Source organism: Pseudomonas sp. P1.31, from assembly GCF_001269815.1.
GTDB classification, from domain to species: domain Bacteria; phylum Pseudomonadota; class Gammaproteobacteria; order Pseudomonadales; family Pseudomonadaceae; genus Aquipseudomonas; species Aquipseudomonas rustica.
The window spans coordinates 1-55463 of sequence record NZ_LHVN01000025.1 but is presented as its reverse complement, the minus strand read 5'-3'; the positions used below and the strand labels follow the sequence as shown (position 1 = coordinate 55463).

Below are 55463 nucleotides of genomic sequence, written 5' to 3'. Positions count from 1 at the left end.
ATGCGCACTTCGAGTTTTTTGCCTTGGGCGACCAATTTGCGGCGCATGCACAGTTGCGTGACGGCGATCACCAGGTACATCAGCAAGGCCAATGCGCCGCTGGTGGCCAGCAGAAACTGGAACACTTGCTTGGGCAGCAGATAGTTGGCGGTCAGTGCCGTCAGCGCCGCGACCGAAGTCAGTGCGACGGCCAACAGCGGCACGCCATGACGGGTGGTGTGCGACACCGCCTTCGGTGCGTCGCCGCGACGGGCCAGCGAGTAGGCCATGCGCGAAGCGGTGTAGATCGCCGAGTTCAGGCAACTGGTGACCGCCACCAGCACAACAATGCCCATGATCTGTGGCGCCCACGGAATGTTCATCGCGCTCAGCACAGCCTGGTAAGAGCCCTGCGCCAGATCCGGCGCGTTCCACGGAATGAGGCACACCACCACAAACATCGAGCCGAGATAGAACAAGCCCAGACGCCAGACCACGGCACGAATGGCTTTTTTGATATTGGCTTTCGGATCCTTGGATTCAGCGGCGGCAATGGTCACCACTTCGCTGCCCTGGAAACTGAACATCGCTGTCAGCAGACCGGCGACAATCGCCACATTACCGTTGGGAGCAAAACCGCCATTGGCGTACAGATTGGAAATCCCGCTGGTCGAGGAACCCGGCAAAATCCCGAAAATCGCCAGCACGCCGAGGATGATGAAACCGACGATCGAGACGACCTTGAACAGCGACAACCAATATTCCAGCGTACCGAACGAACCGACGCTGAGGCTGTTACACAGGATCAATGCGAACGTGACGCCGAACGCCGCCACCCAATGCGAAATCCCCAACCAGTCGCCCAGAATATTGCCGGCGACAATCGCTTCGATGGCAATCACCAACACGTAAAACCACCAGTACAACCAACCGATGGAAAACCCGGCCCAACGACCGATCGCCTGATCGGCATAGGAAGAAAACGACCCGGTATCCGGCCGCGCGGTGGCCATTTCGCCGAGCATCTGCATGACCAGCACAACAATGATCGCCGCGCAGACATACGACACCAACACTGCAGGGCCAGCGGTGGCAATGGCATTACTCGAACCCACAAACAGACCGGCGCCAATCACGCCGCCGATCGAAATCATCGTGACCTGCCGTCCCTTCAAGCCATTCCCTAGCTCGTTGTTAGCCTTGTCTTTGTCATCACGCATCGGCTCGTACCTCGAATGAACGTCTTTATTATTGTCTGTAACGCCGCAACGACACGGCGATGGGCCGTACCCTAAGCGCTTAAAGGGGAGGGCATTAGCCCTAAATGGTTCAAAGAGGGTGTGAACTGTCGTCACAGGTGGTATGGGTTTGGTGGGGGGATGGAGGGCGGATGCTCTGCCGAATCCATAATCGACTGGTTTTTTCAGGTCGATGTATAACGCCAGATACCTCGGTCGGCTCCCTATCCCGGAGGGAGAGGGCTGGGGTGAGGGGAAAGGATGTTGGTCTATTACAGGCGTTTACTGAAGATCACGTGGATGCTGTTGAGCGGATCTGCCTGCGCGATCAGCGGTCAGCCTGAAAAGCCCCTCACCCTAGCCCTCTCCCGGAGGGAGAGGGGACTGAATGGGGGATGCTGGAGGGATACGCCGACTTGAACGTGCCGCTTTGAATCCATAATCGACTGGATTTTTCAGGTCGATGTATAACGCCAGATACCTCGGTTAGTCCCCTCTACCTCTGGGAGAGGGTTAGGGTGAGGGCAGCGGTTCAGGCACTCGGCACAACATTATCCAGCGCCTTGTTCACCGCCAATTCCCCCAACATCACCACCTGCGCAATCCCCAGCAACGTATTGCGATTCGGCCCTTCCAGCATCCCGGCAAAATCCCCCAGCATCACCGTGGCCGAGGCCAGGGATTCGCAAGCATTGGCCAGCAAAGTTTCGGTGTCAGATTGCGGATTAACCATAAACAGCGTGCTGGGGCTGTACGGTGTGGCCATGATTTTCTCAGGCGCAAGATAATGATCAAGCGCACGCTCAGCCGCTGCGTGAAGCTTTTTCGAGTTGAGTGATTCATAGGGTGACGCCGGGTCTGTGACCGGCGGATTGTTTGTGGTTTCGGACATCAAATGAAACTCCGATGGATAAATGACGCCATGTAGGAGCTGCCGAAGGCTGCGATCTTTTGATCTTGGTTTTACAAAAGCAGATCCAAAGATCGCAGCCTTCGGCAGCTCCTACAGGGGGATTGTGGGGAGTTTGTTAGTGCGGCAGGCGTCGGCCGTCCAGGACTCGATTGACCATGAGTTCACTCAGCATGATTACCTGATGCAGCATCAACAGGGATCGGCGTTGTGTGTTGTCGACGACATCGCCAATTTCACGCGCCATGTCGTTGGCGGCGGCCAACGATTCGCAGGCTTCGACGAGTAATGTTTCTTCGTCCACGGCGGGGTCGATCAGGAAGATCTTGCTGGTTTTGCGCGAGGGGATTGAGAGTTTCAGTGAATCGGGGTTGAGGTAGAAATTGATGGCCCGGTCTGTCGCCTCTTTTATCTTTTGAGGTTCAAGCGACGGGTCAAACGGGATCGGATCGGTTTCCGGTGGGTTGGGCGTGACTTTGAACATAGATGGAACTCCACTCAGTAAAATGAAGAGCCATCACTCTCGCTACCAAACGAGGGTGGCGGCCAGGCGCGAGTTGGTAGACCGGTCTAAGCGGAGTAAAACCCCGGCGCTCCCGAAGGAGCCCCACGCATGGCCGCCATAAAAGCCGAGTCCCCAAAAAAGGGACTGCAACAGGCGTCAACACACGCTTAGAAACGGGCTACCAAACCCGATCACTGTTTTTCAGTGACAGAGCAACGATAGAGCCAGACCCATAGCAGCGTATGCCGGCGGATTCTGAGGTGCGCGTAGGTAACGGCGCAAGGCGTTGTAGCCTTTATGGCGTAACGGTTTGTGTAATTTAAACGCGCATGCGGATTTGTGTTTAAGCACCTCAACAGACCACCAAATCCCGGACAAAAAAAACGCCCCGAACCAGTCGGGGCGTCAGTTTTGCGGCTCTGCGGTTAGCTTTCTATCCGATCCGCAGAGGCCGTTTGCTCAGGCGGAAGAGATCAGTGGAACTGTTCTTCTTCAGTCGAACCGGTCAGTGCGGTTACCGAAGACGTGCCACCTTGAATCACGGTGGTCATGTCGTCGAAGTAGCCGGTGCCCACTTCCTGCTGGTGAGCCACGAAGGTGTAACCCTTGGCGGCGTCAGCGAATTCCTGCTCTTGCAGTTTCACGTAAGCAGTCATGTCGTTGCGGGCGTAGTCGTGCGCCAGGTTGAACATGCTGTGCCACATGTTGTGAATGCCGGCCAGGGTGATGAACTGGTGCTTGTAACCCATGGCGGACAGTTCGCGCTGGAACTTGGCGATGGTCGCGTCGTCCAGGTTTTTCTTCCAGTTGAAGGAAGGCGAGCAGTTGTACGACAGCAGTTGATCCGGGTATTCCTTTTTGATCGCTTCGGCGAAGCGACGAGCCTCGTCCAGATCCGGCTTGGCGGTTTCGCACCAGATCAGGTCGGCGTATGGCGCGTAAGCCAGACCACGAGCGATGGCTTGATCCAGACCGGCACGTACCTTGTAGAAACCTTCCTGAGTGCGCTCGCCAGTCACGAACGGCTGGTCGTACGGGTCGCAATCGGAGGTCAGCAGGTCAGCGGCGTTCGCGTCGGTACGGGCCAGAATGATGGTCGGCGTACCGGCAACGTCAGCAGCCAGACGTGCAGCGGTCAGCTTCTGTACGGCTTCCTGAGTTGGAACCAGTACTTTACCGCCCATGTGACCGCATTTTTTCACGGAAGCCAGTTGGTCTTCGAAGTGAACGCCGGCGGCGCCTGCTTCGATCATGCTTTTCATCAGCTCGTAAGCGTTCAGCACGCCACCGAAACCGGCTTCAGCGTCAGCCACGATCGGCGCGAAGTAGTCGATGTAACCTTCGTCGCCCGGGCCTTTGCCGGCTTTCCACTGGATCTGGTCAGCACGACGGAACGAGTTGTTGATGCGCTTGACCACGGTTGGAACCGAATCCACCGGGTACAGCGACTGGTCCGGGTACATCGATTCGGCGGAGTTGTTGTCCGCAGCTACTTGCCAGCCCGACAGGTAGATCGCCTGGATGCCGGCTTTGACTTGTTGCACAGCCTGGCCGCCGGTCAGGGCGCCCATGCAGTTGACGAAATCTTTCTCAGGACGGAAGGACGGCTTGGCGCCCTGGGTCACCAGGTTCCACAGCTTCTCGGCGCCCAGTTTTGCAAAAGTGTGCTCAGGTTGAACCGAGCCACGCAGGCGGACGACGTCAGCAGCGGAGTAAGCGCGTGTCACGCCTTTCCAGCGCGGGTTTTCAGCCCAGTCTTTTTCGAGGGCTGCAATTTGCTGTTCGCGTGTCAGTGCCATGGAGATAAACCTCGTCGCGTCTTTTATGAAAAGTTGTTCTGCGGTGGAAAATTCCTGCGCTCGCTGACCAGAAGCTTAGGGGGTCAAGTCGGATTCGGCGGGGTAGGCGACGGGATGAACGATGGGCTCGAGGGGAAGTGAGCAGGTAGTGGCGGACTGCGGGCGCATTCGGGCGTCGTGGGCCTCTATACGGTCTACAGTGTGGAGCCGGGTTACCTAATTACGCTTCCGTCCCTCGGGACAACTTCGTTCCAGTCGGCAACCTCGTCAAACACACCTTGTGGGCGGTACAGACACGAAGCGGTTCGCGGGGTAGGTGCGAACATCGCTTCGAAGGCCCTTGCCAGGGCCTCTGATTAGCGGGAGCGAGGCCATCATGCCTTCGCTTTTTTGCCTCGTCAAACGTTTTGTAGTGCTTTTTTTCAAGCACTACATCTTTCGTCTAATACGACTAATCAGTCAGTTTTCGGTGAGTTAGTCCAAGGTGTCGACTTTCACCCGCAAGGTCATGTCATCCCGGCCTTGAGTAGAGTAACTGCGGGTCAGGCCCTGTTTGTCGGCCTGAGTCTGGCTGTTGACGCCGGCGAGGGTGATCCACTCACCGAGGCGGCCGGTGACGGTTGTGTCAGTGCTTTGCACGTTCACTACATCGGGACGTTCCTGGCTCATGCGGTCACGGTTGGTACTGATCGCCAGGTGAACGGTGTCGCCGGTGACGCTGGCGGTCACGTAGAACCCTTGAGTGACGTTGCGATACTGGGTCTGGCTGCTGTAATCGCCGTAGGAATTGCTCTGGCTGCTGGTGATCGGCACGCTTTGGCCTACTTGAATCAGCGCCGGTGCGCCCTCGCTGGCCTGCACTTGCTGAATGCCACCGTTACGGCTGGTGGTGCTGCGGCTGATGATGCGGGTCTGGTTCGGCGGGGCGCCGTTGACTGAATAGCCTTCGTCGCCACGGCCATTGTTTTCGTTGGTGTCGACGGTGATCAGCAGGCGTTTGGGCGCGGTGTCGAGTTGTGACAGCAGATCCTTGAGTTCCTGAATCTTGCCCGGCTCGGCTTTGACGATGAGCTGGTTGCCGTAGGCGCTGACCTGGCCATCCTGACCGATAAAGTCCTGCGCCACCGGCAACATATCGGCGCTGGTGTGGTACTTGAGGGGGACGATTTCTGTGGCTGCCATCACCGAAAAACTGCAACCGAGCAGCAGGGTGGTGAGCAGGGTGCGTAGGGACATGTCCGTTATCTCCGCTGAATAGATTTCTGTAGGAGCTGCCGAAGGCTGCGATCTTTGGATCTGGCACTTGCTCCTCAGCCCAAGATATCAAAACGACGCCGCGTTTATTGTGCTGAAGCTTAAAAGATCGCAGCCTTCGGCAGCTCCTACAGGTTTGCTGTTGTTGCAGTTTGTCGGCCTGGGGTGGGGCAAGTTGAGTCGTAGACAGCAAAACGCCCCGGCATCGTTGGATGCCGGGGCGTTTGCTTATTACTCTTGTGGCGAGGGGATTTATCCCCGATGGGGCGCGAAGCGGCCCCAAAATCTTGGGTCTGCTGCGCAGCCCATCGGGGATAAATCCCCTCGCCACAAGGTTTCATTCAGCTAACGGTTAGGCCGAATGGCGAACCATGTCGACGTGCGGAATCCCGGCTTCGAGGAATTCCTCGCTGACCAGGCTGAAGCCCAGGCGCTCATAGAACGCCGTGGCTTGCACTTGCGCGCTGAGCATTTGCTCTTTCAAACCGCGTGCTTCCGCTTCGGCGATGACCGCTTGCATCAGCGCATCACCGACCTTCATCCCGCGCCAGTCTTTCAGCACCGACACGCGGCCGATGTGACCGTCAGGCAACAGGCGCGCAGTGCCGATCGGGAAGTCGCCTTCAAACGCCAGGAAATGCACGGCGCTGGCGTCGTCCGCGTCCCACTCCAACTCAGGTGGCACCGATTGCTCGGCAATGAACACCGTTTCACGAATGCGCCGGATCTCGGCGATGTCCTTCTGCCAGTCTGCGACACGAACGCGAATCTTATTCATCAGCGAACCCCAAGCTGCCTTGCTTGACCAGTTCGCAGAGCAGGCCGGCACCGTCTTCGTCGTTCAGCCACTCGCCGAGGTTGTCGGCGTGCAGGGCGTCGGCGGCGCAGATCAGTTTCAGCAGCTCGCGCAGTTTGCCCGGCAGGTAGCGGCTCTGGCCGCTGGCGAACAGCAGCAGGTCGTCATCGACTTCCGACCACGCCAGACGCGCGCTCGGATTGCGGATCAGCACGGCGCCGTCTTGCAGAGCGTTAAGGAATTCTTCTTCCTCGACGTCGTCAGGGCCGCTGACCAGTTCCGGGTAGCGCGGCTCGGTCATGTACTGGCCGAACCAGGTCAGCAGCAGACGCTCGTCGCTCATGTGCTCAGCGAGCAGGGCTTTGAGGCGATCCAGCGCATCGTGTTGAATCTGATGCGGGTCAGCGGCCGGCTGCGCGTCGGCGTCGGTGTAGCGCTCTTCGTCAGTGAGGAACTGGCTGAGGAAGTCGGTGAAGTGGGTCAGCACTTCAGAGGCGCTCGGCGCGCGGAAACCGACCGAGTAGGTCATGCAGTTGTCGACCGCGACACCGCAGTGAGCCAGACGTGGCGGCAGGTAGAGCATGTCGCCCGGTTCCAGCGTCCACTCTTCGGTCTCGTGGAATTCAGCGAGGATGCGCAGATCCGCGTGTTGCAGCAGCGGGCTCTCGGAATCGCACATCTGGCCAATTTTCCAGTTGCGCTTGCCGTGACCTTGCAGCAGGAACACGTCGTAGTTGTCGAAGTGCGGACCGACGCTGCCACCCGGGGCGGCGAAGCTGATCATCACGTCGTCGACGCGCCAGCTCGGCAGGAAGCGGAAGTTTTCCAGCAGCTCGCTGACTTCCGGCACGAACTGATCGACGGCCTGAACCAGCAGCGTCCACTCTTTTTCCGGCAATTTGCTGAATTCGTCTTCAGCGAACGGGCCGCGACGCAATTCCCATGGACGCTCGCCGTGCTCGATCACCAGACGCGATTCGACTTCTTCTTCCAGGGCCAGACCCGCCAGCTCGTCGGCGTCGATCGGGCTTTCGAAGTCAGGGATTGCCTGGCGGATCAGCAGCGGTTTTTTCTGCCAGTAGTCGCGCAGGAATTCGCGTGCGGTGATGCCACCCAGAAGTTGCAGAGGAATATCAGGATTCATGTGTAACCTATTGAAAAAAAGCACTTTTCAGACGGGAATAAAAACGCCCGGCGCGGCCGGGCGTCTCAAACGGGGCAAACGGTCGATCAGATGCGTTTGGCTTGCGCTACAGCGTTGCCGATGTAGTTGGCCGGGGTCAGTTGCTTGAGCTCGGCTTTCGCTTCGGCTGGCATGTCCAGACCATCGATGAAAGTCTGCAGCGCTTCAGGGCTGATGCCCTTGCCGCGGGTCAGTTCTTTCAGCTTCTCGTACGGGTTTTCGATGTTGTAGCGGCGCATCACGGTCTGGATCGGCTCAGCCAATACTTCCCAGCAAGCGTCGAGGTCAGCGGCAATCTTCTGAGCGTTCAGCTCGAGTTTGCTGATGCCTTTGAGGCTGGCTTCGTACGCGATCACGCTGTGGGCGAAGCCGACACCGAGGTTACGCAGTACGGTGGAGTCGGTCAGGTCGCGCTGCCAGCGGGAGATCGGCAGTTTGCTCGCCAAGTGCTGGAACAGTGCGTTGGCGATACCCAGGTTGCCTTCGGAGTTTTCGAAGTCGATCGGGTTGACCTTGTGCGGCATGGTCGACGAACCGATTTCGCCAGCGATGGTGCGCTGCTTGAAATAACCCAGGGAGATGTAGCCCCAGATGTCACGGTCGAAGTCGATCAGGATGGTGTTGAAGCGCGCGATCGCGTCAAACAGCTCGGCGATGTAATCGTGCGGTTCGATCTGCGTGGTGTACGGGTTGAAACCCAGACCCAGCTCGTCTTCGATGAAGGCGCGGGCATTGGCTTCCCAGTCGATCTGCGGGTAGGCCGACAGGTGCGCGTTGTAGTTGCCGACAGCGCCGTTGATCTTGCCCAGCAGCGGCACGGCAGCGACCTGAGCAATCTGACGCTCGAGACGGTAAACCACGTTCGCCAGCTCTTTACCCAGAGTGGTCGGCGAGGCCGGTTGACCGTGGGTGCGCGACAGCATCGGCACGTCAGCGAAACGGATGGCCAGTTCGCGGATGGCTTCGGCAGTCTGGCGCATCAGCGGCAGCATCACGTCGTCACGGCCTTCGCGCAGCATCAGGGCGTGGGACAGGTTGTTGATGTCTTCGCTGGTGCAGGCAAAGTGGATGAACTCGCTGACCTTGGCCAGTTCCGGCAGCTTGGCCGCCTGCTCTTTGAGCAGGTATTCGATCGCTTTGACGTCGTGGTTGGTGGTGCGCTCGATCTCTTTGACGCGCTCGGCGTGCTCCAGCGAGAAGTTTTCAGCCAGTTCATTGAGAACGGCGTTGGCCTCGGCGGAGAAGGCTGGCACTTCTGGGATACCAGCGTGGGCGGCCAGGCGCTGGAGCCAGCGCACTTCAACCAGAACTCGGGCACGGATCAAACCGTACTCGCTGAAAATCGGGCGCAGGGCCTGGGTTTTGCCGGCGTAGCGGCCGTCAACAGGGGAAACCGCAGTGAGCGAAGAAAGCTGCATGGGGTGTTCTCGGACAGTCGGGCAACGAAATGGGGCGCGTATCATACATGAAAAAATCCGCCGGTCCGTTGCCAACTGACCGGCGTATTACGCGTTACAGACTACAAAGCGTTTATTGCGTAGCGTTTACTCGCTGCGCATCAATGGATACAGCTCTTTGAGCAGCTTGCGCCGGCTGATCACCAACTGCCAGCGATGGCCGCCGAGCTGCCGCCACAAGCGCGCCGAACGGATACCGGCGAGCAGCAGGGCGCGAATCTTCGAGGCGTTGCTCGGCTGTTGCAGGTTGCGCATGTCGCCGTGTACCTGAATCCGTTGGCGCAGGGTGCTCAGGGTGTCCTGATACAGCGCACCGCAGGCGGCAATCACGTTTTCATGGGCCGGGCCGAAATGTTCGACCTGCGACTGAATCTGCGGCAGACGTTTGCCGATCACATCGAGCATGTCGCCGCGTTTCGCCAGTTGGCGTTCCAGGCCAAGCATCGACAGGGCATAACGCAATGGCTCGCGCTGCAAGGTGCTCGGGTCGCGTTCGAGGGCGCCGATCAGCGCCCGATAGCCTTCGCGCAGATTGAGGTCATCGCCGCCATACACGTCCAGCGTGTCTTTCGGGTCGCGCACCAACAGGCTGCCGAGCATGCACGTCAGGCCGGCTTCGCTGGTCTGCCCGCTTTTGGCGATCCGGTCGACCAGCACGGCGGCGAGAAACACGCCGCCCAGCGCCGTCAGTTGCTCCTGAGTCGGGCTCATGCCTGGCCGCTCCACGGCTCGGCCACTTCGATCACGCCGCCGCCGAGGCAGATTTCACCGTCATAGAACACCACGGACTGGCCCGGCGTCACCGCGCGTTGCGGCTCGTCGAACACAGCGCGGTAGCCGCCGGCGGTTTTTTCCAGGGTGCAGGCCTGATCGCTCTGGCGATAACGCACTTTGGCGGTCAGGCGCAGCGGCTGGCTCAGGTCGATCGGGTTGACCCAATAGATTTCCGAAGCGAGCAGGGCGCTGGAGAACAGCCACGGGTGGTTGTTGCCCTGGCCGACGATCAGCTCGTTGCTGTCGAGATCCTTGCGCAGCACGTACCACGGCTCGTCGCCGGCGTCTTTCAACCCGCCGATGCCGAGGCCCTGACGTTGACCGATGGTGTGGTACATCAAGCCGTGGTGACGGCCGATGACTTCGCCTTCGGTGGTTTTGATTTCGCCCGGTTGCGCCGGCAGGTATTGCTTGAGGAAGTCGCTGAAGCGACGCTCGCCGATGAAGCAGATCCCAGTGGAATCCTTCTTCTTGGCAGTCGCCAGCTCGTATTTCTCGGCAATTGCACGGACTTCCGGCTTTTCCAGTTCGCCGACCGGGAACAGGGTCTTGGCGATCTGTTCGCCGCCAACGGCGTGCAGGAAGTAGCTCTGATCCTTGTTCGGATCGAGGCCTTTGAGCAGTTCGGTGCGGCCATCGATGTCGCGGCGGCGGACGTAGTGGCCGGTGGCGATCAGGTCGGCGCCGAGCATCATGGCGTAGTCGAGGAACGCCTTGAACTTGATCTCGCGGTTACACAGGATGTCCGGGTTCGGCGTGCGCCCGGCCTTGTATTCGGCCAGGAAGTGCTCGAACACGTTGTCCCAGTATTCCGCAGCGAAGTTGGCGGTGTGCAGTTTGATACCGATTTTGTCGCAGACAGCCTGGGCATCCGCCAAGTCGTCCATGGCGGTGCAGTATTCCGTTCCGTCGTCTTCTTCCCAGTTCTTCATGAACAGGCCTTCCACTTCATAGCCCTGCTCGATCAGCAGGAGAGCGGAAACGGAAGAGTCCACGCCGCCGGACATGCCGACAATGACGCGCTTCTTGGATGTGTCAGAAGGGGCTGGATCACGCATAGGGATTCAATGAGTGTCTTGAAAAAGGACGCGATTCTAGCAGGCTCGCGGCCTCAAGGCTAAAGAGAAGGGCGGATCAGTTCGAGGCTGAAGTGATGCCCGGCCAGATAATCGTCGATGCAACGGATGATCAGCTCACTGCGCCAGTTGTCGCGCTGGGCGATTAATTCGTCGCGGGTCAGCCACTTGGCGCCGACGATGCCGTCGTCCAATTGGTAATCCGGGTGATGTTTCACCGCTTTGGCGCTGAAGCACACGCGCTGATAGGTCACGCCGTTGCTCGGGGCGGTGTAGAGGTAAATGCCGATGACGCCGGTGGGCTCGACGTCCCAGCCGGTTTCTTCAAGGGTTTCGCGGATGGCGGCGTCGATCAGGGTTTCGTCCGGATCGAGATGACCGGCGGGCTGGTTGAGCACATTGCGCCCGGCTTTGTGTTCTTCAACCATCAGGAAGCGACCGTTGTCCTCGACGATGGTGGCGACGGTGATGTGGGGGAGCCATTCCATAAAACCTTCCTCAAGTCTGGGGTTGAAATGCAATCCAATGTAGGAGTGAGCCTGCTCGCGATAGCGCATTGTCAGTCACCATAATTGTTGAATGGTATACCGCTATCGCGAGCAGGCTCACTCCTACAAGGGATTTGTGTTGTATTCGGAAACACAAACCCCGGCACCAGGCCGGGGTTTGTTTACCGCGCTACAACCTTAAACCAGCGCAGCAATCGCCGCGTTGAGGGTTGCGCTTGGGCGCATGGCCTTGCTGATCAGCTCGGCATTGGCGTGGTAGTAACCGCCGATGTCGACTGGCTTGCCCTGAACGGCGTTGAGCTCGGCAACGATGGTTGCTTCGTTCTCGGTCAGGGTTTTTGCCAGCGTCGCGAACTGCGCTTGCAGTGCCGCGTCTTCAGTCTGGGCGGCCAGGGCCTGAGCCCAGTACATCGCCAGGTAGAAGTGGCTGCCGCGGTTGTCGATGTTGCCGACTTTGCGCGATGGCGACTTGTTGTTGTCGAGGAATTGGCCAGTGGCCTGATCCAGGGTTTTCGACAGCACCAGCGCTTTCGGGTTGTTGTAGTTCACGCCCAGATGCTCAAGGGACGCTGCCAGTGCGAGGAACTCGCCCAGCGAATCCCAGCGCAGGAAGTTCTCTTCAACCAGTTGCTGCACGTGCTTCGGTGCCGAACCGCCAGCGCCGGTTTCGAACAGGCCACCGCCGTTCATCAGCGGCACGATCGACAGCATCTTGGCGCTGGTGCCCAGTTCCATGATCGGGAACAGGTCAGTCAGGTAGTCGCGCAGTACGTTGCCGGTGACCGAGATGGTGTCCTTGCCTTCGCGGGTGCGCTGCAGGGTGAACTTCATCGCGTCGACCGGCGCCATGATCTGGATGTCCAGACCGGCCGTGTCGTGATCCTTCAGGTACGCCTGAACTTTCTCGATCACTACGCCGTCGTGAGCGCGCATTGGGTCGAGCCAGAAGATTGCTGGCGTGCTGCTGGCGCGAGCACGGTTGACGGCCAGTTTGACCCAGTCCTGGATCGGCGCGTCTTTGGTCTGGCACATGCGGAAGATGTCGCCGGCTTCAACAGCCTGTTCCATCAGCAGGGTGCCTTTGCTGTCGGTCACGCGAACCACGCCGTCAGCTTTGATCTGGAAGGTCTTGTCGTGCGAGCCGTACTCTTCGGCTTTCTTCGCCATCAGACCCACGTTTGGCACGCTGCCCATGGTGGTCGGATCGAAAGCGCCATTGGCTTTGCAATCTTCGATCACAGCCTGGTAGATGGTCGCGTAGCAACGATCCGGAATCACAGCCTTGGTGTCGTGCAGTTGACCGTCAGTGCCCCACATTTTGCCGGAGTCACGGATCATCGCTGGCATCGAGGCGTCGACGATAACGTCGCTCGGCACGTGCAGGTTGGTGATGCCTTTGTCGGAGTTGACCATCGCCAGCGACGGACGAGCGGCGTACACGGCGGCCATGTCGGCTTCGATCTGCGCTTGCTGCTCAGCCGGCAGGGCTTTGATGCGCGCGTACAGATCGCCGATGCCGTTGTTCAGGTTGAAGCCGATCTCGGCCAGCACGGCAGCGTGCTTGGTCAGCGCGTCTTTATAGAACTCGGCAACGATCTGACCGAACATGATCGGGTCGGAGACCTTCATCATGGTTGCTTTCAGGTGAACCGACAGCAGCACGCCTTGGGCCTTGGCGCTTTCGATTTCAGCAGCGATGAACGCACGCAGAGCGTTTTTGCTCATCACGGCGCAGTCGAGGATCTCGCCAGCCTGAACGGTGGTTTTTTCTTTCAGAACGGTCGCGGTGCCGTCTTTGGCGATCAGCTCGATCTTCACGGCGTCAGCGGCGTCGATCAGGGCAGCTTTTTCGCTGCCGTAGAAATCGCCGGTGCTCATGTGAGCGACGTGGGACTTGGAGTCTTTGGCCCAGGCGCCCATTTTGTGCGGGTGCTTGCGCGCATAGTTTTTAACCGACAGCGGAGCGCGACGGTCGGAGTTGCCTTCACGCAGAACCGGGTTCACGGCGCTGCCCTTGACCTTGTCGTAACGCGCCTTGGCGTCTTTGTCGGCGTCGCTGGTCACGGTTTCCGGGTAGTCCGGCAGGTTGTAACCCTGCGCTTGCAGCTCTTTGATCGCGGCTTGCAGCTGAGGCACCGAAGCGCTGATGTTCGGCAGCTTGATGATGTTGGCTTCAGGCGTAACGGCCAGGTCGCCCAGTTCGGCGAGGTGGTCGGCTACGGCTTTGTCACCCAGTTGCTCGGGGAAGCTGGCCAGAATACGTGCTGCAAGAGAGATATCGCGGGTTTCCACGGCGATATCGGCCGAAGCGGTGTAGGCCTCGATGATCGGCAGCAGGGAATAGGTGGCGAGGGCTGGAGCTTCGTCGGTGAAGGTATAGATGATCTTCGAGCGGGTGGGCATATTCGGATTAACTCTCTCTTCTTTGCTAAAGCGTGCGCAGAAACTCGAGGGGCGCCGGGTAAGCGCGTTCGTTCAAAGTCATCCATGAACCGAATGTCGAGATTCTTCGCGGTGATGTTGGGTGCATCAGTAGAGCGTCAAGCAGTCAGGCTGCGGTAACAACCCGACCAATCAGGCGGAAAGTCTCGTTCTAGAGAGGCCAGCCGTCGTGACCCTGTGGTCAGCGGCGGGCATTATACATAGGTAGCTGGCAATCTGCCGATGGTTCATATGCAACCAATCTCGTCCATTGGTCTAAAGGTCGCAGGGCAGGGTGGCGCGTAGAGTCGTTGCGAATGCTTGAGTTTGGCGCTTTTCCCTTTGCTTTCAGGGTTGTACGAAACGAGTTGTGCGATTGCCGGGAACAGAGGGTTTGCGTGTTGATTTAACTGGGTTACGCTCGAACCAAGCCAGATGTTCAATCCAAACAATGGAGTTCAGCATGGGTTACAAGAAGATTCAGGTTCCAGCCGTCGGCGACAAAATCACCGTCAATGCAGACCATTCTCTCAATGTTCCTGATAACCCGATCATCCCCTTCATCGAAGGTGACGGCATTGGTGTCGACATCAGCCCGGTGATGATCAAGGTTGTCGATGCTGCAGTTCAAAAGGCATACGGCGGTAAACGCAAGATTTCCTGGATGGAAGTCTACGCCGGGGAAAAAGCCACTCAGGTTTACGATCAGGACACCTGGCTGCCTCAGGAAACCCTGGACGCGGTCAAGGATTACGTGGTTTCCATCAAAGGCCCGCTGACCACGCCGGTCGGTGGCGGCATCCGTTCGCTGAACGTGGCCCTGCGTCAGCAGCTCGACCTGTACGTCTGCCTGCGCCCGGTGCGCTGGTTTGAAGGCGTGCCAAGCCCGGTGAAAAAGCCTGGCGACGTCGACATGACGATCTTCCGCGAGAACTCCGAAGACATCTATGCCGGCATTGAGTGGAAAGCCGGTTCACCGGAAGCCACCAAGGTCATCAAGTTCCTTAAAGAAGAAATGGGCGTCACCAAGATCCGTTTCGACGAAAACTGTGGCATCGGCGTCAAGCCGGTTTCGCTGGAAGGCACCAAGCGTCTGGCGCGCAAGGCTCTGCAATATGTGGTCGATAACGACCGCGATTCGCTGACCATCGTGCACAAAGGCAACATCATGAAGTTCACCGAAGGTGCCTTCAAAGAGTGGGCCTACGAAGTGGCCGCTGAAGAATTCGGCGCGACCCTGCTCGACGGCGGCCCGTGGATGCAGTTCAAAAACCCGAAAACCGGCAAGAACGTTGTGGTCAAAGACGCCATCGCCGACGCCATGCTCCAGCAGATCCTGCTGCGCCCGGCCGAATACGATGTGATCGCGACCCTCAACCTTAACGGTGACTACCTTTCCGATGCCCTGGCGGCAGAAGTGGGCGGTATCGGCATCGCGCCGGGCGCCAACCTGTCCGACACCGTGGCAATGTTCGAAGCCACCCACGGCACTGCACCGAAGTACGCCGGCAAGGATCAGGTCAACCCGGGTTCGTTGATTCTTTCGGCAGAAATGATGCTGCGCCACATGGGCTGGACGGAAGCGGCGGATCTGATCATCAAGGGCACCAACGGCGCTATCTCGGCCAAAACCGTGACTTATGACTTCGAACGTCTGATGGACGGGGCCAAACTGGTGTCGTCTTCGGGCTTCGGCGATGCGCTGATCTCGCACATGTAAAACGCAGGTACACAAAAACCGCCTGACTCGATGAATTGAGTCAGGCGGTTTTTTTATGGCTGAATGTTTGCGGCGTCAGCTGGTCGCTGTTTGTTCTTCGGCGGCGACCGTGCTCGACACCGGCGAGACTTCGGCCGAAGTAATCTTCACCGCGTGTAGGCCTTTGGGGCCTTGCACGATATCGAATCTCACCGCTTGACCTGCTTTCAGGGTTTTGTACCCGTCCATTTCAATGGCCGAATAATGGGCAAAGAAGTCGATGTCTTTGCCATCCTCATCGCGGCCCTCATGGGTGTCGGTGTTGATGAAACCGAATCCCTTGGCATTGTTGAACCATTTCACCTTGCCGACTGCCATGCTCAAATCCCTCTGCAACAGATTCCATCGCTGGAGTATCATCCAATTCATCCGCAATCTAATCCGTTAAAAGGATTGACTCCGCGGATCTTTTTTACCCACTGTGGGCTCTATTGGTTGTAACACCGTTTTCCCGATAGTCAAGGTGACCGGGCAGTCGGAGTTGAAAACGTGTACAACCGCCCCCACCACTGTATTTGCACAACTGACGAACCTTTCTTTCCATGCATGCAATCAGCCAGATTCGACTAACATTCAATCAGGATCGCCCGACTTTCCAAAAGGATCACCCGGAGGAACACGACGACGGTTCGGCGGGCGTTGCTGTTCAGGAAGCAAAGCCTGCATTACAGGCGCCGCCGATGTACAAGGTGGTTTTGTTCAACGATGACTACACACCGATGGATTTCGTCGTCGAAGTGCTCGAGGTGTTTTTTAACCTGAATCGCGAGCTGGCGACCAAGGTCATGCTGGCCGTTCATACAGAAGGACGGGCAGTATGTGGAGTGTTTACCCGCGACATCGCCGAGACAAAGGCCATGCAGGTCAACCAGTACGCCAGGGAAAGCCAGCATCCGCTACTCTGTGAAATCGAGAAGGACGGTTAATCGCCGACCACTTGGGTATGAGGTGAAGCTATGTTAAACCGCGAGCTCGAAGTCACCCTCAATTTAGCCTTCAAGGAGGCTCGTTCGAAGCGTCATGAATTCATGACCGTCGAACATCTCCTGCTGGCCCTATTGGATAATGAGGCTGCCGCCACCGTTTTGCGTGCCTGCGGCGCAAACCTCGACAAACTCAAGCATGACCTGCAGGAGTTCATCGACTCCACCACGCCATTGATTCCCGTTCATGACGAAGATCGCGAAACCCAGCCAACCCTGGGCTTCCAGCGTGTACTGCAGCGTGCTGTTTTTCACGTACAGAGCTCGGGCAAACGCGAAGTAACCGGCGCTAACGTGCTGGTTGCCATCTTCAGTGAGCAAGAGAGTCAGGCGGTGTTCCTGCTGAAACAGCAGAGCGTTGCGCGCATCGATGTCGTCAACTACATCGCCCATGGCATTTCCAAAGTGCCGGGGCATGGCGATCACTCTGAAGGTGAACAAGATATGCAGGACGACGAGGGCGGTGAGTCTTCTTCTTCAGGCAATCCTCTGGATGCTTATGCCAGCAACCTCAACGAACTTGCGCGCCAGGGTCGAATAGATCCGCTGGTCGGCCGTGAGTCGGAAGTCGAGCGTGTCGCGCAGATTCTCGCACGTCGGCGCAAAAACAATCCGCTGCTGGTCGGCGAAGCAGGCGTGGGTAAAACCGCGATTGCCGAAGGCCTGGCCAAGCGCATTGTCGACAACCAGGTGCCGGATCTGTTGGCGGGTAGCGTCGTTTATTCGCTTGATCTCGGTGCTCTGCTCGCGGGCACCAAGTATCGCGGTGATTTCGAGAAGCGCTTCAAAGCGCTGCTAAATGAACTGAAAAAACGTCCGCAAGCCATTCTGTTTATCGACGAGATCCACACCATTATTGGTGCGGGCGCTGCGTCGGGCGGGGTTATGGACGCTTCGAATCTGCTCAAACCGCTGTTGTCGTCTGGCGACATTCGCTGCATCGGTTCGACCACGTTCCAGGAATTCCGTGGCATCTTCGAGAAGGATCGTGCCTTGGCGCGTCGCTTCCAGAAGGTTGATGTCGTCGAGCCGTCGGTGGAAGACACCATCGGTATCCTGCGCGGCCTGAAAGGGCGTTTCGAGCAGCACCACAACATCGAATACAGCGACGAAGCACTGCGTGCCGCTGCTGAACTGGCGTCGCGTTACATCAATGATCGGCACATGCCGGACAAAGCCATTGATGTGATCGACGAGGCGGGCGCCTATCAGCGCCTGCAACCGGTCGAGAAGCGCGCCAAGCGCATCGAAGTGCCGCACGTCGAAGACATCGTGGCGAAGATCGCGCGGATCCCGCCGAAGCACGTCACCAGTTCCGATAAGGAACTGCTGCGTAACCTGGAGCGTGACCTGAAGCTGACGGTGTTTGGTCAGGACGCGGCGATCGATTCGCTGTCGACTGCGATCAAACTGTCCCGTGCCGGCCTCAAGTCGCCTGACAAGCCAGTCGGTTCGTTCCTGTTCGCCGGCCCGACCGGTGTCGGTAAAACCGAGGCCGCGCGGCAATTGGCCAAGGCGTTGGGCATTGAACTGGTTCGCTTCGACATGTCCGAGTACATGGAGCGCCACACCGTATCGCGTCTGATCGGTGCGCCTCCAGGCTATGTCGGTTTCGACCAGGGCGGTCTGTTGACCGAAGCGATCACCAAGCAGCCGCATTGCGTATTGCTGCTCGACGAAATCGAGAAAGCGCATCCGGAAGTCTTCAACCTGCTGTTGCAGGTGATGGATCACGGCACGCTGACCGATAACAACGGGCGCAAGGCGGACTTCCGCAACGTGATTGTGATCATGACCACTAACGCCGGTGCTGAAACGGCGGCACGGGCTTCGATCGGTTTCACCCATCAGGATCACTCGTCTGATGCGATGGAAGTGATCAAGAAGAGCTTCACGCCGGAGTTCCGTAACCGTCTGGACACCATTATTCAGTTTGGTCGCCTCAGTCATGAGGTTATCAAAAGTGTGGTGGACAAGTTCCTTACCGAGCTTCAGGCGCAACTGGAAGACAAGCGTGTGTTGCTGGAAGTGACTGACGCGGCGCGTAGCTGGATCGCGGCGGGTGGTTATGATGCGGCGATGGGTGCGCGTCCGATGGCTCGTCTGATTCAGGACAAGATCAAGCGTCCGCTGGCGGAGGAGATCTTGTTTGGTGAGTTGGCTGAGCATGGTGGGGTTGTTCATATCGATATCAAGGATGGTGAGTTGACCTTTGATTTCGAGACCACTGCTGAGATGGCTTGATCGTTGTTGTTTCGCTGAGGGCGCCTTCGGGCGCCCTTTTTGTTGTTTGTTGTTTGGGTTTTTTGGGTGAATATCCGTTGTTGTGGTGATGGCTGGTTAGGGTTCCGCCCTTACGGCGGGTCACTTTTGGCAAACGCCCCAAAAGTAACCAAAAGGTCTGTGCCCTGACGTTCGGCCCTCGCTAATGCTCGGGTTCCTTCGCTCCGGGATCGATCCGGGGGGCAGCGCCTACGGTTTGCTTCGCTGCACCTCCTCTCGCTGTGTTTGGCTGCGCCAAACGGTCGCTACGCTCCCACCCCCGGATCAATCCCTCCACTCAGCCTGCCGACGGGCTCTAAGATCAAAAGCAGGCGAGCTGACACTCGGCCTATTGAGTGGTGAAGAGCGGGGCGCGCACGGCTTTTTGATTTGCGCTGGATTCGCCCCTCACCCCAGCCCTCTCCCGGGGGAGAGGGAGCCGATGGTGGGCCTTTCAAAATGTGCATTCAACTCGGTATCGCAAGTCGGCGTATCTCTCCCAATCCACGTGATCAGTCCCCTCTCCCTCCGGGAGAGGGCTAGGGTGAGGGGCTTTTGATGTGGCTCTTGATCTTCAGCCCCTTCGGCAGGCCGAGCGTAGGTGCCCATCAGGGGTAGGCGCGTAGCGCCATGCGGCGCAGCCGCATACATCGAGAGGAGGTGCAGTGAAGCAAACCGTAGGCGATGCCCCCTGATGGGCACCGTAGCGAGGAAACGCTGAGCCTAAGCGAAGTGCCGTACGCCGGGGCCAAGCCTTTTGGGTTACCTTTTCGGCGTCTGGAAAAGGTGACTCGCTGTAAGAGCGAAACCGCCAGCGGCATCACCCGCAGCAACGGATATGCCCCCAAAACCCAAAACCCCAAAAAACGCACAAACAAAAACGCCCGGCATAAACCGGGCGTCTTGTATTGACCTGATTAACGAGCGCGGTAAGTAATGCGCCCTTTGCTCAAGTCATAGGGCGTCAGCTCGACGCGCACTTTGTCACCGGTAAGAATACGAATGTAGTTCTTGCGCATCTTGCCGGAAATATGCGCGGTTACGACGTGCCCATTTTCCAACTCCACACGAAACATGGTGTTGGGCAGGGTGTCGACGACAGTGCCTTCCATTTCGAAGCTGTCTTCTTTCGACATGCAGTAAAGCCCTCGGTATCCAATGAATGGCCCGGTGCAACTGCGCCAGGCAAAAGCGGCGTGCATTGTGCCCGAAAAATGGGGTTTACGCCAAGGGGTTTAGGGCTTTGGTTTAGTTGAGGATGACCCAACGCTGATTAATCAGCAGTTCGATGGGGCGATATTGGGTTTTGTAGTTCATCTTTTTGCAGTTCTTGATCCAATAACCGAGGTAAACCGCCTCCAGCCCCAGGCGCTGGCTCTCGCTGATCTGCCAGAGGATGCCGAAGCGGCCAAGGCTACGGCGCTCTTCCGCCGGTTCGTAAAAGGTGTACACCGCCGACAAGCCATTAGGCAGCAAATCGGTTACCGCCACGGCGAGCAACCGTCCGTCGAGACGAAACTCATAAAAACGCGAGAAGGGCAGATCACGCACGAGAAACGTCGAGAATTGATCACGGCTCGGCGGGTACATGTCGCCGTCAGCGTGGCGTTGTTCGATGTAGCGCTGATATAGATCGAAATATTCTTCGCTGAATTGCGGTTTGACCGGGCGCACCTGCAAATCGGCGTTGCGCTTGAAAATGCGTTTCTGCTGACGATTGGGGGTGAACTGTGCGACGGGGATGCGCGCAGGCACGCACGCATTGCAGTTCTGGCAATGCGGACGGTACAGATGATCGCCGCTGCGACGAAAGCCCATTTCCGACAGGTCTGCGTAGACATGCACATCCATGGGCTGACTCGGGTCGAGAAACAGGGTGGTAGCCTGCTCCTCAGGCAGATAACTGCAAGAGTGAGGTTGAGTGGCATAGAACTTCAGACGCGCCAACTCGGTCATGATCAACCCTCGGGATAAGCTGGTGAATTAAGTGTAAGCCACGCGCGCAAAAGTCGCTCAGCAAACCCAAGTGGCGCGACTGGGTTGATCCAGGTGTCGGGCCAGATAGTCAGCAAATTCCTGACGGGGAATCGAGCGGGCGCCAAGGCTGTGCAGATGATCGGTCGGCATCTGGCAGTCAATCAGCACGAACCCCGAATCTTGCAGATGGCGCACCAGCGTGGCGAAACCGTACTTGGAAGCGTTGTCGGCGCGGCTGAACATCGACTCGCCAAAGAACAGTTGACCCATCGCCAGTCCGTACAGGCCGCCGACCAGTTCGCCCTGATCCCAAACCTCCACCGAATGGGCGAAGCCGCGTCGATGCAATTCAACGTAGGCGTCCTGCATCGCTTCGGTGATCCACGTGCCATCGGCGTAATCGCGGGGTGCGGCGCAGGCGCGAATGACCGCGTCGAAGTCTTTATCGAAGGTGACTTGATAGCGTTCCTTGCGCAGGAGTTTGCCCAAGCTGCGCGAGACGTGCAGTTCGTCGGGAAACATCACCGTGCGCGGATCCGGCGACCACCAGAGAATCGGCTGGCCTTCGGAAAACCATGGAAAGCAGCCGTGACGATACGCCTGAATCAAACGATCGGCGGACAGATCACCGCCGGCGGCGAGCAGTCCGTTGGGTTCGCGCATGGCCTTTTCCAATGGCGGAAAAGTCAGGGAGTTGCGTTGTAACCAAGTCAGCATGGCATCCAGGCTTGCAGAAGGGGAGGGCGGGGCGGGCTGTTCGGCCCGCGATAAAGTGTGCCGTTAAATGACAGGAAAGTCGTCCAGAGACTGCTCGCTCATGCAGCCGAATGGACGCGGCTGCAACTTGGCGTCGAGGCTGTGGTCGTAAACGATCGCTATGGCAGCCCGTGTGGCGTGTTGATGTAAGCGTTCCATCCGCGCCGGGCCGGAGTTGAGGATGATCAGGCGTGAATGCTTCGCTGCGTTCATCAAATACACCTCATAAGCCTTTGTCACAAAAGGTAATGCATGCTCAAATTGGCCCACGGGTTTTGTGTGCTTGACTATGCTTTACCCTGGGGTTTGAAGCATGGCATCGCACGTACAAACCCGTACAATGCCGGGCTGTTACAGAATATTCGCGTTGTGCCGTGTTTTTAAAAGCCACGGCGCAGTGTTAAAAGTAGTCTCAGTTGCGCTCGTTCACTTTGTTACCTGCCTGGATTGGGCAGTTTTTTATCGTCATTCAATAGATGGACGCGCCATTGGCGCAGGAAAAGTAGCGTTTTGAAGAAATCCACCGCAGCACCCAAAACTGTCGTTCCGCTCTGGCGCCAACAGTTGCACTACCGGCTCAAGGAAGGTGCATTGATCGCCATCGGCGCTTTGTGCCTGTTCCTGATGATGGCCTTGCTCACCTACGGCAAGGACGATCCGGGCTGGAGCCACAACAGCAAGATCGACGACGTACAGAATTTCGGCGGCCCGGCGGGCTCCTACAGCGCTGACATCCTGTTTATGGTGCTGGGTTACTTCGCCTACATCTTCCCGTTGCTGCTGGCGATCAAGGCTTATCAGATCTTCCGTCAACGCCACGAACCGTGGCAGTGGAGCGGCTGGCTGTTCTCCTGGCGCCTGATCGGTCTGGTGTTTCTGGTGCTGTCCGGCGCTGCGCTGGCGCATCTGCATTTCCATGCCGCGTCGGGTCTGCCGGCCGGTGCCGGTGGTGCGTTGGGCGAAAGCCTCGGCAATCTGGCGAAGAACGCGCTGAACATTCAGGGCAGCACGTTGTTGTTCATCGCGCTGTTCCTGTTTGGTCTGACGGTGTTCACCGACCTGTCTTGGTTCAAGGTGATGGACATCACCGGCAAGATCACCCTCGACCTGTTCGAATTGTTCCAGGGCGCGCTCAATCGCTGGTGGTCGGCGCGTACTGAGCGCAAGCAACTGGTCGCGCAACTGCGTGAAGTCGATGATCGCGTGCATGACGTGGTCGCGCCGACGGTGACCGACAAGCGCGAACAGGCCAAAGTCAAAGAACGCCTGATCGAACGTGAGCAAGCCCTGAGCAAGCACATGTCCGATCGCGAGAAACAGGTTCCGCCAGTCATCGCTCCGGCCCCGGCCAAAGCGCCCGAGCCAAGCAAGCGCGTGCAGAAAGAGAAACAGGTGCCGTTGTTCGTCGACAGCGCCGTGGAAGGCACCTTGCCGCCGATCTCGATCCTCGATCCGGCGGAAAAGAAACAACTCAATTACTCGCCGGAATCCCTGGCAGCGGTCGGCCACTTGCTGGAGATCAAGCTCAAGGAATTCGGTGTTGAAGTGACCGTCGACTCGATCCACCCGGGTCCGGTGATTACCCGTTACGAAATTCAGCCTGCCGCCGGCGTCAAAGTCAGCCGCATCGCCAACCTCGCCAAAGACCTTGCGCGTTCGCTGGCCGTGACCAGTGTGCGGGTGGTTGAGGTGATTCCGGGCAAGACCACGGTCGGTATCGAGATTCCCAACGAAGACCGGCAGATCGTGCGCTTCTCTGAAGTGCTGTCGACGCCTGAGTACGACAACTTCAAATCGCCGGTCACTTTGGCGCTGGGCCATGACATCGGCGGCAAGCCGGTGATTACTGACCTGGCGAAGATGCCGCACTTGCTGGTGGCCGGTACGACCGGTTCCGGTAAGTCGGTGGGCGTGAACGCGATGATTCTGTCGATCCTGTTCAAGTCTGGCCCGGAAGACGCCAAGCTGATCATGATCGACCCGAAGATGCTGGAACTGTCGATCTACGAAGGCATCCCGCACCTGCTGTGCCCGGTCGTGACCGACATGAAGGACGCTGCCAACGCCCTGCGCTGGAGCGTTGCCGAGATGGAACGCCGCTACAAGCTGATGGCGAAGATGGGCGTGCGTAACCTGTCCGGCTTCAACGCCAAGGTCAAGGAAGCCCAGGACGCCGGCGAGCCATTGAGCGATCCGCTGTACAAGCGCGAAAGCATCCACGACGAAGCGCCGCTGTTGCAGAAGCTGCCGACCATCGTCGTGGTCGTCGATGAGTTCGCCGACATGATGATGATCGTCGGCAAGAAGGTTGAAGAGCTGATCGCCCGTATTGCGCAGAAGGCGCGTGCGGCCGGTATTCACTTGATCCTCGCGACCCAGCGGCCGTCGGTGGACGTGATCACCGGTCTGATCAAAGCGAACATTCCGACGCGTATGGCGTTCCAGGTGTCGAGCAAGATCGACTCCCGGACGATCATCGATCAGGGCGGCGCCGAACAACTGCTTGGCCACGGTGACATGCTCTACATGCCGCCGGGCACCAGCCTGCCGATCCGGGTTCACGGCGCGTTCGTCTCCGACGAAGAAGTTCACCGTGTGGTGGAAGCGTGGAAACTGCGCGGCGCTCCTGAATACAACGACGACATCCTCAACGGTGTCGAAGAGGCGGGCAGCGGCTTTGAAGGCAGCAGCGGTGGCGGCGATGGCGATGATCCGGAAGCTGACGCGCTGTATGACGAAGCCGTGCAATTCGTCCTCGAAAGCCGTCGCGCCTCGATTTCTGCTGTGCAGCGCAAGCTGAAGATCGGCTACAACCGCGCCGCCCGGATGATCGAAGCCATGGAAATGGCCGGGGTCGTCACCTCAATGAACACCAACGGTTCGCGTGAAGTCCTGGCCCCGGGCCCGGTTCGCGACTGAAGCCAGAAGCAAGAGGCGGGACAATGATGTTCCGCCGCTCTCCCAACAAGTATTCAAGAGGACTCCCATGCGTCTTATCCGCATGCTGTTGCCAGTACTGGCGTTGACCACCCTCACGGCTCACGCCGATGACAAGGACGTGGCGCGTCTGACCCAATTGCTGGAAACATCGAAAACCCTGACTGCCAACTTCTCGCAGCTGACCCTCGACGGCGGCGGCACCCAGTTGCAGGAAACCACCGGCAACATGACCCTGCAGCGCCCGGGCCTGTTCTACTGGCACACCAACGCGCCGGCCGAGCAGACCATGGTCTCTGATGGCAAGAAAGTCACCCTGTGGGATCCGGATCTGGAACAGGCGACCATCAAGAAACTCGACGAGCGTCTGACCCAGACCCCGGCGCTGCTGCTGTCCGGTGACGTGTCGAAGATCAGCCAGAGCTTCGACATCACCGCGAAAGAAGCGGGCGGCGTGATCGACTTCACGCTGAAGCCGAAAACCAAAGACACCCTGTTCGACAACCTGCGCCTGTCGTTCCGCAACGGTTTGCTCAACGACATGCAACTGATCGACAGCGTCGGCCAACGCACCAACATCCTGTTCACCGGGGTGAAGGCCAACGAGCCAGTGCCGGCCTCCAAGTTCAAGTTCGACATCCCCAAGGGTGCGGATGTGATCCAGGAATAATGCACACGCTCTGTGGACGGGCTTTTGTGGCGAGGGGATTTATCCCCGATGGGCTGCGAAGCAGCCCCAGAACCTGCAACCCGGTTGTTTCAGACATACCGCGTTGAATGGTTTCACGACTGCTGCGCAGCCGGTCGGGGATAAATCCCCTCACCACAGGGTTCGCCAAGATTTCAGAAAATTCGAGGTTTCAACGCTACGTGATGGATCTGTTTCGCAGTGCACCGATTGCCCAGCCACTGGCCGCGCGTTTGCGGGCGACCAATCTGGATGAGTACGTCGGTCAGGAGCACGTGCTCGCTCGCGGCAAGCCTCTGCGTGAGGCGCTGGAGCAGGGTGCCCTGCATTCGATGATTTTCTGGGGCCCGCCGGGCGTGGGTAAAACCACCTTGGCGCGCTTGCTCGCGGAAGTCTCGGACGCGCACTTCGAAACCGTTTCAGCAGTGCTCGCCGGGGTCAAAGAGATCCGTCAGGCGGTTGAAATCGCCAAGCAGCAGGCTGGCCAATACGGCAAGCGCACGATTCTGTTCGTCGATGAAGTGCACCGTTTCAACAAGTCGCAGCAGGACGCATTCCTGCCGTACGTGGAAGACGGCACGCTGATCTTCATCGGCGCCACCACCGAAAACCCTTCGTTCGAACTCAACAACGCCTTGTTGTCGCGGGCCCGCGTCTACGTGCTGAAAAGCCTCGACGAAGCGGCGCTGCGCAAACTGGTGCACCGCGCACTCACCGAAGAGCGCGGGCTGGGCAAGCGCAATCTGACCCTCAGCGACGAAGGTTTCCAGATGCTGCTGTCCGCCGCCGATGGCGATGGCCGGCGTCTGCTTAATCTGCTGGAAAACGCCTCCGACCTGGCCGACGACAACAGCGAGATGGGCATTGATTTGCTGCAGAGTCTGCTCGGCGATACGCGTCGGCGCTTCGACAAGGGTGGCGAAGCGTTCTACGACCAGATCTCGGCGCTGCACAAATCGGTACGCGGTTCCAACCCCGACGGCGCGCTGTACTGGTTCGCGCGGATGATCGACGGTGGTTGCGATCCGCTGTACCTGGCCCGGCGCGTGGTGCGCATGGCCAGCGAAGACATCGGCAATGCCGACCCGCGCGCGCTGAGCCTGTGCCTCGCCGCGTGGGAAGTGCAGGAGCGCCTCGGCAGTCCGGAGGGCGAGTTGGCCGTGGCGCAAGCCATCACCTATCTGGCCTGCGCGCCGAAAAGCAACGCGGTGTACATGGGTTTCAAAACTGCCCTGCGCGCCGCCGCCGAGCACGGTTCGTTGGAAGTACCCCTGCATCTGCGCAACGCGCCGACCAAACTGATGAAACAGTTGGGCTACGGCGACGAATACCGTTACGCCCACGATGAACCGGACGCTTATGCCGCCGGCGAAGACTATTTTCCGGACGAACTCGACCCGATCCCGTTCTACCAACCGGTGCCGCGTGGCCTGGAGTTGAAGATCGGCGAGAAGCTCAACCACCTCGCCCAACTCGATCGTTTAAGTCCTCGGCAGCGGAGAAAATAGTGCTTCCATTGATCATTGCGGTGTCTGCCGGCGGCGTTGCTGGCACTTTGTTGCGCTTCGCCACCGGCAATTGGATCAACGCCAATTGGCCGCGGCACTTCTATACCGCGACGCTGGCCGTTAATATCGTGGGCTGCCTGCTGATCGGCGTGTTGTATGGCCTGTTTTTGATACGCCCGGAAGTGCCGATCGAGGTGCGTGCCGGGTTGATGGTCGGCTTCCTCGGGGGCCTGACGACTTTTTCATCCTTTTCACTGGATACGGTGCGCCTGCTGGAAAGCGGGCAAGTGCCGCTGGCCCTGGGCTATGCGGCACTCAGCGTATTCGGCGGGCTGCTCGCGACGTGGGCTGGCCTGTCTTTGACCAAACTTTGATAACGAGAAACCGACATGCTCGATTCCAAACTGTTACGTAGCAACCTTCAGGACGTAGCGGACCGCCTGGCTTCCCGTGGCTTTGCCCTGGATACCGCGCGCATCGAAGCGCTGGAAGAACAGCGCAAGACCGTCCAGACCCGCACCGAAGCACTGCAGGCTGAGCGTAACGCGCGTTCCAAATCCATCGGTCAGGCCAAGCAGCGCGGCGAAGACATCGCGCCGTTGATGGCGGACGTCGAGCGCATGGCGGGCGAATTGAGTGCCGGTAAAGTCGAACTGGACGCGATCCAGACCGAACTGGACTCGATCGTGCTGGGCATTCCTAACCTGCCGCACGAATCCGTGCCGGTCGGCAAAGACGAAGACGACAACGTCGAAGTGCGCCGCTGGGGCACGCCGACTGCTTTCGATTTCGAAGTGAAAGACCACGTTGCCCTCGGCGAGAAGTTCGGCTGGCTGGACTTTGAAACCGCTGCCAAGCTGTCCGGCGCGCGTTTCGCTCTGCTGCGTGGCCCGATCGCCCGTCTGCACCGCGCGCTGGCGCAGTTCATGATCAATCTGCACGTCAACGAGCACGGCTACGAAGAGGCTTACACGCCTTATCTGGTTCAGGCGCCGGCGCTGCAAGGCACCGGTCAACTGCCGAAATTCGAAGAAGACCTGTTCAAGATCGCCCGCGAAGGCGAAGCCGATCTGTACCTGATCCCGACTGCCGAAGTGTCGCTGACCAACATCGTCGCTGGCGAAATCGTTGATTCGAAACTGCTGCCGATCAAATTCGTTGCCCACACCCCGTGCTTCCGCAGTGAAGCCGGTGCATCGGGTCGCGACACTCGCGGCATGATCCGTCAGCACCAGTTCGACAAAGTTGAAATGGTGCAAATCGTTGAGCCGTCGACCTCGATGGAAGCGCTGGAAGGCCTGACCGCCAACGCTGAAAAAGTCCTGCAACTGCTCGGTCTGCCGTATCGCACCCTGGCGCTGTGCACCGGCGACATGGGCTTCAGCGCGGTCAAGACTTACGATCTGGAAGTGTGGATTCCGAGCCAGGACAAGTACCGCGAAATTTCGTCGTGCTCGAACTGCGGCGACTTCCAGGCCCGTCGGATGCAAGCGCGTTTCCGCAACCCGGAAACCGGCAAACCTGAGCTGGTGCACACCTTGAACGGTTCCGGCCTGGCCGTAGGCCGTACCCTGGTTGCCGTGCTGGAAAACTACCAGCAGGCCGACGGTTCGATCCGTGTGCCGGACGTACTGAAGCCGTACATGGGTGGCCTTGAGGTCATCGGCTAAATGAAATATCTGCCGCTGTTTCACAACCTGCGCGGCAGTCGTGTGTTGGTCGTCGGTGGGGGGGAAATTGCCTTGCGCAAATCCCGCCTGCTGGCCGATGCCGGTGCGCTGCTGCGGGTGGTCGCACCTGAAATCGAATCGCAGCTGCGTGAGCTGGTCGCAGCCTCGGGCGGCGAATGCCTGTTGCGCGGTTACGTCGAGGCGGATCTGGACGGTTGCGGGCTGATCATCGCCGCCACCGACGATGAAACGCTGAACGCACAAGTCTCCACCGATGCTCACAAGCGCTGCGTGCCGGTCAACGTGGTCGACGCGCCTGCCTTGTGCAGCGTGATCTTCCCGGCGATCGTCGATCGCTCGCCGCTGATCATCGCCGTGTCCAGTGGCGGCGATGCGCCGGTGCTGGCGCGACTGATTCGCGCCAAGATCGAAACCTGGATTCCCTCGACTTACGGTCAGTTGGCCGGGCTCGCCGCACGTTTCCGTAATCAGGTGAAAAGCCTGTTTCCGGATGTACAGCAGCGTCGTGGATTCTGGGAGGACGTGTTCCAAGGGCCGATTGCCGACCGCCAACTGGCCGGGCAGGGCGCTGAGGCCAAGCGTCTGTTGCAAGCCAAGATTGATGGCGAAGCGACCGTCACCACCGGTGAAGTGTATTTGGTCGGCGCAGGGCCGGGTGATCCGGATCTGCTGACGTTCAAGGCTTTGCGTCTGATGCAGCAAGCCGATGTGGTGTTGTACGACCGTTTAGTCGCACCAGCGATTCTTGAGTTGTGCCGTCGCGATGCCGAGCGCGTGTATGTCGGCAAGCGCCGTTCAGATCATGCCGTGCCGCAGGATCAGATTAACCAGCAACTGGTTGATCTGGCCAAGGCCGGCAAGCGCGTGGTGCGCTTGAAGGGCGGTGATCCGTTTATCTTTGGCCGTGGCGGCGAAGAGATCGAAGAACTGGCGGCGCACGGGATTCCATTTCAGGTCGTGCCGGGGATTACCGCAGCCAGTGGTTGCGCGGCGTATGCCGGGATTCCGCTGACCCATCGTGATTACGCGCAGTCAGTGCGCTTTGTCACCGGGCATTTGAAGGACGGTTCGACCGACCTGCCCTGGGCCGACCTCGTCGCCCCGGCGCAGACGCTGGTGTTCTACATGGGCCTGGTGGGCTTGCCGGTGATCTGCGAGCAGTTGATCAAGCACGGTCGCGCGGCGGATACCCCGGCGGCGTTGATTCAGCAGGGCACCACGGTCAATCAGCGAGTCTTTACCGGCACGCTGGCGGATCTGCCACGCATGGTGGCGGAGCATGAAGTGCATGCGCCGACATTGGTGATCGTGGGGGAAGTGGTGCAACTGCGCGAGAAACTGGCGTGGTTTGAAGGGGCTCAGGCGCAGGTCTGAGTCAGATCAAAAGATCGCAGCCTTCGGCAGCTCCTACAGAGAACGCATTCTCATGTAGGAGCTGCCGAAGGCTGCGATCTTTTGATTTTTGCTGTTAGCCCTTCAACCAAACCCCTTTGCCACCCAACCGCGCCCGATCATGGGCCGCCGTGAAATCCTGCTCCGGCCCCTTCGGCACAATCCCCGTCGGGTTAATCGTCTTGTGACTGCCGTAGTAGTGATTTTTGATGTGCTGAAAATCCACCGTCTCGCCAATCCCCGGCAGCTGATACACCTCACGCAGCCAGTTCGACAGGTTCGGATAATCGGCAATCCGCCGCAGGTTGCATTTGAAGTGCCCGTGATACACCGCGTCAAAACGAATCATTGTGGTGAACAGGCGCACATCGGCTTCGGTCAGGTACTCGCCGGTCAGATAGCGATTCGCACCTAAAACCCGCTCCAGATGATCGAGCTCAGCAAACACCTCATCGAACGCTTGTTCATAGGCCTGTTGCGACGTGGCAAACCCCGCGCGGTACACGCCGTTGTTTACGGCTGGATAGATTCGATCGTTCAGCGCATCGATCTCGCTGCGCAGTGGCGCCGGGTAGAAGTCCAGCTCATTGCCGGTCAAGCCATCAAACGCGCTGTTGAACATGCGGATGATCTCCGCTGACTCATTACTGACGATGCGTTTGAGCTTTTTGTCCCACAGCACCGGCACGGTGACGCGGCCGGTGTAGTCGGCGGTGTCAGCGGTGTAGCGCTGATGCATGAATTCAAAGCCATCGAGTTTGTCGCCGGTCGAGCCCAGCGCGTTGTCGAACGTCCAGCCGTTTTCCAGCATCAACCAACTGACCACCGAAACGTCGATCAGACTTTCCAGACCTTTGAGTTTGCGCAGGATCAGCGTGCGATGTGCCCATGGACAGGCGAGTGACACGTAGAGGTGATAGCGACCGGCCTCGGCGGCAAAACCACCTTCACCGCTCGGGCCGGGCTCGCCGTTGGCGGTTACCCAGTTACGGCGTTGTGCCTGTTCGCGCTGGAACGCGCCGTCTTTGCTGCTTTCGTACCACTTGTCCTGCCAGTGGCCATCGACGAGTAAACCCATGATCAAGACTCCGTAAATCAGTAAACGTTGGAGTCGAGTCTATTCCTGTGAGTTCGAACAAAAAGCGCAAAGATCGGGCGTGAATGATCGGTTAAATCGATTTGTCCCGCGCGGCCCAGTATTGCTCGGCGGTTTCGAAGGCTTGTTCACGCGGTTGGCCTAGCCCGCGCAGGGCCAGCGCCATCGTCGAAATCAGCGCCATTTGTGGGTAGCTGTCGACCACATCGCCGCGCCACACGGCTTTCAGGTGCTCGACATCCAGCGACGATGGTTTGACGTGACGTTGCGCCGACAGTTGCGGCCATTCTTCGTCCCAGCTCTCGCCGCCGGTAGTGCCGTAGAGATGACTGTCGGCATCCGGGTTGATCTCGATTTCGCCGCCATCACCCTTGACCACAATCGCTGTGTCGCCGAGCAGGCCGCTGGCATCGCGGTGCACCGCTTGGTAGCCGGGGTGGAAAATACTTTGCAGCCCGCAGCGTGCGCTCAGTGGATTGAGAATCCGCGCCAGCGAATGAATCGGCGAGCGCAGACCCAGGGTGTTGCGCAGATCGATCATGTTCTGCAACTGCGGCGCCCAGTCCACCAGCGGCATAAATGCGAGGCCGCCGTTGTCCAGCGCCGTGCCGACCTGTTGCCAGGTGCGACACAACGGGATGTTCAACTCGCCGAGCAGTTGCTCGCTGTACAGCCGCCCGGCGGTGTGCGCGCCGCCGCCGTGCATGAAGATGCGCACGCCGTTCTGCGCCAGGCACTTGGCGGCCAGCAGGTACCACGGCAGATGGCGCTTCTTACCGGCGTAGGTCGGCCAATCCAGATCGACATTCAGCGCAGGCGCCTGCAAGCGTTCACGCAAGGCTTCGGTGAAACCGGCCATTTCCTCGGCGCTTTCTTCCTTGTGGCGCAGCAACATCAGGAACGCACCGAGCTGGGTGTCCTCGACCTTGTCGTCGAGCACCATGCCCATGGCTTCGCGCGCTTCTTCGCGCGTCAGGTCACGGGCGCCGCGTTTGCCCTTGCCGAGGATGCGTACGAACTGGGCGAATGGATGTTCAGCAGGCGTTTCGAGGGTCAGCGCTGGAAAGTCGGTCATAAGCAATTCGTCGGTTTGGGCAGGCCCGCCAGTTTTGCGGCGAGTTTGGCAGGGGTGCCTTTGAACAGTCGGTTCAGGTGCAGGCTGTTGCCTTTTTCCACACCGAGTTTCAGCGCGGTGTACTTGATCAGCGGACGCGTGGCCGGGGACAACTGGAATTCGGCGTAGAAGCTGCGCAGCAATTCGAGGACTTCCCAGTGTTCGGCGGTCAACTCAATCTCTTCGGCGGCGGCGAGGGCGCTGGCGACCTCCTGCGACCAGTCGCTGAGGTCAACGAGGAAGCCGTCCTTGTCCAGTTCGATGGCGCGGGCGCCGACGGTCATGGAATTCATAGCCAGCTGTTGACCTTGTCGTGATGGATCGACAGTTCGACGAAGGCCGGGTAGTCGATCACTTCGGCCCAGTCAGGAACTTGGAGGGCGCGCGCCTGCGCATCTTCGGCCAGAACGAACAATTTGATCTGGCGGCTGTGCAGCGCGGTGAACGGCGCGGTGCCCGGTTGCAACGCGTAGACCGCATCGCCGGACAGCAACAAAGCATCAGCGCCGCCGATCACGCGCAGGCAACTGGTCAGGCGATCGTCGCCGAACGGGGAATGAGACAACACATGCAAAGTCGACATCAGAGGGTGATCACCTGGTCGTAGCGGTCAATAAGGGCGGTGATTTGCTCGGCGGCCAGCGGCTCGGCTTCGTCCAGCGACAACGTGCTGAGACCACGGGCGCTGGCGCTGTCGGCGCAATAGAACAGTTCTTCAACACCGAACATCGGCAGCGCTTGCAGGTTGGCGCTGAGGTCTTTCTGTTGCAGCGCTTTCGCGTTTTGCCCGGCGCTGAGTTGCAGCACGCCGTCATCGAGGAACAGCAAACCGATCGGCAGATCGAACGCACCGCCGGCCAGCACGATGTCCAGCGCTTCGCGGGCGCCGGGGCCCGACCATGGCGACTGGCGGCTGATGATCAACAGGGATTTGGCCATCTCACGCACCTCCAAAGCAGATCAGGCGATCGGCATCTTGCACCGCATCATGCAACTGACCGAGGCCGGACAATTCCCACGGCGCACTGACCGAAATCGCGTCACGCTGATAACGCTTGGCTTCTTCCGCGTTCAGGGCGCCACGGCGCAGGGCGGCGGCGATGCAGACCACACCGTCGAGCTTCTGCTCGGTGATAAACGCGCGCCATTGCTTGGGCAAGTCGAGTTCGTCCTGCGGGGTGACCACCGCGTCGGAGGCGTTGTAGACGCCGTCCTGATAGAAAAACAGCCGGACAATCTCATGCCCACCGGCCAGTGCCGCCTGCGCAAACAGCAGGGCACGGCGCGAGGAGGGCGCATGGGCGGCGGAAAACAACGCGATGGCGAACTTCATGACGGACTCGATCAGCAAAACTGCGGCCATGATAAAGCATTGCGGCCGCCAAAGGATCGCGGAAACCCGATCCCTGTAGGAGCTGCGGCACGCTGCGATCTGTTGATCTTGATTTTAAAAAAACCAGATCAAAAGATCGCAGCCTCGTTTCACTCGTCAGCTCCTACAGGGGATTTGCGGTTAGCGGGGCATGTAGCCGAGTTGCCAGCGTCGCGGGATTCTGAGGGAAAGCAGGCCGATCAACGCGGCCAGCACTGCGCTGACAAACATGGCTTTGAGGCCCAGATGCTGTTCCAGCACCGCCCCGAGAATGGCGCCGATAAACATCCCGCTCCATGGCACCAGTTGCACCCGCCAGCCGCTGCGCCGTTCGCCGAGCATCCAGCGCCCCAGTCCTCGGCCAAATCGCGACAGCGCGCCGGTCACGTAGGTCAGCCCGACCGGCAGGCCATTCACTTCCTCGACCGCCGCGTTGAGCATGCCCATCGCAATGATCGCTGCGAGCAATGCCGGCAGTTGCGCGTCGAACGGCCACGCTGCCGAGGTGCTGAGCAGGGTGGCGATGCACAGCAGCAGCGGCAGCGCGCGTCGCCCACCGAGGCGCGCGACGAGCACGCCCAGGGCATTACCGAGGATGAACGTCGCGACAAGAATCACCAGGCGCAAGGTCAACCCGAGATCACCTTCACTGATCGCCACCGCCAGGCGTGTCGTGTTCCCGCTCATGAACGAGACGAAATCGCCGCTGGCCATGAAACCGATGGCATCGGTCATGCCGGCCAGTACCGACAGGCTGGCGACCAGCGCCAGACCCACGCGTCCGCGCCATTTCTGCGTGTGCAGATGGCCGGGGCTGGCGCGATGAGTCGAGGCGGAAGGCAGCATCGGCGAAAGGATCCTTGGCGTGGCGGTTAAGGTTCTATCCCGTACAGGTCGCAGTATTCCAGCCAGTCCATGCCGGCCATTTCCGCCACCTCGCGATGCACTTCCAGGCGCTGCGCCTGATATTCCTCAGGCGAATCAGCGGTCAGCTGCAACGTCAGTTCCCAGGCAAACAACCCCAGCTTGTCCGCCTCTTCTTCAAACGCCTCATGCAGACGTTCTTCGCGGTATTGCGCCTGGGTTTCTCCCTTAGCCTGAGCCAGCAGAGGATTGAGGTGGTCGAGGCTGTCGCGCAACTCGGGGCGCGCATCGAGAAACAGTTTCAGGGCGTGTTCATGTCGCTGATCGGTAGGCGCCATGGGTTTTCCTTGTGAGGCTGATGACCTTAGGTTGCCGCAGCGGCGAGTGCCTGTCTCGCTATAAATGCAGTAAAGCAGAACGATTTCCGCTTGCGGCGGTGATACAGTCCGCTTTTTTCTGAATGAGCGAATGCAATGCGAATTCTGATGGTAGCGCTGGCGGCGACGGTTCTGGCCGGTTGCGCAGGTTCGGCGATGGACGATGCGCGCACCCAGGCGCCTTATAAAGTCATGACCTCGGACAAAGCCGAGAAGCTCGTGGCGCAGTGCGTGCAATTCGCCTGGCAAGACGAGGCGGTGTTTGGCGTGGACGCGGGGGCTTATCTGCAACCGGGCAAGAAGGGCGGTTCGACGGTGTACACCCGTTCGGCGGAGTCGTTCGTTGACCTGAGCACGGAGCCGTCGGGGACGACGCTGAATTACTACGCGCAGAAAGATGATTTTGTCGCGAAGCGGCGGTTGGCGGCGTTGGCGACTTGCCTGTAACCATCAGTTGATGCAGCTGACGTCTTCGCGGGCAAGCCTTGCTCCTACAGATATTGATCACCGTAGGAGCAAAGCTTGCTCGCGAAGGGGCCGTCACATTCAGTCAATCAACCGCTTCTGGAAAAAATGCCGCTTATGCCCCAGCGGATAATCAACAATCTCACCGCACTCGGTATACCCGACCTTCTTGTAAAACTCCGGCGCCTGAAACGAAAAGGTGTCGAGCCAGATCCCCACGCAATCCTTCTCTCGCGCAAAATCTTCGGCCATCTGCATCAGTTTCGAACCGATGCCCTGACCGCGCCCTTCAATCGGCACGGCCAACAATTCAATAAACAACCAGCGATAAAACGTGTGGCCATACAGGCCGCCGAGCACAGCGTCGTGCTCGTCGCGCACCAACAGCGCGATCGGTTCCCACACCGATGGGCCGGCCTGGGAGACGTTATGCGCGCGCAGTGGCGCCAGAATGGCTGCGCGGTGTTCTTCCGTGGGTGTTTGCGTTAACTCGATGCGCAAGTTCATGCAGGACTTCCTTGTAGGATAATTCGCCAGCGTATCCTGCCCGGTGGTCTGCTTCCAAGTCCCTGCGCAAAACCGGTGGAACCGTCGCTCACGCGTCGCGGTCTAGCTTTTACAGCGTCATTCCAGCACGCGGTTGATGAGGACACGCCATGAATATTTTTGAAGCCCTTCGTGAAAGCCACGACCGCCAGCGCACTTACGCGAAAAGCCTGATCAAAACCAGCGGTGACACCCCGGAGCGGGTTGAGGCTTACAAACTGCTCAAAGATGAACTGCAAGCCCACGAAACCGCCGAAGAACGTCACTTCTACATTCCGTTGATGGAGTGCGATGCCGGTGTCGACCTCAGTCGTCACGCGATTTCCGAGCACCATGAAATGGACGAGATGATGGAAGAACTCGACGAGACCGAGATGTCGAGCCCAGCGTGGTTGGCGACGGCGAAGAAGTTGTCGGAGAAGGTGCATCACCACCTGGAGGAAGAAGAGCAGAAGTTCTTCCAGATGGCCGGCAAATTGCTCAATGAGAAGCAGAAGGTGCAGCTCGCCGGGCAATATGAAAAAGAGTATCAGGAGCAGGTCGAGGCTAAGTAGATCAAAAGATCGCAGCCTTCGGCAGCTCCTACAGGAGATCGAATTGCAAATGCAGGAGCTGCCGCGGGCTGCGATCTTTTGACGTTAAAGCTCCCTCCAGCGTCAGCAAATGCTCCTTGGCCTCCAGCCCGCCCGCAAACCCGGTGAGTTTCCCCGACGCACCGATCACCCGATGACACGGCGCCACAATCGAAATCGGATTACGCCCATTCGCTGCGCCCACTGCCCGCACCGCTGAAGGATTACCGATCTGCGCGGCAATCTGGCTGTAGCTGCGCGTCTCGCCAAACGGAATCGTCAGCAACGCCGCCCACACCTGTTTCTGAAAATCAGTGCCGACAAAATCCAGCTCCAGATCGAAGCGATCGCGGGTGCCGGAAAAATATTCTTGCAGCTGCCGAGCGGTTTTTATCAGGATCGGATTGTCTGGTGCTGCGCTCATCGGCCCGAGGCGCACGCGGTTCGGTTTGTCGTTTTCCCAGAGGATGGCCGCCAGTCGTGAACCGTTCGCGACCAGCTTCAACTCGCCGACGGGCGAGGGCAGGGTGATGAAGGTAAAAGCCATGCAGGCCAGCTCCGGTTCAGGGCATCGATGGCGCTCAGCATACTGCCTGCGCGGGGAGGCGCAATGCGCAATCGCGACCATACTGCTTGTTGCTCTTGAAGCGTTCGCCTCTGTTTTGCACAGACCCTAAAAACAAAAAAGAGATCGACTCATGAAGTACGAACCTTTGGCCAAATCGCTGATAGCGACCTCATTGGCACTCAGCTGTCTGATGGCTCACGCGGCCTCGGTCGCACCGGTCGCCGCCGAAAACGGCATGGTAGTCACCGCGCAGCATCTGGCGACCCACGTCGGCGTCGATGTGTTGAAAAGCGGCGGCAACGCGGTGGATGCCGCCGTCGCGGTGGGTTATGCGCTGGCGGTGGTTTACCCCGCAGCCGGCAACCTCGGCGGTGGCGGTTTCATGACCATTCAACTGGCCGACGGGCGCAAGACCTTCCTCGATTTCCGCGAAAAAGCGCCGCTGGCCGCGACCGCCAATATGTATCTGGACAAGGAAGGCAACGTCATTCCTGATCTGAGCACGCGCGGCCACTTGGCGGTCGGCGTACCGGGCACCGTCTCCGGCATGGAACTGGCGCTGAGCAAGTACGGCACCAAACAACGCAAGGACATGATCGCCCCGGCCATCAAACTGGCTGAAGACGGTTTCGAACTGGAGCAGGGCGACGTCGAGCTGCTGGAATACGCCACCGATGTGTTCAAAAAGGACATTCGCGATTCCGGCTCGATCTTCCTGCACAACGGCGAACCGATGCAGGTCGGGCAGAAACTGGTGCAGAAGGATCTGGCTAAAACCCTGCGCACCATTTCCGAAAAAGGCACCGACGGCTTCTATAAAGGCTGGGTCGCCGATGCGATCGTGACGTCGAGTCAGGCCAACAAGGGCATCATCACCCAGGCCGACCTCGACAAATACAAGACCCGCGAACTGGCTCCGGTCGAGTGTGATTACCGTGGCTACCACGTGGTTTCCGCGCCACCGCCAAGCTCCGGCGGTGTGGTGATCTGCCAGATCATGAATATTCTTGAAGGCTATCCGATGAAGGATCTGGGCTTCCATTCGGCCCAGGGCATGCACTACCAGATCGAAGCGATGCGCCACGCGTACGTGGATCGCAACAGCTATCTGGGTGATCCGGATTTCGTCAAAAACCCGATCGAACACCTGCTCGACAAGAACTACGCAACGAAACTGCGCGACGCGATTCAACCGCAGAAGGCTGGCGTCTCGGCCGAGCTGAAACCGGGTACCGCACCGCATGAAGGCAGCAACACCACGCATTATTCGATCGTCGACAAGTGGGGTAACGCGGTTTCGGTCACTTACACCCTCAACGACTGGTTCGGCGCGGGCGTGATGGCGAGCAAGACCGGGGTGATCCTCAACGATGAAATGGACGACTTCACCTCCAAGGTCGGCGTGCCGAACATGTACGGTCTGGTGCAGGGCGAAGCCAACGCGATCGCGCCGGGCAAGGCACCGCTGTCGTCGATGAGCCCGACCATCGTCACCAAGGACGGCAAAGTGGTGATGGTGGTGGGCACGCCGGGCGGTAGCCGGATCATCACCGCGACCTTGCTGACCATGCTCAACGTCATCGACTACGGCATGGGCCTGCAGGAAGCAGTCGATGCGCCGCGCTTCCACCAGCAGTGGATGCCGGAGGAAACCAACCTCGAAGACTTCGCGGCGAGTCCCGACACGAAGAAGATTCTCGAGAGCTGGGGCCACAAGTTTGCCGGCCCGCAGGATGCCAACCACATCGCCGCGATTCTGGTCGGCGCACCGTCGCTGGGCGGTAAGCCGGTTGGCAAAAACCGTTTCTATGGTGCCAACGATCCACGGCGTAATACCGGGTTGTCATTGGGTTACTAAGGCGCGTAAAAACGGGGCGGGCCCATGTCCGCCCCTGTTTCATGGACTGATCAAGGAAGGCTCATCATGACCACCGCATTGCTGATCATCGACGTCCAGCAAGCTCTCTGCTCGGGTGAGTATGAGTGCCATGACATTCTCCGGGTGATCGACACCATCAACGGCCTCAGCCGCCGAGCGCGCACGGCCGGCGTGCAGGTGGTGCTGATTCAGCATGAAGAAAAGGACAGCCCGTTGGCTCATGGCGCGGAAGGCTGGCAACTGGCGGAAGGGCTGGAAACATCGAGCGAGGATTTACGCGTGCGCAAGACCACGCCCGATTCGTTCTATCAGACTGATTTACGCAAACTGCTGCCGAGCGAGGATTTCGAACGCTTGGTCATTTGCGGGTTGCAAACCGACTATTGCATCAACGCGACCGTGCGCCAGGCCCATCAACTGGGCTACGACGTAGTGCTCGCCGCTGACGCACATTCCACCGTCGACAACGGCCCGATGAGCGCCGACGACATCATCGCCGAACACAACAAAGACCTCGCGCACCTGACCGGCTCCGTCGCCCGCATCGACGTAAAACCCGCCGCAACCATTACGTTTTGAAAACACCACACCCCCTGTAGGAGCTGCCGGAGGCTGCGATCTGTTGATCTTGAAAATCATGATCAAAGATCGCAGCCTCGTTTCACTCGACAGCTCCTACAGGGGTTGTGTTTGCAGATGTACTGCGGTCATTCTGCGGTTCAAGTCGCAAACAAAACCCCGCGAATCTCCCCAGCCCTCGGCGCCACAACCCCCTCCAGCACCAACCGCGTAATCGTCTCCGCCGCCCGTTCGTAATCCTCATCCAGCGGCTCTTCGCGTTCCATGATTCGGCCCATCTGCCAGCCAATATTGGTGTACGTGCGCGTCGCCGACCAGATGAACAGCATCAAATGCTCCGGATCCACCGGTGCCAGCAAACCGCGCTCGATCCAGCTGCGCAGACACTCGACATTCCGTCGCGCTTCAGCGTGCAGCAGGTCGCGGCACTCGTCTGGCAACTGCCGCCCGCCGAGCAACAACTCTCCACTGAAAACCTTGGCAATCGCCGGATGCTCGCGGGCAATACGAATCCGCGCAGCGACGTAAGCGCGCAAACCCACCAGCGGATCATCGCTTTCACGCAGCACCGCCGACGCCTCCAGCAACGGTTCGACAAACCCCAGCAAGACTTTCGAGTAGAGGTTTTCCTTGGTCTGGAAGTAGTAATACAGGTTCGCCTTGGGCACGCCGGCGCGGGCGGCGATGTCGCGGGTCTGGGTGGCGTCAAAGCCGTTGGCGGCGAATTCTTCACTGGCAGCGTTGAGGATCAACTGCTCGTTGCGTACGCGGATGGCACTCATGGAAAAACAGTCTGAATAAACAACATGGAAAGATTCTGGCGATTTCGGTTTCGCAATATACAAAACTATATAGCGGTGAAGCCAGCTTACTCGACAGACAGCGCTATGCTGCTTCGATCATTGAATAAACGAGGAAGGGGTCATGACGATTAAGGCTTTGCGCGCCGATACCGCACAGCTGGACGCGGTGGCGCAGTTATTCGACGCTTATCGGGGTTTCTACGAGCAGCCGTCGAATCTGGCACAGTCGCGCGCCTTCATCGCCGAACGCATGGCGGCGGGGGAGTCAGCGATTTTTCTGGCGCAGGAGGAGCACGGTGAAGCGCTGGGATTTGTGCAGTTGTACCCGACGTTTTCCTCCATCGACGCCCACCGCACCTGGCTGCTCAGCGATCTGTTCACCACGCCAGCCGCCCGGGGTCGCGGCGTTGGCCGATTGCTGATGAACACCGCCCGCGCGTTTGCCCTGGAAACCGGCGCGAAGGGGTTGGTGCTGGAAACCGCCACCGACAACGTCACCGCGCAGGGTTTGTACGAGTCGTTGGGGTATGTGCGCGACACCGGTTATTACACTTACGTGCTCGACTTGCGTCAGGGCTGAGGGGATTGCGCGAGTAGCCGCTCGATCTGCGCCAATTCCCAAGTACTGAGCAAACTCACCGGATCAGTGCCATAACGCTGCCAGCCGTCGAGCGCGCCTTCGCGCCCATCGGTATCGCGCGCGTATTCACAGTGATGCAACCGGCCGCCGTCAAAATCCAGCAGCAAGCGCCAGCCTTCGATATCAACGGCAACCAGCCCGGACGCGGAGGGCGCCTCGCATACTTTAAAGGCGAGCACCTCCAGCGCCGCGTCACGCAAACGCTGACAAACTTCGCGAGCGGTTAAAAATGCAGACATGTTCGAACTCGATGAAGACTGAGCGCGCCAGCATAAAGCGCAGGTCGATAACTGTCAGCGATCACTGGCCGCTGCGGGGACAATTCCGTAACATCCGCAACCCACTTTTCCCCGAACACCTGCGGTCGCCGACGTCGGCCGCTCAGTCAGGTAAGCCATGAAACCGATTCGTCTGCGCGCCGATGTCCTGGCCGGACTCACCACCTCGTTTGCCCTGTTGCCCGAATGCATCGCCTTCGCGCTGGTGGCACACCTCAATCCGCTGATGGGCCTGTACGGTGCTTTCATCATCTGCACGTTGACCGCTTTGTTTGGCGGTCGGCCGGGTATGGTCTCCGGCGCGGCGGGTTCGATGGCGGTGGTGATTGTTGCGCTGGTGGTGCAACACGGCGTGCAATACCTGCTGGCGACCGTGCTGCTCGGCGGTTTGATCATGATGGCGTTCGGTTTGCTGCGCTTGGGCAAACTGGTGCGCATGGTGCCGCACCCGGTGATGCTCGGCTTCGTTAACGGTCTGGCGATCATCATTGCCCTGGCGCAACTGGAGCATTTCAAGAACGGTGAGGAATGGCTAAGCGGCACGCCGTTGTACCTGATGGCGGGGCTGGTGGCGCTGACCATGGCGATCGTTTACATCCTGCCGCGCCTGACCAAAGCGGTGCCGCCGGCGCTGGTGGCGATTCTCGGCGTCGGCCTGCTGGTCTATCTGTTCGGCCTGCCGACCCGCACCCTCGGCGACATGGCGCACATCGCCGGTGGTCTGCCGACTTTCGCTTTGCCGGACATCCCGTGGACTCTCGAAACACTGCGCATCATCGCCCCCTACGCGATTCTGATGGCGCTGGTCGGGCTGCTGGAAACACTGCTGACGCTGAACCTCACCGACGAAATCACTGAAAGCCGTGGCTACCCGGATCGTGAATGCGTGGCGTTGGGCGCGGCGAACATGGTCTCGGGCGCGTTTGGCGGCATGGGCGGTTGCGCGATGATCGGCCAGACCGTGATCAACCTCAGCTCCGGCGGGCGCGGACGTTTGTCCGGTGTGGTCGCGGGCGTGCTGATTTTGTTGTTCATTCTGTTTCTATCGCCGCTGATCGAGCGTATCCCACTGGCGGCGCTGGTCGGGGTGATGTTCGTGGTCTCGCAACAGACTTTCGCCTGGGCGTCGTTGCGCGTCATCAACAAAGTCCCGCTCAACGATGTGCTGGTGATCATCGCCGTGACCACCATCACCGTGTTCACCGATCTGGCCACCGCTGTGCTCTGCGGCATCATCATTGCTGCGCTGAACTTCGCCTGGCAGCAGGCGCGCGAGTTGTACGCCGATGAGCACTTTGAGGCCGACGGCAGCAAACTCTATCGCCTGCATGGCACGCTGTTTTTCGCCTCGACCACGCCGTTCCTCAACCAGTTCGACCCGGCGACCGATCCGCAAAAAGTCACCCTCGATTGCCGGCATCTGAGCTTTGTCGATTACTCGGCGATTGCCGCGCTGAAAACCTTGCGTGAACGTTACGCCAAGGCAGGCAAGGATCTGCAGGTATTCCACTTGTCCGAGCGCTGCAAAAAACTGCTGAAACGCGCCGGCGTCGATCACGACTGACACACGGCGCTTACACGACTTTGTGATGAATGTGGACTTGTGGTGAGGGGATAAATCCCCTCACCACAGGTCTTGCATTGGTCTTTGATCAGGCGTCGATGGCCGGGAAGTCGATCTCGGTCAGCGCCACGTTGTTCAGGTAGTTGGTCAGGGTCTGCACCGCCACTACGGCAATCACTTCGATGATCTTGCCGTCATCAATCCCGGCGGCGCGAGCGGCAGCGATTTGCTCGTCACTCAAGTGGCCACGGCTTTCGGTCAATTGATAGGCGAGGGCGGCATAGGCGTTCAGTTCACCTTGGCGCGCCGCGACGATGTCCTCGGCCGACAACCCGGCCTTGCTGCCGAAAAAGGTGTGCGCCGCCAGGCAGTAATCGCAGCCGTTAACCTGCGAGGTCGCCAGGTACACCGCTTCTTTTTCCTTGGCGCTGAGCGACGATTTGCCCAGTGTCGCTGACGCTTGCACGTAGGTGTCGAGCGCGACCGGCGCCTTGGCCAGTGTGGCGAACAGGTTCGGCAGGAAACCGATTTTCTTCTTCACACCTTCCAGCACGGGGCGGGTGGCGTCGGTGGCGGTTTCGAGGCTGATGGCGTTGATACGGCTCATGGTGATTCTCCGAAAGTCCGGCGCGAACTGCGTCGGCGATGGAATGAATGTTAGTGAGCGCAACTGGTGTTTTGGCGGCAAATCGTCGACGATATGCGGCAGATCGTCCAGATTCGCCCGCAGGAGTCGCCCAATGGATCGCCTTTCTACTTTGCTCAGCCACTTCGGTGTGAATGCCGGCACCTTTCACAGCGGCGCGTTTTGCGGCATCAGCGTGCATGAGGGCGAGCCGTGCGGGCATGTGCATCTGTTGCAGGCGGGCGAGTTGCTGCTCAGGCCGGCTAACGAACGCGAGCTCAGGCTGAGTGAACCTTCGCTTATTTTCTTTCCGCGACCGTTTCCCCATCGAATGTCTGCCGACGAGTCCATGGACACCCGCGTGGTCTGTGCCACGCTGACGTTCGACGGCGGTTCGGGCAATGCACTCGCCACCGCGTTGCCGGATTATCTGGTGCTGAAACTCAGCGACATTCCCGAACTGGGCAGCACGCTGGAATGGTTGTTCAAGGAAGCCTTCGAAGGACATTGCGGGCGGGTTGCGGTAATGGATCGGTTGTTTGAACTGCTGGTGATTCTGCTGTTGCGCCACCTCATCAGCAGTCGCGATCAACAACCGGGGATGATGGCCGGACTCGCCGATCCGCGTTTGTCGCGGGCCTTGATCCAGATGCACGAGCAACCGCATAAACCGTGGAGCGTGGCCGAGCTGGCCAGCGTCGCCAACCTCTCGCGTGCCAGTTTTGCCGAGCAGTTTCGCCGCGTGGTCGGGCAGACGCCGGCCGATTATCTGCTGAGCTGGCGGGTCAGCCTGGCGCAGAAACGTTTGCGCGAGGGCAAACCGATTGCGCTGATCGCCGAGGAGGTCGGTTACGAAAGCCCTTCGGCGCTGGCTCGCGCGTTTCGCCGCAAGACCGGGCTCAGCCCGCGCGAGTGGAAGGCTGGCGCTTAGGGATTATTTGGCGAACTTCTTCGCCCCGGCGACACACAGAATGACGCCCAAGGTCACCGCGAGCATGCCGACGCTGACGTGTTCATGCAGCAATGTCGCCGCCAGCGCCAAGCCAAAAAACGGCTGCAACAACTGCAACTGACCCACCGCCGCAATCCCGCCCTGCGCCAAGCCGCGATACCAGAACACAAAACCGATCAACATGCTGAACAGCGATACGTAGCCCAGACACAGCCATGCCGACAGGCTGATGGTGCTGAACGAGGCGGGCGCCAGCCACAGGCTGAGCACCGCCATCAGTGGCAGCGACAGCACCAGCGCCCAGCAAATCACCTGCCAGCCGCCGAGGCTGCGCGACAGTTTCGCCCCTTCGGCGTAGCCGAGCCCGCAGGCGACGATGGCGGCCAACATCAGTAAATCGCCGGTGGGCGAAGCGGTCAGGCCTTGAGAGATCGCAAACCCCACCACCAGCGCACTGCCGAGTACCGAGAAAATCCAGAACACCGGACGCGGCCGTTCACCGCCGCGTAATACGCCGAAAATCGCTGTCGCCAGTGGCAGCAATCCTACAAAGACAATCGAATGTGCTGACGTCACGTGTTGCAAAGCCAACGCAGTCAGCAGCGGAAATCCGAGCACCACGCCCATCGCCACGATGAACAACGACAGCCACTGATCGCGTGTGGGGCGCCGTTCGCGAAAAAGCCACAGCAGTGCCACGGCCAATACCCCAGCGATGGCGGCACGCAATACCGTGAGAAACACCGGGTCGAATTCCAGCACTGCCAATCGCGTGGCCGGCAGTGAACCGCTGAAAATCACCACGCCAATAAAGCCGTTGATCCAGCCGCTGGTTTTTTCCAGTGCCGGGTTCGTCAGATTCGAGGTTTTTTCCATACCAGGTCGCGCTCAGAAGTGGGGTTGCGTCATTTGAATCCTATGGCTGAGAATCAGGACAATCAAAGAATTGTCATGGATACAGCCGACATGCCGCGCTTCCGATACAAGACGCTGGTTGATACCTACGCCGATGACATTCGCTCGGGTCGCCTGTCGCCGGGCACGCGCCTGCCGACGCACCGGCAACTGGCGGCGAGCGAAGGGCTGGCGCTGGTCACCGCTTCACGGGTTTATGCTGAGCTGGAGGCGATGGGCCTGGTCAGTGGCGAGTCCGGGCGCGGCACGTTTGTGCGAGAAACCTCGTTGCTACCGGGGCAGGGCATCGATCAGAAGGATGTCGCGGTCGGCATGATCGACCTCAATTTCAACTACCCGTCGTTGCCCGGTCAGGCGGATCTGTTGCGCACGGCGCTGCGGCAGTTGGCGTTGTCGGGCGATCTCGAAGCGTTGATGCGCTATCAGCCGCACGCCGGTCGCGCTCATGAGCGCGCGTCGGTTGCGCAACATCTGCTAAGCCGTGGCGTGCAGGTCGAGACCGAGCAAGTGCTGATCGTCAACGGTGCACAGCAAGGGCTGGCGGTGACGCTGATGGCGTTGCTCAAACCGGGTGATGTGATTGCCGCTGACGCGTTGACCTATTCCGGGTTCAAAGTGCTGGCCGAAGCGCTGCATCTGGAAGTGGTGGCGATCCCCACGACCGAACACGGCCCGGATCTGCCTGCGCTGGACACGCTCTGCCGGGAGCGTGCGGTGCGCGCCGTTTACAGCATGCCGACGTTGCACAATCCGCTGGGTTGGGTAATGCCGATTGATCAACGCGAACAACTGCTGGCGATCGCCCGACGGCATGATCTGACAATCATCGAAGACGCGGCCTACGCCTTTCTGGTGGAAAACCCACCGCGCCCGCTGATTGATCTGGCGCCCGAGCGCACTGTGTACGTGTCGGGACTGTCGAAAAACATCGCCACCGGTTTGCGCGTCGGATTCATCGCCGCGCCCGTGGGGATGGTGCCGGCGCTGGAACGCGTCATTCGCGCTACGACCTGGAACACGCCCGGCGTGATGACTGCAATTGCCTGCGGCTGGCTCGACGATGGCACCGTCATTGAGCTTGAGGAACAAAAACGCAACGACGCCAAGGCACGGCAAAAATTGGCCGCGGAATTGCTCAAAGGGCTGTCGTGCATCGGCCATCCGTCTTCGTACTTTTTATGGCTGCCACTGCCGGAAGATGTGCGCGCCGATCAGATCGTCGTGGAACTGCAGCAGCATCAGATCTCCGTCACCACGGCCGAACCGTTTGCCGTGTCCGCCCATGTGCCGCACGCGATTCGGCTGGCGCTGGGCTCGGTGGACATGGCCGTTTTGCGTCAGGCATTGATCACCGTCAGAAAGATCATCGGCGCTTACCTGTAAAAAACTGCCTTGCACAAAATGTTAGGCTTGCCGCAATTGTGTAGCGCCTGTTTTTGGATCGTTCGATGAAAACCACTGCTTTACTGTCCCTGGCCTTGAGCCTGATCGCCACCTGTTCAACTGCCCAAGCCGCCGGCGACCCTGAAGCGGGGGCAAAAATCTTCCCGCGTTTGTGCGGTGGTTGCCATCAGGTCGGTGAGTCGGCCCGCCCCGGTTTCGGCCCGGAACTCAACGGCATCGTCGGTCGGCCTGCCGGTACTTCGGCCAATTACGTCTATTCCGACGCGATGAAAAACTCCGGCGTGACCTGGGATGCCGACACGTTGAGGGCGTATCTCAAAGACCCGAAAGGCGTGGTGCCGGGCACGCGGATGATTTTCTGGGGCCTGAGCGATGAAGAGAAACTCGACAACCTGCTCGCGTACCTGCAGACCTTCTCGGAACACCCGTAGGAGCTGCCGAAGGCTGCGATCTTTTGATCTGGTTTTTAAGGGCAAGATCAAAAGATCGCAGCCTTCGGCAGCTCCTACGGGGATTGTGGGGTGTCGGTTTGTTTGGTGAACCATTGCATCACCGATGCACACGCCGGGTGCGTCGCCGCTGACGGCTGCAAGCACAGCGAATAAATGCCGCCGGTTTTCAGCGGTGGGCCGAACGGCACCACCAACACGCCGCGCTCCAGCGACTCCGCCGCCAGCGTCATGTCAGTGACCGCCACGCCCAACCCGCGCGCCGCCGCATCCAGTGCCAACTCATCAAGGTTGAACGGGATGTGCCGGTAATCCTCCAGCGGTTTTCCATTATTCGCCGCCAGCCATTCGAACCACGCCTGACGATCAGCCGAGCGATGCAGCAAGGCAAAACGCTGCAACTCGTCCACTGAACGCGGTGCGCCCGGCAGATTGGGCGCGCACACCGGCACCAGCGTTTCTGCAAACAGCGTCAGATACGCCGGGTCGCTGGTCGCTTGCGGCAGATACAGAATGTACGCGTCGCTGTCGCTGGCCGGCTCAACCACTTCGGTGGCGACCGTCTCAATCGCCAAGGAAACCTCGGGATGGTTGAGGTAAAAGTCGCTGAGTTTGGGCAGCAGCCAGCGCACCGCCAGTGACACGTGCATGCGGATGCGGAATGGCCGCTCCTGTGGGGCGAGGCGCTCTTCGAGATTTTTCAGTTGTTCGAGAATACTGCGCGCGCTGGCCAGCACCTGTTCGCCTTCTGCGGTCAGGCGCAGGCTGCGGCTGGTACGGATAAACAGCGCAACATTGAAGTGGCCCTCCAATTGCTGGATCTGCCGACTGACCGCGCTTTGGGTCAGGCACAGCTTCTGCGCCGCCAGAGTGAAGCTGCCGCAATCGGCGACTTCGACCAGTGCCTGCATGGCTTGAAGGGACGGTACGTGGCGAATTTTATCCATGCGATTTCAGAATGGCTCGATGATTTTATAACGTTGGTCGGTCTGACGAAGACCTTATAGATTCTAGCTCTGGCGGCGACCTTCTCAAGGTGTCCATGCGATTCACGCATGCACTTTACACAGGGGCAAGCCGTTGAACGACAGTCATATGAGGTGATGCATGGAAAACATATGCGGCTGGATCGCGCAGGCTGGCCATTCGCCGGAGCGCGGTCGCCTGAGCGGCGCGCAGAAGGCCGATTGGCTGGTGATTGGCGCTGGAATTACCGGGCTCAGCGCTGCACACACGCTCGCCGACATGCACCCGCAGGCGCGCATCGTCGTGGTCGACCGGCAGCGCGCGGCGCAAGGCGCGTCGGCGCGTAACTCGGGGTTCGTCGTTGCTCATGAACACCCGGCGCACAGTGAATTGATCGGCACCGCCGGGTTTGCCGGATTTGAAACCGACACGATGATTTCCCGGGCGGCCAGCGAAGAAGTCCGTCAGCGCATCGGCCAGCACGCCATCGAGTGCGACTTTCGCGACAGCGGTTATTACTTTGCGGTCAACGACGCGGCCAAGCTTGATCATGTCGAGGCCAAACTGGCGACATTGCGTGCGCTCGGCGCTCGGGCGGAATTTCTGCAGGGCGAACAACTGGCGCAAAAACTCGGCACCCGTCACTACGCCGCCGCGATCTGGTGTGGCCACGGCAATGCGCTGCTGCAACCGGCCAAGTATGTGAAAGGTTTGCTCAACGCACTGCCGGGCAACATCACCGTGTATGAGGACACCGACATCGCCAGTGTCGAGCGTCTGAGTCAGGGCGGGCTGCGCGCCAACGCGGCTAACGGCAGCGTTGAAGCGAAGAAAGTGCTGGTGTGCCTGAACGCGTTTATTCCTCGGGTCGGCATCAACGACAGCGGCACATTCCCCATGGAACTCAGCGCCAGCCTGACGCGGCCGCTGACCGATCACGAGTTTCAGGCGATTGGCGCGGTCGAGCCGTGGGGCGTGCTCTCGACCCGGCCGCTCGGCGCCACCGTGCGCCTGACCCCGGATCGCCGCGTGATGATCCGCAACACCGCCGAATACCGCACGCGCGACCTGTCCAACGGCGCACTCGCGCAACGTCGCCAGCATCATGTACTTGGATTGCAGCGGCGTTTTCCCTTCCTCGACGAGCGCGACATTCAATACACCTGGACCGGTCATTTGAGCGCTACCCGCAGCGGTCAGGCGTATTTCGACCGGGTGGAAGAGGGCGTGTACGCCGTGGCGGGCTGCAACGGTTCCGGCGTTGCGCGCGGAACCTTGTGGGGCCGACTCCTGGCAGAACTGGCCTCGGGCGTTGACTCGCCACTGCTGCAATCGGTGATGCAGCGCGCCGAACCCGGCTGGTTGCCGCCGCGTCCTTTCTTCGACATCGGTGCCATGCTTCGCATGCGCGTGGAGGCGGTCAGGGCCAGAACAGAAATCTGAAAATCCGCGTACCGCACAAGAACAAAAGCCACTTCCTTTCAGGTGATAGAACATGCGCATCAATACGCTCACCCTGGCGATCGCCCTCGCTGCAACGTCGGCGGCCGCTTGTGCCGACGAAACCGTCAATATTTCCAACTGGAACAGCTACATCGCCCCGGACACGCTGGCTAATTTCACCCAGACCAGCGGCATCAAGACCACTTACGACATCCACGACAGCAACGAAGTGCTGGAGTCGAAGTTGATGACCGGCAACACCGGTTATGACGTGGTCAGCCCGTCGAACCACTTTCTCTCGCGACTGATCAAGGCCGGGGCGATCCAGAAACTCGACAAGTCGCAACTGCCGAACTGGAAAAACCTCGACCCGGTGTTGATGAAGAAACTCGAAGTCAACGATCCGGGTAATCAGTACGGCTACCCGTACATGTGGGGCACGGCCGGCATCGGCTACAACGTCGAAAAAATCAAAGCGATCTTCGGCAATACCGATATCACTCGCTCGTGGAAGATGTTTTTCGACGAAGAGAACATCAAGAAGCTGAGCCAGTGCGGTGTGGCGATCATCGACAACCCGACACAGGTGCTGCCAATCACCCTCAACTACCTCGGCTTGCCGCCGCACAGCCACGAAGCGGCCGACTACAAACAAGCCGAGCAGGCCTTGCTGAAAATCCGCCCGTACATCCAGTATTTCCACGCCTCGAAATACATCAGCGACCTGGCCAACGGCAACGTCTGCGCGGTGATCGGTTTCAACGGTGACATCGTTCAAGCAGCGGCGAGCGCCAAGGAAGCCAAGAACGGCATCGACATCGCCTATTCGATCCCGACCGAAGGCACGACATTGTGGTTCGACATGATGGTCATGCCGAAAAGCGCGCCGCATGAAAAGAACGGCTACGCCTACATGAACTACCTGCTCGAACCGAAGGTGATTGCCAACATCAGCAACAGCATCCATTACGCCAACCCGAATGCGGCGGCCAACCAGTTTCTCAATCAGGACGTGATCGGCGATCCGGCGATTTATCCGCCTAAAGAAGTGATGGACACATTGTTCACCGTCGAAGAACTGCCGGCAGCGATTGCGCGGCTGACGACGCGGTTGTGGACGAAGTTGAAGACCAATACCTGACCCCCCGCGACAACGGTGACACTGGTGGGATGGACGATTTTGGGTTATTGCTGACAGCGCGGCATGTCGCCGAAACCAAGGAGCTTTCCATGAAATCTTTGTTGCTGGCAGCACCTTTGTTGCTCATCGCATCAGTGGCCCACGCTGGCATCCCGATGCTCAATGCCACTTGCCCGGGCAAGATCGAAGTTCACGCCGATGAGGGCGGGCCGATCTACATCAATGGCAAGGAAGCCAAGCTGAAGAAATTCAACGACAACTATTTCGAGGCCAAAGGCGCGAGCGTGACCATTTCGCTGAGCATCAATCCCGATGGTTCACCGGGGGTGTCGTACACCGGGAAGAACAAGGCCAACGGGATCTGTGAAGTGAAGCAGGGCTGATCAGGCGATCTGGTTACGCCCGGCGGCTTTTGCCCGGTACAGCTGTTGGTCAGCGCGTTTGATCAGCAGGGTCTGGCTGTTGTCAGCCGGATCCGCCAGGCCGATGCCAATGCTGACGGTCATGTTGCCGACATGAGGGAAATGCGCGTTGGCGATGGCTGTGCGGATTTTCTCGGCGACCACTTCAGGGGTATCCGGTTGCGCGACTTCCGGCAACAACACCGCGAACTCTTCACCACCATAGCGCGCCACGAAATCGGTGCTGCGGGTGCTCTCGCGAATCAGTTGCGCCAGTTGCACCAGCACGTCATCGCCGATGGCGTGGCCGTAGGTGTCGTTGATCCGTTTGAAATGATCGGCGTCGATCAGCAGCAAGGCAAACGGGCGGCCGGTACGGCGGAACAGCAGGTTGTATTCGGTTAGTTTTTCGTCGAAGCGACGACGATTGAAAACGCCGGTCAGGGAATCGTGGGTCGCCAGACTGAGCAGTTCGGCGTTGGCTTGGGTGAGGGCCGCAGTGCGTTGCGCGACGGTCGCTTCCAGCGAGGCATTGGCTTCCTGCAACTGACGTTCTTTGCCGAGCAGTGATTGCGTCATCGCATCGATCGACTGGCCGAGCTGGGCAATTTCCTGCACCGGATGTTGCAGCGGGAAGTGTGCGCCGGGCTGATTGTTCTGTACGCGTTTGGCCGAGCGAGCGAGTTGTTCAATCGGGCGGCTGAGGTACAGCGCCAGGTAGTACGCCACCAAGCCACAACCGATTGCCGCGAACACGCCCAACAGCAACAGTTTGTAGAGCAGCAGGCGCGCCGGTTGCAGGGCAGTGTCCAGCGGTTGGCGCACAGCAATCGACCACGACAATGCAGTGCTCGACGGTGTCGGCACGGTCACGCGACTGGTCAGATAGCCGTTGCCGACCGTCCAGCCCGGCGAGTTCGGATCGTTGGCCGCGACCTGTTGGCCCATCAACGCCTCCGGGTACAGCACTTTACCGTCATGATCGATGATCAGCGCTTCGAGATCCGGCGCCGAATCCTTGTGCGACACCGCCGCCGATTCGACAATCCGCGTCACCCAGCTCCAGTGTGCGTGAGCCCCCAGCACACCAATCACCTGGCCCTCGGCGTTGTGAATCGGCGCGGCGAAATCGATGAAACGTAACGGTTCGCCATTCGGCAATCCCGGCAGCAATTTGGCGAGTAACACGGCTTCGTGCGGATCACCGGTGTACTCATTGCGCAGACCAGCCTGGAACCACGGCCGTTGTTGCACCGATTGACCGACCAGCAAACCGTTTACGGCCTGATGCACGAGACCGTCGGCATCGGCCACGCCCATCCACGCATATTCGGCGCGGGCCTGGGTGCGCAACTGCATCGACTTGAGAATCGCCGGGTTGTCCAGATCGCCGCGCTCCAGATGCGGCGCTCGACTGAGCAAATAAACCTCAAGTTGCCGCTCGCGCAACTGTTCGCCAAGCAATGCCGCCGCCGAGCGCGCGGTGCTCAGCAGCGCATTGCCGCTGGCCTGTTTCATCTGCTCGGTGGCGATATGACCGACGTAGAAACCCACGCTCAGCAGCGTCAGCAGGGATAAACCGGCAAACCAAAGAGTGAGATGGCTACGCAGACTGGCTTTGAGCATGGGCGAGCGGATTCTGTTTTGAAGTTGTGGCCGGATGGTATGCGCAATGATCGACCGACCGCCAGTCGTCACTTGCGCCAGGATTTGTCAGACCCGTCGCTGACCCTTGTAGGAGCTGCCGCAGGTTGCGATCTTTTGACTTTATTACCTCGCCGCCCGCACACACAATTCACCGGTGCTCCGCATCAACGCCAACTCATGCAGCGCATCCTGCGCCAACCCCTTGCGCGCTTCCGCCAGCCAGCTCGAACAATTCGGATCCCGACGGTAAGGCGCGAAATCAGCGTACTGCTGCAACAATCGGCTCTGCAGCTCATCCAGTCGCGGCCGAATCTGCTTGCCCAGATCCGGGCGTGCAGTGTTCGGCGCCACACCCGCCGCTTGCCATTGTGCGAGCAAACCGTACTGCACCAGTTTATTGGCCTCCATTTGCGCAGCAATCAATTGCGCCACGTCTTCAGCATCGAGTTTGCGCTCGGCGGCCAGCGTGCGCGCATTGGCAATCACCTGCGCTTCACGCGGCGTGTCCTGAATCGGCTTGCCGCTGTCCCACTTGGTCAGCGCTACCAGATCGCCGATGTTCAGGCGCTCGTTCAACGTCATCAACAACGGCTTCAAGGCTTCGGGAGCAGCGCTGGGCGTGGCGGCGCAAGCGCTGCCGGTGAGGAGAGCGAGGAGGGCGCTGGTCAGCAGATTTGTAACGTGCGGCATGAGCAAAATCTCAATCATGAACAATGGGTGGAGTGTTGTTTACCACAGACTCCGGCATCGCTTCAGGGCGAAATTAAACACGAAGCTTAAATGTTAATTGCGCCCCGCCGACAACTCATCGAAGCTATCCTCCTTAAGCCTTCCTGCCGTCGAGATGGACCTCCTGCCCCATGCAAACCCCAGCCGTCACCAAACCCCTCTGGCAAACGTATTTGTTATTCCTCGCCCCGATGGTGTTGTCGAATTTTCTGCAGTCGATGTCGGGCACGGTGAACAGCATTTACATCGGCCAGATGCTCGGCACTCAGGCGCTGGCGGCGGTGTCGGGCATGTTTCCGATCATCTTCTTCTTTATCGCGCTGGTCATCGGCCTTGGTGCGGGCGCGGGCGTGTTGATCGGTCAGGCGTGGGGCGCGCGCGAGCCGCATATGGTTAAAGCCATCGCCGGCGCAACGTTGTTGCTGGGTGTGCTGATTGGTTTGATCGCGGCGGTGCTCGGCAGTGTGTTCGCGCGGCAGGCGTTGACCGGATTGGGCACGCCGGCGGATGTGCTGGACGATGCGGTGGCCTACGCGCACGTGATGATGTGGATTCTGCCGTCGATGCTGGTGTTTGTGCTGTTCACCCAGTTGCTACGTGGGGTGAGTGACACGTTGTCGCCGCTGCTGGCGCTGATCGTCTCGACCAGTGTGGGTCTGGCGCTGACCCCGGCGTTGATTCGCGGCTGGTTTGGTCTGCCGCAACTGGGCATTCAAAGTGCGGCGTACGCGGGCCTGGCCGGTAACCTCGCGGCGATGGCGTGGCTGGCGTGGCGCTTGATCCGCAAGGGCCATCCGCTGGCGCCGGATCGAGAGTTTTTTGCAGCGCTGCGGCTCAACGGTGCAATCCTCGGCAAGGTGCTGCGCATCGGCCTGCCGACCGGCGTGCAGATGATTGTTCTGTCATTGTCGGAACTGGTGATTCTGGCGCTGGTGAACCAGCACGGTTCGCAGGCAACGGCGGCGTATGGCGCGGTGACGCAGATCGTTAACTACGTGCAGTTTCCGGCGTTATCGATTGCGATCACTGCGTCGATTCTGGGCGCACAGGCGATTGGTGCCGGGCGTCTGGAGCGAATGGCGCCGATTCTGCGCACGGGTTTGCTGATCAACGTGTGCCTGACCGGTGGGCTGATTGTGCTGGGTTACCTGCTGTCGCACTGGTTGCTTGGCTTGTTCCTGACCGAAGACTCAACCCGGGCGATGGCCGAGCATCTGCTGCACATCATGCTCTGGAGCCTGCTGGTGTTTGGCTTCCAGGCGATCATCGGCGGGATCATGCGCGCCAGTGGCACAGTGCTGGTGCCGGTGATCATTGCGATTATTTGTGTGGTCGGCGTGCAGTTGCCGGCGGCGTACTGGCTTGATGGCCAGTACGGTTTGCAGGGTGTGTGGATGGCGTTTCCGGTGGCGTATCTGGGGATGCTGGTGTTGCAGACGCTGTATTACAAACTGGTGTGGAAGCATCAGAAGATCGAGCGGATGGTTTGAACTTCAAACCCTGATCCCGAAGTGGCGTAACTGTCGGTTGTTTGCTTTAGTCAATCGAGGCCCTCGACGGTAAGCGCTGCCCGGAGAATCCCATGTCGATCCGATTGCTGCTCGCTGCCGCGCTTTGCCTGTGCGCCGTGCCGATTGCCCAGGCGGTCGAATACAACCGGGTCAACACGACCGCCAGTCAGATCAGCTTCACCTATAACCAGATGGGCTCGCGGATGTACGGCACGTTCGGCAAGTTCGAGGCGACGCTGAGCTTCGATTCCGACAATCTCGCCAATGCCCATACCACGCTGCACATCGACCTCACCAGCATCGATGCCGGCAGCGAAGACGCCAATACCGAACTGGTGAAACCGGCGTGGTTCGACACGGAAAAATTCCCCGTCGCGGTATTCGAATCAAGCCATTTCACCCAGGTGAGCGAAAACCGCTACCTGATCGCCGGCCAGCTCACCCTCAAAGGCATCACCCGCGACGTGCAGGTGCCGGTTGAATTGAAGCCGGAGAACGCCATCGGCATTTTTGACGGTGAGCTGCTGCTCAAGCGCGACGAGTTTGGGCTCGGCGCGGGGGAGTGGGCGGACACGGTGGTGTCGAAGGACATCGCGATCAAAATCAAAGTGGTGGCGCCGCAGCAGTAATACCCCGATTTTCCCAATGTAGGAGCTGCCGAAGGCTGCGATCTTTTGATCCTGTTTTTAAAAGACAAGATCAAAAGATC

57 protein-coding genes and 1 pseudogene (1 of these 58 running past the window's edge) are annotated in these 55463 nt (G+C 59.3%); 23 read left to right on the top strand and 35 right to left on the bottom strand.

Features of this window, described 5'->3' with window-relative positions:
- The 13 genes from AD669_RS16380 to AD669_RS16325 form a co-directional block, all read right to left on the bottom strand.
- Positions 1 to 1199, bottom strand: partial view of an amino acid permease gene (locus tag AD669_RS16380; protein ID WP_053121624.1) — the 5' portion only. It extends 226 nt beyond the left edge of the window; 1199 of the gene's 1425 nt are visible here — the first part of the coding sequence; its start codon is at positions 1197 to 1199; the stop codon falls past the left edge of the window.
- A 550-nt stretch (positions 1200 to 1749) separates the two neighbouring features.
- Complete coding sequence (locus AD669_RS16375) at positions 1750 to 2109, bottom strand: DUF6124 family protein (protein WP_053121623.1); 360 nt, start codon at positions 2107 to 2109, stop codon at positions 1750 to 1752.
- A 136-nt stretch (positions 2110 to 2245) separates the two neighbouring features.
- Positions 2246 to 2611: a DUF6124 family protein gene (locus tag AD669_RS16370; RefSeq protein ID WP_053121622.1), complete on the bottom strand. Its 366-nt coding sequence runs from the start codon at positions 2609 to 2611 to the stop codon at positions 2246 to 2248.
- Positions 2612 to 3105: 494 nt separating this feature from the next.
- Complete coding sequence (gene aceA / locus AD669_RS16365) at positions 3106 to 4431, bottom strand: isocitrate lyase (protein WP_053121621.1); 1326 nt, start codon at positions 4429 to 4431, stop codon at positions 3106 to 3108.
- A 474-nt stretch (positions 4432 to 4905) separates the two neighbouring features.
- Complete coding sequence (locus tag AD669_RS16360) at positions 4906 to 5667, bottom strand: secretin N-terminal domain-containing protein (RefSeq protein WP_053121620.1); 762 nt, start codon at positions 5665 to 5667, stop codon at positions 4906 to 4908.
- A 370-nt stretch (positions 5668 to 6037) separates the two neighbouring features.
- Positions 6038 to 6463 carry a GNAT family N-acetyltransferase gene (locus AD669_RS16355; protein WP_053121618.1) on the bottom strand — a complete coding sequence of 142 codons (426 nt, stop codon included), beginning with the start codon at positions 6461 to 6463 and terminating at the stop codon, positions 6038 to 6040.
- The gene (locus AD669_RS16350) at positions 6456 to 7625 is read right to left on the bottom strand and encodes a cupin domain-containing protein (protein ID WP_053121616.1); all 1170 of its coding nucleotides are present in this window, start codon (positions 7623 to 7625) and stop codon (positions 6456 to 6458) included. The genes AD669_RS16355 and AD669_RS16350 overlap by 8 nt, the downstream gene beginning before the upstream one ends.
- An 86-nt stretch (positions 7626 to 7711) precedes the next feature.
- Positions 7712 to 9082, bottom strand: coding sequence for an adenylosuccinate lyase (gene purB, locus AD669_RS16345; protein WP_008082884.1), 1371 nt, complete (start codon positions 9080 to 9082; stop codon positions 7712 to 7714).
- A gap of 126 nt (positions 9083 to 9208) precedes the next feature.
- Positions 9209 to 9832, bottom strand: coding sequence for a high frequency lysogenization protein HflD (hflD, locus tag AD669_RS16340; protein WP_053121613.1), 624 nt, complete (start codon positions 9830 to 9832; stop codon positions 9209 to 9211).
- On the bottom strand, positions 9829 to 10953 hold the full coding sequence (gene mnmA / locus AD669_RS16335; RefSeq protein ID WP_053121611.1) for a tRNA 2-thiouridine(34) synthase MnmA: 1125 nt from the start codon (positions 10951 to 10953) through the stop codon (positions 9829 to 9831). The genes hflD and mnmA overlap by 4 nt, the downstream gene beginning before the upstream one ends.
- 59 nt (positions 10954 to 11012) lie before the next feature.
- A complete protein-coding gene (locus AD669_RS16330; RefSeq protein ID WP_053121609.1) occupies positions 11013 to 11459 on the bottom strand; it encodes an NUDIX hydrolase in 447 nt (148 codons plus the stop codon).
- Positions 11460 to 11530: 71 nt separating this feature from the next.
- On the bottom strand, positions 11531 to 11614 hold the full coding sequence (locus AD669_RS29020) for a hypothetical protein (RefSeq protein WP_371262380.1): 84 nt from the start codon (positions 11612 to 11614) through the stop codon (positions 11531 to 11533).
- 43 nt (positions 11615 to 11657) lie between these two features.
- Positions 11658 to 13883 carry an NADP-dependent isocitrate dehydrogenase gene (locus tag AD669_RS16325; RefSeq protein WP_053121607.1) on the bottom strand — a complete coding sequence of 742 codons (2226 nt, stop codon included), beginning with the start codon at positions 13881 to 13883 and terminating at the stop codon, positions 11658 to 11660.
- Between the two features lie 481 nt (positions 13884 to 14364).
- On the opposite strand from AD669_RS16325, the gene icd reads away from it, so the two are divergent.
- Positions 14365 to 15621, top strand: coding sequence for an NADP-dependent isocitrate dehydrogenase (gene icd, locus AD669_RS16320; RefSeq protein WP_007920207.1), 1257 nt, complete (start codon positions 14365 to 14367; stop codon positions 15619 to 15621).
- A gap of 75 nt (positions 15622 to 15696) precedes the next feature.
- Here icd and AD669_RS16315 read toward each other — a convergent pair whose 3' ends face one another.
- Positions 15697 to 15978 (bottom strand): cold shock domain-containing protein, encoded by a 282-nt coding sequence (locus AD669_RS16315; protein ID WP_053121605.1) that lies wholly within the window; start codon positions 15976 to 15978, stop codon positions 15697 to 15699.
- A gap of 224 nt (positions 15979 to 16202) precedes the next feature.
- Between AD669_RS16315 and clpS the strand changes: the two genes are divergently transcribed.
- Together clpS and clpA are read left to right on the top strand one after the other, a co-directional pair.
- Entirely contained in the window at positions 16203 to 16586 is a 384-nt protein-coding gene (gene clpS, locus AD669_RS16310) for an ATP-dependent Clp protease adapter ClpS (protein WP_053121602.1), read from the top strand.
- A gap of 30 nt (positions 16587 to 16616) precedes the next feature.
- Entirely contained in the window at positions 16617 to 18887 is a 2271-nt protein-coding gene (clpA, locus tag AD669_RS16305) for an ATP-dependent Clp protease ATP-binding subunit ClpA (RefSeq protein ID WP_053121600.1), read from the top strand.
- A 935-nt stretch (positions 18888 to 19822) separates the two neighbouring features.
- Here the strand turns inward: clpA and infA are convergent.
- The 4 genes and pseudogenes from infA to AD669_RS16285 form a co-directional block, all read right to left on the bottom strand.
- Positions 19823 to 20041: a translation initiation factor IF-1 gene (gene infA, locus AD669_RS16300; RefSeq protein ID WP_002553999.1), complete on the bottom strand. Its 219-nt coding sequence runs from the start codon at positions 20039 to 20041 to the stop codon at positions 19823 to 19825.
- Positions 20042 to 20153: 112 nt separating this feature from the next.
- Positions 20154 to 20861 (bottom strand): arginyltransferase, encoded by a 708-nt coding sequence (locus tag AD669_RS16295; protein WP_053121598.1) that lies wholly within the window; start codon positions 20859 to 20861, stop codon positions 20154 to 20156.
- A 57-nt stretch (positions 20862 to 20918) separates the two neighbouring features.
- Positions 20919 to 21599, bottom strand: a complete 681-nt coding sequence (gene aat / locus AD669_RS16290; protein ID WP_053121596.1) for a leucyl/phenylalanyl-tRNA--protein transferase — start codon at positions 21597 to 21599, stop codon at positions 20919 to 20921.
- Positions 21600 to 21707: 108 nt separating this feature from the next.
- Positions 21708 to 21851: pseudogene (locus tag AD669_RS16285) on the bottom strand (hypothetical protein); the annotation flags it as partial.
- A gap of 297 nt (positions 21852 to 22148) precedes the next feature.
- Between AD669_RS16285 and AD669_RS16280 the strand changes: the two are divergent.
- The 6 genes from AD669_RS16280 to cysG all read left to right on the top strand — a co-directional run bounded on the left by AD669_RS16280 (position 22149) and on the right by cysG (position 29836).
- Entirely contained in the window at positions 22149 to 24557 is a 2409-nt protein-coding gene (locus AD669_RS16280; protein WP_053121593.1) for a DNA translocase FtsK, read from the top strand.
- 67 nt (positions 24558 to 24624) lie between these two features.
- Complete coding sequence (gene lolA, locus AD669_RS16275; RefSeq protein WP_053121592.1) at positions 24625 to 25245, top strand: outer membrane lipoprotein chaperone LolA; 621 nt, start codon at positions 24625 to 24627, stop codon at positions 25243 to 25245.
- 203 nt (positions 25246 to 25448) lie between these two features.
- Entirely contained in the window at positions 25449 to 26771 is a 1323-nt protein-coding gene (locus tag AD669_RS16270) for a replication-associated recombination protein A (protein WP_053121590.1), read from the top strand.
- Positions 26771 to 27145, top strand: coding sequence for a fluoride efflux transporter CrcB (gene crcB, locus AD669_RS16265; protein WP_053121588.1), 375 nt, complete (start codon positions 26771 to 26773; stop codon positions 27143 to 27145). Before AD669_RS16270 ends, crcB begins: the two co-directional genes overlap by 1 nt.
- 15 nt (positions 27146 to 27160) lie before the next feature.
- The gene (gene serS, locus AD669_RS16260; RefSeq protein ID WP_053121586.1) at positions 27161 to 28441 is read left to right on the top strand and encodes a serine--tRNA ligase; all 1281 of its coding nucleotides are present in this window, start codon (positions 27161 to 27163) and stop codon (positions 28439 to 28441) included.
- Positions 28442 to 29836: a siroheme synthase CysG gene (gene cysG / locus AD669_RS16255; RefSeq protein ID WP_053121585.1), complete on the top strand. Its 1395-nt coding sequence runs from the start codon at positions 28442 to 28444 to the stop codon at positions 29834 to 29836. It begins immediately after the preceding gene.
- A gap of 94 nt (positions 29837 to 29930) precedes the next feature.
- Here the strand turns inward: cysG and AD669_RS16250 are convergent, their stop codons facing one another.
- The 8 genes from AD669_RS16250 to AD669_RS16215 all read right to left on the bottom strand — a co-directional run bounded on the left by AD669_RS16250 (position 29931) and on the right by AD669_RS16215 (position 34638).
- Complete coding sequence (locus AD669_RS16250) at positions 29931 to 30932, bottom strand: glutathione S-transferase family protein (RefSeq protein WP_053121583.1); 1002 nt, start codon at positions 30930 to 30932, stop codon at positions 29931 to 29933.
- 91 nt (positions 30933 to 31023) lie between these two features.
- The gene (locus tag AD669_RS16245) at positions 31024 to 32025 is read right to left on the bottom strand and encodes a glycosyl transferase family protein (RefSeq protein WP_053121581.1); all 1002 of its coding nucleotides are present in this window, start codon (positions 32023 to 32025) and stop codon (positions 31024 to 31026) included.
- The gene (locus tag AD669_RS16240; protein WP_053121579.1) at positions 32022 to 32357 is read right to left on the bottom strand and encodes a TusE/DsrC/DsvC family sulfur relay protein; all 336 of its coding nucleotides are present in this window, start codon (positions 32355 to 32357) and stop codon (positions 32022 to 32024) included. The genes AD669_RS16245 and AD669_RS16240 overlap by 4 nt, the downstream gene beginning before the upstream one ends.
- Positions 32354 to 32647, bottom strand: a complete 294-nt coding sequence (gene tusB / locus AD669_RS16235; protein WP_053121577.1) for a sulfurtransferase complex subunit TusB — start codon at positions 32645 to 32647, stop codon at positions 32354 to 32356. The genes AD669_RS16240 and tusB overlap by 4 nt, the downstream gene beginning before the upstream one ends.
- Positions 32647 to 33003, bottom strand: a complete 357-nt coding sequence (tusC, locus tag AD669_RS16230) for a sulfurtransferase complex subunit TusC (RefSeq protein ID WP_053121575.1) — start codon at positions 33001 to 33003, stop codon at positions 32647 to 32649. The genes tusB and tusC overlap by 1 nt, the downstream gene beginning before the upstream one ends.
- A gap of 1 nt (position 33004) precedes the next feature.
- Positions 33005 to 33397 (bottom strand): sulfurtransferase complex subunit TusD, encoded by a 393-nt coding sequence (gene tusD, locus AD669_RS16225; RefSeq protein WP_053121672.1) that lies wholly within the window; start codon positions 33395 to 33397, stop codon positions 33005 to 33007.
- Between the two features lie 180 nt (positions 33398 to 33577).
- Positions 33578 to 34282 carry a YoaK family protein gene (locus AD669_RS16220; RefSeq protein ID WP_053121573.1) on the bottom strand — a complete coding sequence of 235 codons (705 nt, stop codon included), beginning with the start codon at positions 34280 to 34282 and terminating at the stop codon, positions 33578 to 33580.
- 26 nt (positions 34283 to 34308) lie between these two features.
- The gene (locus AD669_RS16215; protein WP_053121571.1) at positions 34309 to 34638 is read right to left on the bottom strand and encodes a DUF6388 family protein; all 330 of its coding nucleotides are present in this window, start codon (positions 34636 to 34638) and stop codon (positions 34309 to 34311) included.
- A 135-nt stretch (positions 34639 to 34773) separates the two neighbouring features.
- Here AD669_RS16215 and AD669_RS16210 point away from each other — a divergent pair, with 135 nt between their 5' ends.
- Positions 34774 to 35124: a hypothetical protein gene (locus AD669_RS16210; RefSeq protein WP_053121569.1), complete on the top strand. Its 351-nt coding sequence runs from the start codon at positions 34774 to 34776 to the stop codon at positions 35122 to 35124.
- A 99-nt stretch (positions 35125 to 35223) separates the two neighbouring features.
- Here the strand turns inward: AD669_RS16210 and AD669_RS16205 are convergent, their stop codons facing one another.
- Complete coding sequence (locus AD669_RS16205) at positions 35224 to 35649, bottom strand: N-acetyltransferase (RefSeq protein ID WP_053121567.1); 426 nt, start codon at positions 35647 to 35649, stop codon at positions 35224 to 35226.
- 149 nt (positions 35650 to 35798) lie between these two features.
- Between AD669_RS16205 and AD669_RS16200 the strand changes: the two genes are divergently transcribed.
- A complete protein-coding gene (locus AD669_RS16200; RefSeq protein WP_053121565.1) occupies positions 35799 to 36242 on the top strand; it encodes a hemerythrin domain-containing protein in 444 nt (147 codons plus the stop codon).
- 28 nt (positions 36243 to 36270) lie between these two features.
- On the opposite strand, the gene AD669_RS16195 is transcribed toward AD669_RS16200, so the two are convergent.
- A complete protein-coding gene (locus AD669_RS16195) occupies positions 36271 to 36807 on the bottom strand; it encodes a methylated-DNA--[protein]-cysteine S-methyltransferase (RefSeq protein WP_053121563.1) in 537 nt (178 codons plus the stop codon).
- A 151-nt stretch (positions 36808 to 36958) separates the two neighbouring features.
- Here AD669_RS16195 and ggt point away from each other — a divergent pair, with 151 nt between their 5' ends.
- Both ggt and AD669_RS16185 read left to right on the top strand, forming a co-directional pair.
- Positions 36959 to 38686, top strand: coding sequence for a gamma-glutamyltransferase (ggt, locus tag AD669_RS16190; RefSeq protein ID WP_053121561.1), 1728 nt, complete (start codon positions 36959 to 36961; stop codon positions 38684 to 38686).
- A gap of 66 nt (positions 38687 to 38752) precedes the next feature.
- Positions 38753 to 39286, top strand: coding sequence for a cysteine hydrolase family protein (locus AD669_RS16185; protein ID WP_053121559.1), 534 nt, complete (start codon positions 38753 to 38755; stop codon positions 39284 to 39286).
- Between the two features lie 140 nt (positions 39287 to 39426).
- Here the strand turns inward: AD669_RS16185 and AD669_RS16180 are convergent, their stop codons facing one another.
- Complete coding sequence (locus tag AD669_RS16180; protein WP_053121557.1) at positions 39427 to 40068, bottom strand: TetR/AcrR family transcriptional regulator; 642 nt, start codon at positions 40066 to 40068, stop codon at positions 39427 to 39429.
- Between the two features lie 142 nt (positions 40069 to 40210).
- Here AD669_RS16180 and AD669_RS16175 point away from each other — a divergent pair, with 142 nt between their 5' ends.
- Entirely contained in the window at positions 40211 to 40669 is a 459-nt protein-coding gene (locus tag AD669_RS16175) for a GNAT family N-acetyltransferase (RefSeq protein ID WP_053121555.1), read from the top strand.
- On the opposite strand, the gene AD669_RS16170 is transcribed toward AD669_RS16175, so the two are convergent.
- Positions 40660 to 40968, bottom strand: a complete 309-nt coding sequence (locus AD669_RS16170) for a hypothetical protein (protein WP_053121553.1) — start codon at positions 40966 to 40968, stop codon at positions 40660 to 40662. The genes AD669_RS16175 and AD669_RS16170 overlap by 10 nt on opposite strands.
- A gap of 157 nt (positions 40969 to 41125) precedes the next feature.
- Between AD669_RS16170 and AD669_RS16165 the strand changes: the two genes are divergently transcribed.
- Positions 41126 to 42571 (top strand): SulP family inorganic anion transporter, encoded by a 1446-nt coding sequence (locus AD669_RS16165; protein ID WP_053121551.1) that lies wholly within the window; start codon positions 41126 to 41128, stop codon positions 42569 to 42571.
- Positions 42572 to 42659: 88 nt separating this feature from the next.
- On the opposite strand, the gene AD669_RS16160 is transcribed toward AD669_RS16165, so the two are convergent.
- On the bottom strand, positions 42660 to 43178 hold the full coding sequence (locus tag AD669_RS16160; RefSeq protein ID WP_053121550.1) for a carboxymuconolactone decarboxylase family protein: 519 nt from the start codon (positions 43176 to 43178) through the stop codon (positions 42660 to 42662).
- A 133-nt stretch (positions 43179 to 43311) separates the two neighbouring features.
- Here AD669_RS16160 and AD669_RS16155 point away from each other — a divergent pair, with 133 nt between their 5' ends.
- Complete coding sequence (locus AD669_RS16155) at positions 43312 to 44127, top strand: AraC family transcriptional regulator (RefSeq protein WP_053121548.1); 816 nt, start codon at positions 43312 to 43314, stop codon at positions 44125 to 44127.
- A 3-nt stretch (positions 44128 to 44130) separates the two neighbouring features.
- Here AD669_RS16155 and AD669_RS16150 read toward each other — a convergent pair whose 3' ends face one another.
- Positions 44131 to 45024 (bottom strand): DMT family transporter, encoded by an 894-nt coding sequence (locus AD669_RS16150; protein ID WP_053121545.1) that lies wholly within the window; start codon positions 45022 to 45024, stop codon positions 44131 to 44133.
- A 90-nt stretch (positions 45025 to 45114) separates the two neighbouring features.
- On the opposite strand from AD669_RS16150, the gene AD669_RS16145 reads away from it, so the two are divergent.
- Positions 45115 to 46446, top strand: coding sequence for a PLP-dependent aminotransferase family protein (locus tag AD669_RS16145; RefSeq protein WP_053121543.1), 1332 nt, complete (start codon positions 45115 to 45117; stop codon positions 46444 to 46446).
- Positions 46447 to 46511: 65 nt separating this feature from the next.
- On the top strand, positions 46512 to 46898 hold the full coding sequence (locus AD669_RS16140; RefSeq protein ID WP_053121541.1) for a cytochrome c family protein: 387 nt from the start codon (positions 46512 to 46514) through the stop codon (positions 46896 to 46898).
- 74 nt (positions 46899 to 46972) lie between these two features.
- Here AD669_RS16140 and AD669_RS16135 read toward each other — a convergent pair whose 3' ends face one another.
- Positions 46973 to 47863: a LysR family transcriptional regulator gene (locus AD669_RS16135; RefSeq protein ID WP_053121539.1), complete on the bottom strand. Its 891-nt coding sequence runs from the start codon at positions 47861 to 47863 to the stop codon at positions 46973 to 46975.
- A 160-nt stretch (positions 47864 to 48023) separates the two neighbouring features.
- Between AD669_RS16135 and AD669_RS16130 the strand changes: the two genes are divergently transcribed.
- The 3 genes from AD669_RS16130 to AD669_RS16120 all read left to right on the top strand — a co-directional run bounded on the left by AD669_RS16130 (position 48024) and on the right by AD669_RS16120 (position 50849).
- Positions 48024 to 49325: an FAD-binding oxidoreductase gene (locus tag AD669_RS16130; RefSeq protein WP_053121537.1), complete on the top strand. Its 1302-nt coding sequence runs from the start codon at positions 48024 to 48026 to the stop codon at positions 49323 to 49325.
- 52 nt (positions 49326 to 49377) lie between these two features.
- Complete coding sequence (locus AD669_RS16125; protein ID WP_053121535.1) at positions 49378 to 50466, top strand: polyamine ABC transporter substrate-binding protein; 1089 nt, start codon at positions 49378 to 49380, stop codon at positions 50464 to 50466.
- An 89-nt stretch (positions 50467 to 50555) separates the two neighbouring features.
- A complete protein-coding gene (locus tag AD669_RS16120; RefSeq protein ID WP_053121533.1) occupies positions 50556 to 50849 on the top strand; it encodes a hypothetical protein in 294 nt (97 codons plus the stop codon).
- Here the strand turns inward: AD669_RS16120 and AD669_RS16115 are convergent, their stop codons facing one another.
- Together AD669_RS16115 and AD669_RS16110 are read right to left on the bottom strand one after the other, a co-directional pair.
- Positions 50850 to 52493 carry a sensor domain-containing diguanylate cyclase gene (locus tag AD669_RS16115; protein WP_053121531.1) on the bottom strand — a complete coding sequence of 548 codons (1644 nt, stop codon included), beginning with the start codon at positions 52491 to 52493 and terminating at the stop codon, positions 50850 to 50852. It abuts the gene before it with no gap.
- 144 nt (positions 52494 to 52637) lie between these two features.
- Complete coding sequence (locus tag AD669_RS16110) at positions 52638 to 53204, bottom strand: chorismate mutase (protein ID WP_053121670.1); 567 nt, start codon at positions 53202 to 53204, stop codon at positions 52638 to 52640.
- A 170-nt stretch (positions 53205 to 53374) separates the two neighbouring features.
- Between AD669_RS16110 and AD669_RS16105 the strand changes: the two genes are divergently transcribed.
- Both AD669_RS16105 and AD669_RS16100 read left to right on the top strand, forming a co-directional pair.
- Positions 53375 to 54733, top strand: a complete 1359-nt coding sequence (locus tag AD669_RS16105; protein ID WP_053121529.1) for an MATE family efflux transporter — start codon at positions 53375 to 53377, stop codon at positions 54731 to 54733.
- Between the two features lie 92 nt (positions 54734 to 54825).
- A complete protein-coding gene (locus AD669_RS16100) occupies positions 54826 to 55383 on the top strand; it encodes a YceI family protein (RefSeq protein ID WP_053121527.1) in 558 nt (185 codons plus the stop codon).
- The last annotated feature ends 80 nt before the right edge of the window (positions 55384 to 55463 follow it).

Excerpts from the sequence above, each read along its gene's own strand:
- AD669_RS16330 (WP_053121609.1), bottom strand. The coding sequence starts at position 11,459 with ATGGAATGGCTCCCCCACATCACCGTCGCCACCATCGTCGAGGACAAC.
- AD669_RS16170 (WP_053121553.1), bottom strand. The coding sequence starts at position 40,968 with ATGTCTGCATTTTTAACCGCTCGCGAAGTTTGTCAGCGTTTGCGTGAC.
- AD669_RS16250 (WP_053121583.1), bottom strand. The coding sequence starts at position 30,932 with ATGGGTTTACTCGTCGATGGCCACTGGCAGGACAAGTGGTACGAAAGC.
- ggt (WP_053121561.1), top strand. The coding sequence starts at position 36,959 with ATGAAGTACGAACCTTTGGCCAAATCGCTGATAGCGACCTCATTGGCA.
- AD669_RS16115 (WP_053121531.1), bottom strand. The coding sequence starts at position 52,493 with ATGCTCAAAGCCAGTCTGCGTAGCCATCTCACTCTTTGGTTTGCCGGT.
- purB (WP_008082884.1), bottom strand. The coding sequence starts at position 9,082 with ATGCAGCTTTCTTCGCTCACTGCGGTTTCCCCTGTTGACGGCCGCTAC.
- AD669_RS16175 (WP_053121555.1), top strand. The coding sequence starts at position 40,211 with ATGACGATTAAGGCTTTGCGCGCCGATACCGCACAGCTGGACGCGGTG.
- aceA (WP_053121621.1), bottom strand. The coding sequence starts at position 4,431 with ATGGCACTGACACGCGAACAGCAAATTGCAGCCCTCGAAAAAGACTGG.
- AD669_RS16155 (WP_053121548.1), top strand. The coding sequence starts at position 43,312 with ATGGATCGCCTTTCTACTTTGCTCAGCCACTTCGGTGTGAATGCCGGC.
- aat (WP_053121596.1), bottom strand. The coding sequence starts at position 21,599 with ATGCTGACTTGGTTACAACGCAACTCCCTGACTTTTCCGCCATTGGAA.
- AD669_RS16315 (WP_053121605.1), bottom strand. The coding sequence starts at position 15,978 with ATGGCAGTCGGCAAGGTGAAATGGTTCAACAATGCCAAGGGATTCGGT.
- AD669_RS16195 (WP_053121563.1), bottom strand. The coding sequence starts at position 36,807 with ATGGCTTTTACCTTCATCACCCTGCCCTCGCCCGTCGGCGAGTTGAAG.
- cysG (WP_053121585.1), top strand. The coding sequence starts at position 28,442 with ATGAAATATCTGCCGCTGTTTCACAACCTGCGCGGCAGTCGTGTGTTG.
- AD669_RS16355 (WP_053121618.1), bottom strand. The coding sequence starts at position 6,463 with ATGAATAAGATTCGCGTTCGTGTCGCAGACTGGCAGAAGGACATCGCC.
- AD669_RS16185 (WP_053121559.1), top strand. The coding sequence starts at position 38,753 with ATGACCACCGCATTGCTGATCATCGACGTCCAGCAAGCTCTCTGCTCG.
- AD669_RS16200 (WP_053121565.1), top strand. The coding sequence starts at position 35,799 with ATGAATATTTTTGAAGCCCTTCGTGAAAGCCACGACCGCCAGCGCACT.
- AD669_RS16220 (WP_053121573.1), bottom strand. The coding sequence starts at position 34,282 with ATGCTGCCTTCCGCCTCGACTCATCGCGCCAGCCCCGGCCATCTGCAC.
- AD669_RS16125 (WP_053121535.1), top strand. The coding sequence starts at position 49,378 with ATGCGCATCAATACGCTCACCCTGGCGATCGCCCTCGCTGCAACGTCG.
- AD669_RS16350 (WP_053121616.1), bottom strand. The coding sequence starts at position 7,625 with ATGAATCCTGATATTCCTCTGCAACTTCTGGGTGGCATCACCGCACGC.
- AD669_RS16145 (WP_053121543.1), top strand. The coding sequence starts at position 45,115 with ATGCCGCGCTTCCGATACAAGACGCTGGTTGATACCTACGCCGATGAC.
- AD669_RS16100 (WP_053121527.1), top strand. The coding sequence starts at position 54,826 with ATGTCGATCCGATTGCTGCTCGCTGCCGCGCTTTGCCTGTGCGCCGTG.
- tusC (WP_053121575.1), bottom strand. The coding sequence starts at position 33,003 with ATGGCCAAATCCCTGTTGATCATCAGCCGCCAGTCGCCATGGTCGGGC.
- AD669_RS16130 (WP_053121537.1), top strand. The coding sequence starts at position 48,024 with ATGGAAAACATATGCGGCTGGATCGCGCAGGCTGGCCATTCGCCGGAG.
- serS (WP_053121586.1), top strand. The coding sequence starts at position 27,161 with ATGCTCGATTCCAAACTGTTACGTAGCAACCTTCAGGACGTAGCGGAC.
- AD669_RS16245 (WP_053121581.1), bottom strand. The coding sequence starts at position 32,025 with ATGACCGACTTTCCAGCGCTGACCCTCGAAACGCCTGCTGAACATCCA.
- AD669_RS16135 (WP_053121539.1), bottom strand. The coding sequence starts at position 47,863 with ATGGATAAAATTCGCCACGTACCGTCCCTTCAAGCCATGCAGGCACTG.
- clpA (WP_053121600.1), top strand. The coding sequence starts at position 16,617 with ATGTTAAACCGCGAGCTCGAAGTCACCCTCAATTTAGCCTTCAAGGAG.
- AD669_RS16105 (WP_053121529.1), top strand. The coding sequence starts at position 53,375 with ATGCAAACCCCAGCCGTCACCAAACCCCTCTGGCAAACGTATTTGTTA.
- clpS (WP_053121602.1), top strand. The coding sequence starts at position 16,203 with ATGCATGCAATCAGCCAGATTCGACTAACATTCAATCAGGATCGCCCG.
- AD669_RS16120 (WP_053121533.1), top strand. The coding sequence starts at position 50,556 with ATGAAATCTTTGTTGCTGGCAGCACCTTTGTTGCTCATCGCATCAGTG.
- lolA (WP_053121592.1), top strand. The coding sequence starts at position 24,625 with ATGCGTCTTATCCGCATGCTGTTGCCAGTACTGGCGTTGACCACCCTC.
- AD669_RS16360 (WP_053121620.1), bottom strand. The coding sequence starts at position 5,667 with ATGTCCCTACGCACCCTGCTCACCACCCTGCTGCTCGGTTGCAGTTTT.
- icd (WP_007920207.1), top strand. The coding sequence starts at position 14,365 with ATGGGTTACAAGAAGATTCAGGTTCCAGCCGTCGGCGACAAAATCACC.
- AD669_RS16140 (WP_053121541.1), top strand. The coding sequence starts at position 46,512 with ATGAAAACCACTGCTTTACTGTCCCTGGCCTTGAGCCTGATCGCCACC.
- mnmA (WP_053121611.1), bottom strand. The coding sequence starts at position 10,953 with ATGCGTGATCCAGCCCCTTCTGACACATCCAAGAAGCGCGTCATTGTC.
- AD669_RS16160 (WP_053121550.1), bottom strand. The coding sequence starts at position 43,178 with ATGAGCCGTATCAACGCCATCAGCCTCGAAACCGCCACCGACGCCACC.
- infA (WP_002553999.1), bottom strand. The coding sequence starts at position 20,041 with ATGTCGAAAGAAGACAGCTTCGAAATGGAAGGCACTGTCGTCGACACC.
- AD669_RS16210 (WP_053121569.1), top strand. The coding sequence starts at position 34,774 with ATGCGAATTCTGATGGTAGCGCTGGCGGCGACGGTTCTGGCCGGTTGC.
- AD669_RS16295 (WP_053121598.1), bottom strand. The coding sequence starts at position 20,861 with ATGACCGAGTTGGCGCGTCTGAAGTTCTATGCCACTCAACCTCACTCT.
- AD669_RS16110 (WP_053121670.1), bottom strand. The coding sequence starts at position 53,204 with ATGCCGCACGTTACAAATCTGCTGACCAGCGCCCTCCTCGCTCTCCTC.
- AD669_RS16375 (WP_053121623.1), bottom strand. The coding sequence starts at position 2,109 with ATGTCCGAAACCACAAACAATCCGCCGGTCACAGACCCGGCGTCACCC.
- AD669_RS16165 (WP_053121551.1), top strand. The coding sequence starts at position 41,126 with ATGAAACCGATTCGTCTGCGCGCCGATGTCCTGGCCGGACTCACCACC.
- AD669_RS16215 (WP_053121571.1), bottom strand. The coding sequence starts at position 34,638 with ATGGCGCCTACCGATCAGCGACATGAACACGCCCTGAAACTGTTTCTC.
- tusB (WP_053121577.1), bottom strand. The coding sequence starts at position 32,647 with ATGTCGACTTTGCATGTGTTGTCTCATTCCCCGTTCGGCGACGATCGC.
- tusD (WP_053121672.1), bottom strand. The coding sequence starts at position 33,397 with ATGAAGTTCGCCATCGCGTTGTTTTCCGCCGCCCATGCGCCCTCCTCG.
- AD669_RS16325 (WP_053121607.1), bottom strand. The coding sequence starts at position 13,883 with ATGCCCACCCGCTCGAAGATCATCTATACCTTCACCGACGAAGCTCCA.
- AD669_RS16270 (WP_053121590.1), top strand. The coding sequence starts at position 25,449 with ATGGATCTGTTTCGCAGTGCACCGATTGCCCAGCCACTGGCCGCGCGT.
- hflD (WP_053121613.1), bottom strand. The coding sequence starts at position 9,832 with ATGAGCCCGACTCAGGAGCAACTGACGGCGCTGGGCGGCGTGTTTCTC.
- AD669_RS16150 (WP_053121545.1), bottom strand. The coding sequence starts at position 45,024 with ATGGAAAAAACCTCGAATCTGACGAACCCGGCACTGGAAAAAACCAGC.
- AD669_RS16180 (WP_053121557.1), bottom strand. The coding sequence starts at position 40,068 with ATGAGTGCCATCCGCGTACGCAACGAGCAGTTGATCCTCAACGCTGCC.
- AD669_RS16370 (WP_053121622.1), bottom strand. The coding sequence starts at position 2,611 with ATGTTCAAAGTCACGCCCAACCCACCGGAAACCGATCCGATCCCGTTT.
- AD669_RS16205 (WP_053121567.1), bottom strand. The coding sequence starts at position 35,649 with ATGAACTTGCGCATCGAGTTAACGCAAACACCCACGGAAGAACACCGC.
- AD669_RS16240 (WP_053121579.1), bottom strand. The coding sequence starts at position 32,357 with ATGAATTCCATGACCGTCGGCGCCCGCGCCATCGAACTGGACAAGGAC.